52 protein-coding genes (1 of these 52 running past the window's edge) are annotated in these 57,391 nt (G+C 61.2%); 24 read left to right on the top strand and 28 right to left on the bottom strand.

What is annotated here, in order from left to right; translation table 11 throughout:
- The 9 genes from AB1462_RS16745 to gbcA all read right to left on the bottom strand — a co-directional run.
- Nucleotides 1-1,336 carry the 5' portion of a GspE/PulE family protein gene (locus tag AB1462_RS16745; protein ID WP_090401737.1) on the bottom strand. Its footprint begins 302 nt before the window's first position, so the window shows 1,336 of its 1,638 coding nt (coding positions 1-1,336); its start codon is at nt 1,334-1,336; the stop codon falls past the left edge of the window.
- 4 nt (nt 1,337-1,340) lie between these two features.
- Nucleotides 1,341-2,525, bottom strand: coding sequence for a type II secretion system F family protein (locus AB1462_RS16740; protein ID WP_367247380.1), 1,185 nt, complete (start codon nt 2,523-2,525; stop codon nt 1,341-1,343).
- The gene (locus tag AB1462_RS16735; protein ID WP_090401739.1) at nt 2,522-2,986 is read right to left on the bottom strand and encodes a transglycosylase SLT domain-containing protein; all 465 of its coding nucleotides are present in this window, start codon (nt 2,984-2,986) and stop codon (nt 2,522-2,524) included. Before AB1462_RS16735 ends, AB1462_RS16740 begins: the two co-directional genes overlap by 4 nt.
- A gap of 6 nt (nt 2,987-2,992) precedes the next feature.
- Nucleotides 2,993-3,424 (bottom strand): type II secretion system major pseudopilin GspG, encoded by a 432-nt coding sequence (gene gspG / locus AB1462_RS16730; protein ID WP_090401740.1) that lies wholly within the window; start codon nt 3,422-3,424, stop codon nt 2,993-2,995.
- A 209-nt stretch (nt 3,425-3,633) separates the two neighbouring features.
- The gene (locus AB1462_RS16725) at nt 3,634-5,133 is read right to left on the bottom strand and encodes a lytic polysaccharide monooxygenase (RefSeq protein ID WP_315335246.1); all 1,500 of its coding nucleotides are present in this window, start codon (nt 5,131-5,133) and stop codon (nt 3,634-3,636) included.
- 72 nt (nt 5,134-5,205) lie between these two features.
- Nucleotides 5,206-5,712 (bottom strand): type II secretion system protein, encoded by a 507-nt coding sequence (locus AB1462_RS16720; protein ID WP_186731534.1) that lies wholly within the window; start codon nt 5,710-5,712, stop codon nt 5,206-5,208.
- On the bottom strand, nt 5,699-6,079 hold the full coding sequence (locus tag AB1462_RS16715) for a type II secretion system protein (RefSeq protein ID WP_090401742.1): 381 nt from the start codon (nt 6,077-6,079) through the stop codon (nt 5,699-5,701). Before AB1462_RS16715 ends, AB1462_RS16720 begins: the two co-directional genes overlap by 14 nt.
- Nucleotides 6,054-6,548: a prepilin-type N-terminal cleavage/methylation domain-containing protein gene (locus AB1462_RS16710; RefSeq protein ID WP_090409862.1), complete on the bottom strand. Its 495-nt coding sequence runs from the start codon at nt 6,546-6,548 to the stop codon at nt 6,054-6,056. The genes AB1462_RS16715 and AB1462_RS16710 overlap by 26 nt, the downstream gene beginning before the upstream one ends.
- An 884-nt stretch (nt 6,549-7,432) precedes the next feature.
- Entirely contained in the window at nt 7,433-8,728 is a 1,296-nt protein-coding gene (gene gbcA, locus AB1462_RS16705; RefSeq protein WP_090401743.1) for a glycine-betaine demethylase subunit GbcA, read from the bottom strand.
- A 283-nt stretch (nt 8,729-9,011) separates the two neighbouring features.
- Between gbcA and gbcB the strand changes: the two genes are divergently transcribed.
- Nucleotides 9,012-10,112, top strand: a complete 1,101-nt coding sequence (gbcB, locus tag AB1462_RS16700; protein ID WP_090401745.1) for a glycine-betaine demethylase subunit GbcB — start codon at nt 9,012-9,014, stop codon at nt 10,110-10,112.
- Between the two features lie 86 nt (nt 10,113-10,198).
- Here gbcB and AB1462_RS16695 read toward each other — a convergent pair whose 3' ends face one another.
- Nucleotides 10,199-11,239, bottom strand: a complete 1,041-nt coding sequence (locus AB1462_RS16695) for a low specificity L-threonine aldolase (protein ID WP_167656264.1) — start codon at nt 11,237-11,239, stop codon at nt 10,199-10,201.
- A 90-nt stretch (nt 11,240-11,329) separates the two neighbouring features.
- Here AB1462_RS16695 and AB1462_RS16690 point away from each other — a divergent pair, with 90 nt between their 5' ends.
- From AB1462_RS16690 to fdhA, 8 genes are all read left to right on the top strand, one after another.
- A complete protein-coding gene (locus AB1462_RS16690; RefSeq protein ID WP_315335244.1) occupies nt 11,330-12,058 on the top strand; it encodes a TraX family protein in 729 nt (242 codons plus the stop codon).
- 153 nt (nt 12,059-12,211) lie between these two features.
- Nucleotides 12,212-13,465, top strand: a complete 1,254-nt coding sequence (glyA, locus tag AB1462_RS16685) for a serine hydroxymethyltransferase (RefSeq protein WP_090401748.1) — start codon at nt 12,212-12,214, stop codon at nt 13,463-13,465.
- Between the two features lie 22 nt (nt 13,466-13,487).
- Nucleotides 13,488-14,738 carry a sarcosine oxidase subunit beta gene (locus tag AB1462_RS16680; RefSeq protein WP_010207084.1) on the top strand — a complete coding sequence of 417 codons (1,251 nt, stop codon included), beginning with the start codon at nt 13,488-13,490 and terminating at the stop codon, nt 14,736-14,738.
- A gap of 15 nt (nt 14,739-14,753) precedes the next feature.
- Nucleotides 14,754-15,056, top strand: a complete 303-nt coding sequence (locus AB1462_RS16675) for a sarcosine oxidase subunit delta (protein ID WP_090401749.1) — start codon at nt 14,754-14,756, stop codon at nt 15,054-15,056.
- Nucleotides 15,053-18,070 (top strand): sarcosine oxidase subunit alpha, encoded by a 3,018-nt coding sequence (locus AB1462_RS16670; RefSeq protein ID WP_259193951.1) that lies wholly within the window; start codon nt 15,053-15,055, stop codon nt 18,068-18,070. The genes AB1462_RS16675 and AB1462_RS16670 overlap by 4 nt, the downstream gene beginning before the upstream one ends.
- Before the next feature lie 129 nt (nt 18,071-18,199).
- The gene (locus AB1462_RS16665; protein ID WP_090401751.1) at nt 18,200-18,832 is read left to right on the top strand and encodes a sarcosine oxidase subunit gamma; all 633 of its coding nucleotides are present in this window, start codon (nt 18,200-18,202) and stop codon (nt 18,830-18,832) included.
- 168 nt (nt 18,833-19,000) lie between these two features.
- Nucleotides 19,001-19,858 (top strand): formyltetrahydrofolate deformylase, encoded by an 858-nt coding sequence (gene purU, locus AB1462_RS16660; protein ID WP_032883972.1) that lies wholly within the window; start codon nt 19,001-19,003, stop codon nt 19,856-19,858.
- 121 nt (nt 19,859-19,979) lie between these two features.
- Nucleotides 19,980-21,179, top strand: coding sequence for a formaldehyde dehydrogenase, glutathione-independent (gene fdhA, locus AB1462_RS16655; protein WP_090401752.1), 1,200 nt, complete (start codon nt 19,980-19,982; stop codon nt 21,177-21,179).
- A 404-nt stretch (nt 21,180-21,583) separates the two neighbouring features.
- Here the strand turns inward: fdhA and AB1462_RS16650 are convergent, their stop codons facing one another.
- The 3 genes from AB1462_RS16650 to AB1462_RS16640 form a co-directional block, all read right to left on the bottom strand.
- Nucleotides 21,584-22,558, bottom strand: a complete 975-nt coding sequence (locus AB1462_RS16650) for a hypothetical protein (RefSeq protein ID WP_090401754.1) — start codon at nt 22,556-22,558, stop codon at nt 21,584-21,586.
- Nucleotides 22,559-22,676: 118 nt separating this feature from the next.
- Nucleotides 22,677-22,937 (bottom strand): hypothetical protein, encoded by a 261-nt coding sequence (locus AB1462_RS16645; RefSeq protein WP_259193953.1) that lies wholly within the window; start codon nt 22,935-22,937, stop codon nt 22,677-22,679.
- A 404-nt stretch (nt 22,938-23,341) separates the two neighbouring features.
- The gene (locus AB1462_RS16640) at nt 23,342-23,800 is read right to left on the bottom strand and encodes an anti-sigma factor (protein ID WP_259193954.1); all 459 of its coding nucleotides are present in this window, start codon (nt 23,798-23,800) and stop codon (nt 23,342-23,344) included.
- Between the two features lie 137 nt (nt 23,801-23,937).
- Here AB1462_RS16640 and AB1462_RS16635 point away from each other — a divergent pair, with 137 nt between their 5' ends.
- Nucleotides 23,938-24,510, top strand: coding sequence for a DUF2780 domain-containing protein (locus AB1462_RS16635; RefSeq protein ID WP_090401757.1), 573 nt, complete (start codon nt 23,938-23,940; stop codon nt 24,508-24,510).
- Here the strand turns inward: AB1462_RS16635 and AB1462_RS16630 are convergent.
- The gene (locus tag AB1462_RS16630; RefSeq protein ID WP_090401758.1) at nt 24,507-25,394 is read right to left on the bottom strand and encodes an acyltransferase; all 888 of its coding nucleotides are present in this window, start codon (nt 25,392-25,394) and stop codon (nt 24,507-24,509) included. The genes AB1462_RS16635 and AB1462_RS16630 overlap by 4 nt on opposite strands.
- 172 nt (nt 25,395-25,566) lie before the next feature.
- On the opposite strand from AB1462_RS16630, the gene AB1462_RS16625 reads away from it, so the two are divergent.
- Genes AB1462_RS16625 through creD form a run of 4 tightly spaced genes read left to right on the top strand, consistent with a single transcriptional unit; the run spans nt 25,567 to nt 29,609 of the window.
- Nucleotides 25,567-26,067 carry an ATP-dependent zinc protease gene (locus AB1462_RS16625; RefSeq protein WP_090401759.1) on the top strand — a complete coding sequence of 167 codons (501 nt, stop codon included), beginning with the start codon at nt 25,567-25,569 and terminating at the stop codon, nt 26,065-26,067.
- A gap of 9 nt (nt 26,068-26,076) precedes the next feature.
- A complete protein-coding gene (gene creB, locus AB1462_RS16620) occupies nt 26,077-26,745 on the top strand; it encodes a two-component system response regulator CreB (RefSeq protein ID WP_090401760.1) in 669 nt (222 codons plus the stop codon).
- On the top strand, nt 26,745-28,184 hold the full coding sequence (gene creC, locus AB1462_RS16615) for a two-component system sensor histidine kinase CreC (protein WP_259193957.1): 1,440 nt from the start codon (nt 26,745-26,747) through the stop codon (nt 28,182-28,184). The genes creB and creC overlap by 1 nt, the downstream gene beginning before the upstream one ends.
- A 51-nt stretch (nt 28,185-28,235) precedes the next feature.
- Nucleotides 28,236-29,609 (top strand): cell envelope integrity protein CreD, encoded by a 1,374-nt coding sequence (gene creD / locus AB1462_RS16610; protein WP_315335242.1) that lies wholly within the window; start codon nt 28,236-28,238, stop codon nt 29,607-29,609.
- 186 nt (nt 29,610-29,795) lie between these two features.
- Here the strand turns inward: creD and AB1462_RS16605 are convergent, their stop codons facing one another.
- From AB1462_RS16605 to AB1462_RS16570, 8 genes are all read right to left on the bottom strand, one after another.
- The gene (locus AB1462_RS16605; RefSeq protein ID WP_090401763.1) at nt 29,796-30,425 is read right to left on the bottom strand and encodes a glutathione S-transferase; all 630 of its coding nucleotides are present in this window, start codon (nt 30,423-30,425) and stop codon (nt 29,796-29,798) included.
- Between the two features lie 174 nt (nt 30,426-30,599).
- Complete coding sequence (locus tag AB1462_RS16600; protein ID WP_259193959.1) at nt 30,600-30,782, bottom strand: DUF4175 domain-containing protein; 183 nt, start codon at nt 30,780-30,782, stop codon at nt 30,600-30,602.
- Complete coding sequence (locus AB1462_RS16595) at nt 30,779-31,882, bottom strand: PepSY-associated TM helix domain-containing protein (RefSeq protein WP_367247375.1); 1,104 nt, start codon at nt 31,880-31,882, stop codon at nt 30,779-30,781. Before AB1462_RS16595 ends, AB1462_RS16600 begins: the two co-directional genes overlap by 4 nt.
- 150 nt (nt 31,883-32,032) lie before the next feature.
- Nucleotides 32,033-34,465: a TonB-dependent siderophore receptor gene (locus tag AB1462_RS16590; RefSeq protein WP_367247374.1), complete on the bottom strand. Its 2,433-nt coding sequence runs from the start codon at nt 34,463-34,465 to the stop codon at nt 32,033-32,035.
- A gap of 218 nt (nt 34,466-34,683) precedes the next feature.
- Nucleotides 34,684-35,652, bottom strand: coding sequence for a FecR domain-containing protein (locus AB1462_RS16585; protein ID WP_090401767.1), 969 nt, complete (start codon nt 35,650-35,652; stop codon nt 34,684-34,686).
- A complete protein-coding gene (locus AB1462_RS16580; protein WP_259193962.1) occupies nt 35,649-36,167 on the bottom strand; it encodes an RNA polymerase sigma factor in 519 nt (172 codons plus the stop codon). The genes AB1462_RS16585 and AB1462_RS16580 overlap by 4 nt, the downstream gene beginning before the upstream one ends.
- Before the next feature lie 100 nt (nt 36,168-36,267).
- The gene (locus tag AB1462_RS16575; RefSeq protein ID WP_090401768.1) at nt 36,268-36,975 is read right to left on the bottom strand and encodes a PolC-type DNA polymerase III; all 708 of its coding nucleotides are present in this window, start codon (nt 36,973-36,975) and stop codon (nt 36,268-36,270) included.
- Nucleotides 36,972-38,894 (bottom strand): putative nucleotidyltransferase substrate binding domain-containing protein, encoded by a 1,923-nt coding sequence (locus tag AB1462_RS16570; protein WP_186731539.1) that lies wholly within the window; start codon nt 38,892-38,894, stop codon nt 36,972-36,974. Before AB1462_RS16570 ends, AB1462_RS16575 begins: the two co-directional genes overlap by 4 nt.
- 247 nt (nt 38,895-39,141) lie before the next feature.
- On the opposite strand from AB1462_RS16570, the gene AB1462_RS16565 reads away from it, so the two are divergent.
- Complete coding sequence (locus AB1462_RS16565; protein WP_090401770.1) at nt 39,142-39,588, top strand: response regulator; 447 nt, start codon at nt 39,142-39,144, stop codon at nt 39,586-39,588.
- Nucleotides 39,589-39,762: 174 nt separating this feature from the next.
- Here the strand turns inward: AB1462_RS16565 and AB1462_RS16560 are convergent, their stop codons facing one another.
- Complete coding sequence (locus tag AB1462_RS16560; protein WP_090401771.1) at nt 39,763-41,940, bottom strand: malate synthase G; 2,178 nt, start codon at nt 41,938-41,940, stop codon at nt 39,763-39,765.
- A 266-nt stretch (nt 41,941-42,206) separates the two neighbouring features.
- On the opposite strand from AB1462_RS16560, the gene AB1462_RS16555 reads away from it, so the two are divergent.
- A complete protein-coding gene (locus AB1462_RS16555) occupies nt 42,207-42,719 on the top strand; it encodes an ACT domain-containing protein (protein WP_090401772.1) in 513 nt (170 codons plus the stop codon).
- A gap of 219 nt (nt 42,720-42,938) precedes the next feature.
- Here AB1462_RS16555 and rarD read toward each other — a convergent pair whose 3' ends face one another.
- The 5 genes from rarD to AB1462_RS16530 form a co-directional block, all read right to left on the bottom strand.
- Entirely contained in the window at nt 42,939-43,823 is an 885-nt protein-coding gene (gene rarD, locus AB1462_RS16550) for an EamA family transporter RarD (RefSeq protein ID WP_090401773.1), read from the bottom strand.
- A gap of 193 nt (nt 43,824-44,016) precedes the next feature.
- The gene (locus AB1462_RS16545; protein WP_090401774.1) at nt 44,017-44,991 is read right to left on the bottom strand and encodes a serine/threonine protein kinase; all 975 of its coding nucleotides are present in this window, start codon (nt 44,989-44,991) and stop codon (nt 44,017-44,019) included.
- Between the two features lie 179 nt (nt 44,992-45,170).
- The gene (locus tag AB1462_RS16540) at nt 45,171-47,069 is read right to left on the bottom strand and encodes a PhoX family phosphatase (RefSeq protein WP_090401775.1); all 1,899 of its coding nucleotides are present in this window, start codon (nt 47,067-47,069) and stop codon (nt 45,171-45,173) included.
- 79 nt (nt 47,070-47,148) lie between these two features.
- A complete protein-coding gene (locus AB1462_RS16535; RefSeq protein ID WP_367247372.1) occupies nt 47,149-47,913 on the bottom strand; it encodes a TOBE domain-containing protein in 765 nt (254 codons plus the stop codon).
- 52 nt (nt 47,914-47,965) lie between these two features.
- On the bottom strand, nt 47,966-48,703 hold the full coding sequence (locus AB1462_RS16530) for a ComF family protein (RefSeq protein ID WP_259193964.1): 738 nt from the start codon (nt 48,701-48,703) through the stop codon (nt 47,966-47,968).
- A 92-nt stretch (nt 48,704-48,795) separates the two neighbouring features.
- Between AB1462_RS16530 and bioB the strand changes: the two genes are divergently transcribed.
- The 8 genes from bioB (at nt 48,796) to AB1462_RS16490 (ending at nt 57,317) form a co-directional block, all read left to right on the top strand.
- The gene (gene bioB, locus AB1462_RS16525) at nt 48,796-49,851 is read left to right on the top strand and encodes a biotin synthase BioB (RefSeq protein WP_090401778.1); all 1,056 of its coding nucleotides are present in this window, start codon (nt 48,796-48,798) and stop codon (nt 49,849-49,851) included.
- A 140-nt stretch (nt 49,852-49,991) separates the two neighbouring features.
- Complete coding sequence (gene bioF, locus AB1462_RS16520; protein ID WP_090401779.1) at nt 49,992-51,173, top strand: 8-amino-7-oxononanoate synthase; 1,182 nt, start codon at nt 49,992-49,994, stop codon at nt 51,171-51,173.
- Nucleotides 51,166-51,897: an alpha/beta fold hydrolase gene (locus AB1462_RS16515; RefSeq protein WP_259193965.1), complete on the top strand. Its 732-nt coding sequence runs from the start codon at nt 51,166-51,168 to the stop codon at nt 51,895-51,897. Before bioF ends, AB1462_RS16515 begins: the two co-directional genes overlap by 8 nt.
- On the top strand, nt 51,890-52,702 hold the full coding sequence (bioC, locus tag AB1462_RS16510; protein ID WP_367247370.1) for a malonyl-ACP O-methyltransferase BioC: 813 nt from the start codon (nt 51,890-51,892) through the stop codon (nt 52,700-52,702). Before AB1462_RS16515 ends, bioC begins: the two co-directional genes overlap by 8 nt.
- Nucleotides 52,699-53,379: a dethiobiotin synthase gene (bioD, locus tag AB1462_RS16505; RefSeq protein ID WP_259193966.1), complete on the top strand. Its 681-nt coding sequence runs from the start codon at nt 52,699-52,701 to the stop codon at nt 53,377-53,379. The genes bioC and bioD overlap by 4 nt, the downstream gene beginning before the upstream one ends.
- 106 nt (nt 53,380-53,485) lie before the next feature.
- Nucleotides 53,486-53,767: a pyrroloquinoline quinone biosynthesis protein PqqE gene (locus AB1462_RS16500; protein WP_065938217.1), complete on the top strand. Its 282-nt coding sequence runs from the start codon at nt 53,486-53,488 to the stop codon at nt 53,765-53,767.
- Nucleotides 53,768-54,018: 251 nt separating this feature from the next.
- Nucleotides 54,019-55,824 (top strand): phenylacyl-CoA dehydrogenase, encoded by a 1,806-nt coding sequence (locus AB1462_RS16495; protein ID WP_259193968.1) that lies wholly within the window; start codon nt 54,019-54,021, stop codon nt 55,822-55,824.
- 203 nt (nt 55,825-56,027) lie between these two features.
- Complete coding sequence (locus tag AB1462_RS16490) at nt 56,028-57,317, top strand: diguanylate cyclase (protein ID WP_259193969.1); 1,290 nt, start codon at nt 56,028-56,030, stop codon at nt 57,315-57,317.
- The last annotated feature ends 74 nt before the right edge of the window (nt 57,318-57,391 follow it).

Below are 57,391 nucleotides of genomic sequence, written 5' to 3'. Positions count from 1 at the left end.
CGGGCTCGGCATCTACCCCGCAGTCCGGGCAGATGCGCCGCACCAGGCGCTGGGCGACGACGCCGTTAAGGGCTTCGACAAAGCTGGCCGGGTCAACGTCCATATAGGTAAAGCGCTCGAGCACACTGAACGCGCTGTTGGCGTGCACCGACGACAGCACCAGGTGCCCGGTCAACGCGGCTTGCACCGCAATGCCGGCCGTTTCACCGTCGCGGATTTCCCCCACCAGGATGGTGTCCGGGTCGTGGCGCAGGATTGAGCGCAGGCCACGGGCGAAGGTCAGGCCCTTCTTGTCGTTCACCGGGATTTGCAGGACCCCGGGCAGTTCGTATTCCACCGGGTCTTCGATGGTGATGATTTTTTTCTCGCCGGTATTGGTCTCCGACAGGGCGGCATACAGCGTGGTGGATTTGCCGCTGCCGGTGGGGCCGGTCACCAGCAACATGCCATAGGGTTCGCTGGCCAACACACGGATGCGCGCGATGGTATCGGCGTTCAAACCCAGGGTTTCCAGGCTCAGGGATTCGCCGCGCTGGGATTTGTCGAGAATCCGCAGCACCGCGTCTTCACCGTGGATGCTGGGCATGATCGACACACGAAAGTCCACCTCGCGAGCCTGGATTTTCATCTTGAAACGCCCGTCCTGGGGGACCCGTCGCTCGCCGATGTCCAACTCCGACAACACCTTGATCCGCGACAGCGCCTGCTCGGCCATGTCCATCCCGCTGGCCTGGCCCATCTGCTGCAACACGCCGTCGATGCGGTACTTGATCACCAGGCCCTGGGGCGTGGTTTCCACATGGACATCGCTGGCGCGGCTTTGCAGGGCATCGAACAGCATGGAGTTGACCAGGCGCACCACCGGGTTGTCGTCGCGGGCGATGCTGCTCAGGGAAATTTCCTGGGCGACCTGGCCGACGCGGGCATTTTCGTCGTCCTCGCCGAAAGGTTGCATCACCCGTTGGCTGGCTTCGGCCAGGGTCAACTGGGCCTTGACCGCGCCGGGCAGGCTCATGGCCAGGGGCAGTTGGCGCAAGGTCTTGGAGGACTGCAGCCAGTGCCGGCTGGCCAAGGTGAAAGGGTCTCCCAGTACCAGGCACGGCTGGCCGTGGTTATCCACAGGCAGCACGTTATGGATCAGCGCCTGGGGCAGTGGCAGCAGATCGAAACGCCAGTCTTCACCGAGGTTTTCCGGGGCGATGGCGAGCAGGCCCAAGGGCTGGGCGATCGTGGGTAATTGGTCGGGCGCCTTGTCCAGCACCTCCAACAGGTAGTTGGACAAGCTCATGCCCCGTTGTGCCGCAAGCGCTTGCCATTGCCGTGTCTGTTCGCTCATCGCGCTACCCCTGGATGGAACCTGCCAGTTCGAAAATCGGCATGTACAGCATGAATACGATCAAGCCGATCAGCCCGCCTACCACCAGCATCAACAGCGGCTCGAAGACCTTGCTGAACAGTTCGATGGCGCGCTCCAGCGCTTCATCGTGAAACTGCGCGATGCGCTCGCACATGGCCGCTAACTCACCGCTTTGCTCGCCCACACGCAGCAGGCGTTCGGCGACAGCGGTGGTCAATTGATGGCGGGCGAGGGCGGTGGACAGTGGCTGACCGGCCTGGATATCGGTTATGGCTCGGCGCAGATCGTTTTGGCGCTCCACGGGCAGCAACGCACCGGACAGCTGCACCGCGGTCACCACCGGCATGCCGCCCATCAACAACATGCCGGCCGTGCGGTAAAAGCGCGCGAGGATAAACAGCGTGCGCTGGGCGCCCAGGCTGGGGATCTTCCAGAACAGATGGGCGATGCGGCGCTTGAAAGCGGCGCTGCGCAACAACAGCACCAGTACGGCAATCGCCAGCACCAGGCCGATCAGCAACTCCATGCCACGCGCGTCCACCAGCGCGCCCCACCACACCATGAAGCGTGCGGTGGCCGGCAGGTCGGTGACTGCGTCGAACACCGAGGCGAAGCGCGGAATCACGAAAAACAGCAGGAACAGCAGGATCAACGCGCCAACGCTGAGCACCACCAAGGGGTACATCAGGGCGCCGCTGACGCGCTTTTTCACGGTTTCCAGATGCGTTTCAAAATGATGATAACGGCGCAGGGCCACGGCCAATTGGCCGCTGTGTTCCGAGGACGCCACGGTGGCAATCAACAGTGAAGGAAAGGTCTGCGGCTTGAGCTGCATCGCCTTGGACAGTGAATGGCCTTCGTACATAGACGCGAGCAGATCGCTCATGACCTGGCGGTTGATACCTGCGGGAGCCTTGTCGCGCAGGGTTTCCACCGCTTCCACCAGCACCAGGCCGGCGTCGAGCAGCACCACCAGTTCCTGGATGAACAGGCCCAGTGCGAACGTGCTGCGGCGACGGGGCAGTGTGAGTGGGCGGCGGGCTTTCAGCGAGATGACCTGGGCGCCGTCGGCCTGCAGTTGCTGGCGCGCCTGGGCGACGTCGAGGGCTCGCAGGCGCAGGGTCTGTAAATGGCCGTCGCGGATGATGCGGGCGTCGATGTCGATCATGGTGTTTGCCTGGCCAGTTGCTGGCGCTGCTGCAACAACGCACCGTAGTAACGCCACACTGCCAGGGCGTAGCGTGAGCGCCGTGTTTCCCGGTCTGGCTTGGCCCCGGCGTTATAAGCGCCCACGGCCTGCCAGCCATAACCCTGTTCGCGGATAAAGCCGGCGAGAATCCACGCACCCACCATGACGCTGGTGCAGGGCTGGGTGATCAAGTGCTGTTCGGTGATGCCGAACCGGGCCAGTGCGGGCAAGTGGCGGCTGTTGATTTGCATCAGGCCGATGTCCTGGCTGCCATCGCTGTTGAGGTTACGGGCGCGGGGGTCGAGGCCGGATTCGACCTTGGCAATGGCATACAGCAACAGCGGGTCGACATGATAGCGACTGGCTGCCAACTGCCAGCAGTCGGCCTGGGCGATGCCCGTGAAGAACAGCAAGGCGAGGGCCATCCGCAGCGGCTGCATGGTCGGTCACAGCCCGTACACGATGTCGGCGTAGGTATTCTCTCCGCCGGCCTTGCCATCGCGGCCCAGGGAGATGATTTCTGCGTCGTTGGGCGGTGTGCCGGGGTTCTTGAAAAGGTAAGGGTTGCCCCAAGGGTCTGGTGGTAATGACTTGAGGTACGGCCCCTGCCAATTGCCGGCATTGGCGGGACGTGTCGTGAGTGCATTCAGGCCGAGTGTTTCGTCGGGGTAGTTGCCGCTGTCCAGGCGGTACTGGTTCAGGGCATCGGCCAGGGATTTCATTTGGCCCTGGGCGGTTTGCACCTTGGCCAGCTCCAGGCGATCGAACATCTTCGGGCCGACATAGCCGGCGAGCAGGGCAATGATCAGCAGGACGACCAGCAGCTCCAGCAGCGTGAAGCCACGGTATGGGGCGTGGGTAAATGAATGTGCGCGCATGGAGATACCCTGTTGGGAGTGCCAAGGTACGGCGGTTGTGTATAACTCTCCCGGCCCGTTGTTAAGCGGGCACCGCCGGTAGGACTGCGTTAGAACCTTTTCAATTCAAGTACATCTTCAACTGTAGCGTTGCTCGATATAAGGCGCCGTGAGGCGCCCTATAACGTTTGGCTCTTGGGGTTATCGAGTTCGTGCATATGCCCTAGGGCTCATTGCACCTCTTCCCAGGCCTGGTCCCACGCGGTGCCGGTCCCCGGTGCATAGGCCCATGCCGCGCCGGCGCACCAGGCGGTGAACGGATGCGGTTTGCAGCGGTAGTTCTTGCCGCGGTTGCTCACGGTGTCCCCGGCTTTATACGGCGTGCCCTCCTTGTAGGCCGGATACTCTTCACCGCCGCTGTCCGGCACCACCGTGAAGTCAAACTCCGCTTGGTCGGTTTTGCCATTTTGCTGGTCGCGAACATTCAAGCGTGCCTTCAAGGGTGTGGGCTGAGTGACCTTGTAGGCTCGGCCGCTGGCGGTATTACCGTTTTGTGGGCCCTCAAGTCCGGGGATACTCCATTGAAAGAGCAGGTGTCCATTGGCTCCAGTTGATCGCGCGCCACTGAATGTAAAGGCTTGCCCCGAGTTCAAGGAGGTAGGGCCGGTGATACGGGCAACCGGTGGCGCGGGGTTCACCGGGGTTTCGCCGCCGGCGATGATCGCCATGGCTTTGGAGTAACCATTGACCGATACGAATACCGAATTGGCTTGGGGGTCCGTTGTATTGAACACAATGTTGTTGCCGTCTTTCTCCCCGATTTTGGCGATGCCAGGAGGGATCTGATCCGCCAGTTGCTTGCCCCAGATGTTTGGGGCCAGGTTGTTCGCGGTGATCGGCAGGGTGATGTCCACCACTTCCTTGGCCGCCGGTGAGTTATCGAGGATGCGGAAGTGGACCGAGTCACCCGCTTTGAGGGTGTCCATGATCGAGTCGATGAATTGGCCAAGATTGACCCACTGCTCCGGAATCCCGGCACCGATGAGGTTGATGTCGCTGCAGTTATAGAACCCTTCACCCGCTGGATCGATACGCTGCCACTGCACGAACAGCGTGGCTTTGCCCGTTTGCGTCGAAGGAATCGGCACTGGGAACTTGAAGTACCCGGAAGCGCCGGAAATGATGGGAGGATCGTTGCCCCAGTTGGTTTGTGCGACGCTGAACTGCTCGGAATGGATGAGTGTCAGGTCGTTCCAGGTCAACGGCGACTTGGTCGGGTCAAAACCCGGTTTTGTGAGAAAGACCTTCACAAAACTGGGAACGTGCGGGGCAGTCCCGATGATGCGCACGTCCATCATGCCGTTGGAGGGTGTTACGTCAGTACGGTGCCAGTCATCCGAGACAATGTTCAGGCCATCCTTCTTACTGTCGGCCGCCGAGCACAGTTGGCCGTCGGGCACTTCTCTTTTGACGATCTCCGGATCGTTGTAACCAGGTGCCTTGATCAAATGCGCGACTTCATTCCATTGCTGGCCTGGGTACTGTCCACTTTTTGCAGACAAGGCCGCGCAGCCGTTATCGCTGGGGCTCCCTGACCAGAAATCCGGGAGCGTCTTGCAATAGACCTGCCGTGCGATGGGCTTGTCCACTGCACCGTGGGCCATGACCAGCGTCGGTGCCAACAACACCGCCGCCAACAACCATTTCGTTAAACGCTGTAAGTTACTCATGCTTGATCCACCTTAATTCAGATAAACAAGTTCCGAACGGCTGGAACGATCAGTGTGTCGAGTGTGTGAGCGTCATCGGGTCAGTTGATCTCCCATGGGAGTGACGCGGGTTGCAGGGTTGTTCTGCCCAGGGCCAAACAGAAACACCCACCCTTGATAACTGCCTTGTCCTGTAAAGCTCTGATTGATGACTGAAAAGTTGCCTTGTTTGAATGGCGTGCCCTTGGCCGTGCTGAACACGCCCATGATGGTTTCGCCGGGCCCGGCTACCATGCCCCACTCGGCGCTGCCGGTCAGCGGGTCTGCATAGGCACGGCGCAGGTAGCGCTTGACGGTCGGTTGGCGACGGTCGAGCTCCAGGTCTGCGAGGGACTTGGGGTAGGTGTTGCCGGCGGCGTAGTACAAGCCGATTGCCCGGCGGATTTGATTGCCCCGCGCCAGCAGTTCCAACTCGCGTTCGCGCTGCAGCACGCTGGACCACAGGGTGCCGACTTCCATCAACATCACGGCCACCACGGCCACCGTCACCAACATGCCCATGAACACCGAACCCTGCTGGGGGCGTTTACCAGTCGGCATAGGCACTCCCGTTCGTATCGGTGCCGGAAGCGCCGCTGCGTACGTCGCCCAGGCCTTGTTCGTCGGAAGGTTGCAGTTGCCAGGTGTCGCGCTGGCCGGTCAGTGGGTCCACGGGGATTTCGCGCAGGTAGCGGCGGTCGACCAAGGCTTGCAGGGACTCGGGATTGGTGCCGTGGTCTTCGCGGTATTGGTCCAGGGCCTGGCGAATGGAGGACAGGTTATGGCGCAGCACGGTTTCCTGGGCCTTGGCGTGCTGGCGAAAGTATTGGGGGGTGACCAGCGTCATGAGCGTGGCAATGATGGCCATGACCACCAGCAACTCGATCAGGGTGAAACCCCGATTACCACTGGCTGTATAACGTTCCATTCAAACTCTCCCGGGTGCTTCGGGATGAAACGTCAAATACATCTTCTCCCTCTTGTGGATTATCCGCAGTGCTTTTGTAGCTGCGCAGCTGCCAGGTCTCTGCGGGCGCACGTTCAGGGCACTCGCACACGGGATCGCGGGGAATGCGGCGTAGGAAATAGAGTTTGTTGCCCTGAAGGTTGGTCTTGTCCGTCACCCCCTCGACCAATACATGCAGGGAGGGGGGATAACCGCTGTCAGTGATGCTCTTTTCAATGCGGCCATCGTCACTGGCGTCTTTGTAGGCATCGATCGCACGCCGGATTTCCCGCAACGAACGTTGCAGGTCCAGTTCTCGATCACGTTTACCCATCAATGCTGTCAGCGGATAAGCCACTGTCGCAAGCGTGGCCAGCAGGGCCAGCGTCAGTAGCAATTCAATCAGCGTAAAACCTTTGGCGCAGTGATGGCTGGGCTTGCCCTGCCATATCACCGTTCTACCTCCCGATCAGGCTGCCAAGGACTTCCGCGTTAACCCAGGCCATGGAATTGACTGCAAGGGTGAGTGTAGATGCAGAGTGTTTTTTGTACAGGCTGCGTGGTTACCCACAAACACTGTGAGCGCAGCTGTGGATAAGGTGTTCGTGGGTGTCCACAAGGCCCGTGAATCAACGCCTGCAAGTCGCTGTATGAAAATTGATCAAGCTAAGTCACGGTTTTTTGGTACTTTTTTATGTGGATAAGCTTGAAGCAACGGTTGGACTTGCCCCCAAAGTCTGTTGGCGCTTCTGTGGATAAGATGTTTGCTATCCGCTACAAGCCTTATAAATAAAGGCTTTCAATCGCTTGGTTGTTTATTGATCAAATTGCCCCTGAAACCGAATAATGCGGCTGAAACCCTCGGTTTATGAAGGTTTGGCACGGTTTTCCACAGCGTCGCAGAAGTTGCCCCCAAAGTCTGTTGGCGGTTCTGTGGATAAGGTGTTTGCGTACCGCTACAGGTCATGAATTACGTGGCCTGTAAGGTTTTGATCAATAAATGATCAATGCGTCGCGGGAACCGTCAACTTGAATAAGTCACGGATTTTCTTCAATTAATTTTGATTGGATAGCAGAGTTGCCCACAATTGCTGTGGGTGGCTTTGTGGATAAGTTGTTGGGTAAAGGCTGGAGGGCAGGCTGCGAGGGGTCTACAGCAGATTTGATTAAGTTTTGATCAGTAGAGAGGGTGGGAGTAGATACCGTGTTATCCAACACCGCGCAAATCCGTAGCAGCTGACGAGCCCCGGCGAGGCTGCGTCAGCGGTGAGTCAGGCAGGCCGCAAACGCAGTCTCGCCGGGGCTCGACAGCTGCTACGCAATAAGTGGCTTCAATTACTCGTGGGCGGCCACACCCTTGAGGTAAGGCGCCGGCGCTGCACCGAGGTTGTTCAACATGCGCTCGCTGTACCAGTCCACAAAGTTCACCACGCCGAACTCATAGGTCTTGGAGTACGGCCCTGGCTGGTAAGCGGTGGAGTTGATGCCGCGCTGGTTTTCTTCGGCCAGGCGACGGTCCTGGTCGTTGGTGGCGTCCCACACCTGGCGCATGCGCTCCACGTCGTAGTCCACGCCTTCCACGGCGTCCTTGTGCACCAGCCACTTGGTGGTGACCATGGTTTCCTGGGCGCTGATCGGCCACACCGTGAACACGATGATGTGGTCGCCCATGCAGTGGTTCCACGAGTGCGGCAGGTGCAGGATGCGCATCGAGCCCAGGTCCGGGTTCTTGATGCGGCCCATGAGTTTTTTGCAGCCCTGCTTGCCGTCCAGGGTCATCGACACGGTGCCCTTGAGCAGCGGCATGCGCACGATACGGTTACGCAGGCCGAAGCTGGCGTGGGCGTAAGGGATCTTCTCGGCGTCCCAGGCGGCAGCGGAAGCGGCCACGTGGTCCTTGAAGGCCTGGTCGGCGCGTGGGTCGGTGACGTCGTCCCACTCCAGCAGGGTTTTCAACAACTCGGGGTGCGATGCGTTGCAGTGGTAGCACTCGCGGTTGTTTTCCAGCACCAGTTTCCAGTTGGCTTTTTCCATCAAGGTGGTTTGCACCGCCACCTTGGTGTTCTCCATGTCGTACGGTTCCATGTAGTGGGTCAGCGTCGACAGGAAATCATCGATGGCCGGCGGGTTCTCGGCCAGGCTGATGAAGATGTAGCCGCCGGCGGTCTTCACGTTCACCGGTTTGAGGCCGTACTGCTTCATGTCGAAGTCGGCGCCCATCTCGGTGCCGGCAAACAGCAGGCGCCCGTCCAGCTCGTAGGTCCACTGGTGGTAGTGGCACACCAGTTTGGCGACCTTGCCCTTGTCGCTGGTGCACAGGCGCGAACCCCGGTGGCGACACACGTTATGGAACGCATGCACCACGCCTTCGGCGCCACGGATCACGATGATCGGGTTCTTGCCCACTTGCAGGGTCAGGTAGTTGCCCTTGGTGGGGATTTCGCAGGTCATGCCGGCGATCAACCACTCTTTCTGGAAGATCTCCTGCATGTCGATATCAAACAGCCGCTCGTCAGAGTAAAACGGCTGCGGCAGCGAAAAGGTGCGCTCGCGCTCTTGCAGCATTTGCGCGGTGGCCTTGCGTGCGGGTTCCAGCGGATCGCCCAAGCTTAAGGTTGCGGTGACGTCCATCGTGTGTGTCCTCATGGCCATTCTGTGTGGCCGGCGAATAGTGGCTACGGTTGTTGCAGTGCAAGGCGTAAAGAAAGCGTCGTTGTTGGGAGCGAGTGTGGGGCTGCTGATGCACGGAACCTTATCCATGAGCGACATGGCCCACTCTGTTCCCGACGCGCAACCCCCGTGGTATGGGGGCTGGTCGCGATAAGTATGTGAATGTCGCAGATAGGTAAATGGGCGGTTCTCGCGTTACGCAGAATCGCCACCATAAGGCCGACTATCGGCGGTGGAGAACAGCATGTCCAACAGCTTCCTGAATCCGGTAACCACCCAGACCTGGGCCAATGGTCGGCACATCGTCCGTTGCGTCAAAGTCATCCAGGAAACCTGGGACGTGCGCACCTTCTGCTTTATGGCCGACCAGCCGATCCTGTTCTTTTTCAAGCCGGGGCAGTTCGTCACCCTGGAGCTGGAAATCGACGGTCAGCCGATCATGCGCTCGTACACCATTTCCAGTTCGCCGTCGGTGCCCTACAGCTTCTCGGTGACCATTAAGCGCGTGCCGGGCGGCAAGGTGTCCAACTGGCTGCACGACACACTGCATGAAGGGCAGGAGTTGGCGGTGCACGGGCCGGTCGGGCTGTTCAACGCCATCGACTTCCCGAGCCCGAAAGTGTTGTACCTCAGCGGCGGCGTCGGTATTACGCCGGTGATGTCCATGGCCCGCTGGTTCTACGACACCAATGCCAACGTCGACATGACGTTTATCCACAGCGCCCGTTCGCCCAAAGACATCATCTACCACCGCGAGCTGGAGCATATGGCGTCGCGGATCGACAACTTCAGCCTGCACCTGATCTGCGAGAAGCACGGCCTGGGTGAGCCTTGGGCGGGTTATCGCGGCTACTTGAATCACAAGATGCTCGAACTGATGGTGCCCGACTTCCTTGAGCGTGAAGTGTTCTGCTGCGGCCCTACGCCGTATATGAATGCGGTGAAGCGCCTGCTGGAGGCGGCCGGTTTCGACATGGCGCGGTACCACGAGGAATCCTTCGGGGCCACGCCACCGGAAGCCCGCGCCGATGCGGTGGAGCAGGCCGAACAGGCCGCCGATGCACCGGAAATCGACCTGGCGGATTTGCATCAGGTGGAGTTCCTTGCCTCCGGCAAGAGCATTCGCGTCGCGCCGGGCGAGACCGTCCACGCGGCGGCGGCCAAGCTTGGGCTGATGATCCCGAAAGCCTGCGGCATGGGCATTTGCGGAACGTGCAAGGTGATGAAGCTGGGCGGGGAGGTGGAGATGGAGCACAACGGCGGGATCACCGAGGAAGACGAAGCCGAAGGCTATATCCTCTCGTGCTGCAGTGTGCCGAAGGGTGATGTGCGCATCGATTTCTGATTGCTCAAGCAGGCACAACACAATCCAAATGTGGGAGGGGGCTTGCCCCCTCCCACATTTGTTTTATGTACATCAGTGAGTCATTGTCAGGCACCCATGACTTCGCGGATATCTGCTGCCAATTCCCGCACGCGCTCTTCGTCGGTATCCCACGCGCACATGAACCGCGCGCCGCCTTTGCCGATGAAGGTGTAGAAGCGCCAGCCCTTGGCCGTCAGCGCGGCAATCGCCGGTTCCGACAGTTGCAGGAACACGCCGTTGGCTTGCACCGGGAACATCAGCTCCACTCCCGGAATGTCCGCCACCAGGCTGCTGAGCAATTGTGCGCAGTGGTTGGCGTGGCGCGCATGTTTGAGCCAGGCGTCGTTTTCCAGCAGGCCTACCCACGGGGCGGACAGGAAGCGCATCTTCGAGGCCAGTTGGCCGGCCTGTTTGCAGCGGTAGTCGAAGTCTTCGGCCAGCGCGCGGTTGAAGAACAGGATTGCTTCACCCACGGCCATGCCGTTCTTGGTGCCGCCAAAGCACAGTACGTCCACCCCGGCTTTCCAGGTCAGGTCCGCCGGTGAGCAGCCGAGGAATGCGCAGGCGTTGGAGAAGCGTGCGCCGTCCATGTGCAGGTTCAGGCCCAGTTCCTTGCAGGTGACGCTGATCGCCCGGATTTCTTCCGGGGTGTAGACGCTGCCGACTTCGGTGGCTTGAGTCAGGGTCACTACGCGGGGTTTGGGGTAATGAATGTCTTGGCGCTTGAGGGCGATCTCGCGGATCGATTCCGGGGTCAGCTTGCCGTTCTCGGTCCGGGCGGTGAGCAGCTTGGAGCCGTTGGAGAAAAACTCCGGCGCGCCGCATTCGTCGGTCTCGACGTGGGCGGTTTCCGAGCAAATCACGCTATGGTAGCTCTGGCACAAGGAGGACAGCGCCAGGGAGTTGGCGGCCGTACCGTTGAAGGCGAAGAACACTTCGCAGTCGGTTTCGAACAGGTTGCGGAAACCGTCGGCGGCGCGGTGGGTCCATTCATCATCACCGTAGGCGCGTTGATGACCCTGGTTGGCTTGTTCCATGGCGGCCCAGGCTTCCGGGCAAATGCCCGAATAGTTGTCACTGGCGAATTGTTGGCTCTTGTCGGTCATGGCCCATTCCTGTGGTCGATGTTGGTGCGCACTTTAACCAAGATTGTCGGGCGTGCGCACGCACTGTAAATGCAAAGTCACTGGGGAATTATGCACGGTTCTGAAACGATGGCTGTCGGACGCGTCCGTGATGGCGCTTTGGATTTGCTCAAGTGGCTGGCGCTGCTGAGCATGGTGCTCGACCACCTGCGCTATGTCGGTCTGAACCTCGATGGCCTGTATGTGCCGGGGCGCCTGGCGTTCCCGTGGTTTTGCCTGGCGATTGCGGCGAATCTGCACCGGGCCCGAAACCTACCGGTGAGCGGCCAGTGGCGTTACCTGGGCTGGCTGTTGCTGTTCAGTGTGATCAGCGAAGTGCCGTATCGGCTGTTTATCGAGGATGCCGATACGTTGAACGTGCTGCCCACCTTGGCGCTGGGTCTGCTGGTTGCCCGAGGTTGGCAGCAGAAGGCGTTTATTGATCGAGGATTGGCGTTGATCGCCGTCACGATAGCGGCTTTGTTTTCATCCCACTTAATGTTCGGTTTCTTTGGTGTATTGCTGCCATTGGCGATGCTGCTGGTGTTTCGTCGGCCTTGGTATTTCAGTGTGTTGCCGGGATTGGTCTGCGTGGCCGCCAATCAATGGCAAATCCTGCTCAATAGCGGCACGCCGGTGGCGCTGTTGGGGTTGGCGACCTGCCTGATTGCGCCATTGCTCGGTAGGGTCTTGTTGCGACATGCAAAAAGCGCTGGGCCACCAGCCATGCGCCGCTGGGCGTATGCCCTGTATCCCATGCACTTCCTCCTGCTGCTACTCCTGCGCCACATCATCGCCTAACCCCTCCCACATTTATTCGGTGTTGTTCCGGCAATGTCGTAAACGCACCTTTGCGTGGCGTCCGTAGGCATTTGACCTGCCTGCGCCGGCCCTACCATCGCATCAAAGGGCCCTGCACGGGCCTCAACAATACGAAAGGCTGGGAGAGACGCGATGTTCAGCAAACAAGACCAGATCCAGGGATATGACGACGCACTGCTGGCGGCCATGAATGCCGAGGAGCAGCGTCAGGAAGATCATATCGAGCTGATCGCGTCGGAGAACTACACCAGCAAGCGCGTGATGGAAGCCCAGGGCAGCGGCCTCACCAATAAATACGCCGAAGGCTACCCGGGCAAGCGCTACTACGGTGGCTGCGAGCACGTGGACAAGGTCGAGGCCCTGGCCATCGAGCGCGCCAAGCAGCTGTTCGGCGCCGACTACGCCAACGTGCAACCGCACTCCGGTTCCTCCGCCAACAGCGCGGTGTACCTGGCACTGTTGAACGCCGGCGACACCATCCTCGGCATGAGCCTGGCCCACGGCGGTCACCTGACCCACGGCGCCAAAGTGTCGTCCTCGGGCAAGCTGTACAACGCGGTGCAATACGGCATCAACACCGACACCGGCCTGATCGACTATGACGAAGTCGAGCGTCTGGCCGTGGAGCACAAGCCGAAGATGGTCGTGGCCGGCTTCTCCGCGTACTCCAAGACCCTGGATTTCCCACGCTTTCGCGCGATCGCCGACAAGGTCGGTGCGCTGCTGTTTGTCGACATGGCCCACGTCGCCGGCCTGGTCGCCGCTGGCCTGTACCCGAACCCTCTGCCGTACGCCGACGTGGTCACCACCACTACCCATAAGACCCTGCGTGGTCCACGTGGCGGCTTGATCCTGGCCAAGGCCAACGAAGAGATTGAAAAGAAACTCAACGCAGCCGTATTCCCTGGCGCCCAGGGCGGCCCGCTGATGCATGTGATCGCTGGCAAGGCCGTGTGCTTCAAGGAAGCTCAGGAGCCAGGCTTCAAGGCCTACCAGCAACAAGTGATCGACAACGCCCAGGCCATGGCCAGCGTGTTTATCAAACGCGGCTACGATGTAGTGTCCGGCGGCACCGATAACCACCTGTTCCTGGTCAGCCTGATCCGTCAGGGCCTCACCGGCAAAGAAGCGGATGCCGCCCTCGGTCGCGCCCACATCACCGTCAACAAGAACGCCGTGCCGAATGACCCGCAGTCGCCGTTCGTGACCTCGGGCCTGCGTATCGGCACCCCGGCGGTGACCACGCGCGGTTTCAAAGTGCCGCAGTGCATCGAGCTGGCCGGTTGGATCTGCGACATCCTCGACAACCTCGGCGACGCCGATGTCGAGGCCAACGTGGCCAAGCACGTGTCTGCCCTGTGCGCTGATTTCCCGGTTTATCGCTGAGCGCGGTTTTGGAGTAATGACTATGCAACGCTACTCGGGCTTCGGCCTTTTCAAGCACTCACTCAGCCACCACGAAAACTGGCAGAAGATGTGGCGCACGCCGACCCCCAAGAAGGTCTACGACGTGGTCATCGTCGGCGGCGGCGGGCATGGTCTGGCAACCGCCTATTACCTGGCCAAGGAGCACGGCATCACCAACGTGGCCGTGGTCGAGAAAGGCTGGCTGGGCGGCGGTAACACCGCGCGCAACACCACCATCGTGCGCTCCAACTACCTCTGGGACGAGTCGGCGCACCTGTACGAGCACGCGATGAAACTGTGGGAAGGCCTGTCCCAGGACCTCAACTACAACGTGATGTTCTCCCAGCGTGGCGTCTACAACCTGTGCCACACCCTGCAAGACATTCGTGACTCCGAGCGTCGCGTCAGCGCCAACCGCCTCAACGGCGTGGACGGCGAGTTGCTGAATGCCAAGCAAGTGGCCGACGAGATTCCGTACCTGGATTGCTCGAAAAACACCCGCTACCCGGTCCTCGGCGCCACCGTGCAACGGCGCGGCGGCGTGGCCCGTCACGATGCCGTAGCCTGGGGCTTTGCCCGTGCCGCCGACGCACTCGGCGTGGACTTGATCCAGCAGACCGAAGTGATTGGTTTCCGCAAGGAAAACGGCGTGTGCATCGGTGTGGAAACCAACAAGGGCTTTATCGGCGCCAAGCGCGTCGGTGTGGTGACGGCGGGTAACTCCGGTCACATGGCTTCGCTCGCCGGTTTCCGCCTGCCGATCGAATCCCACCCGCTGCAAGCGTTGGTGTCGGAGCCGATCAAGCCGATTATCGACAGCGTGATCATGTCTAACGCCGTGCACGGCTACATCAGCCAGTCCGACAAGGGCGACCTGGTGATCGGCGCCGGTATCGACGGCTACAACGGCTATGGCCAGCGCGGCTCGTACCCGGTGATCGAACACACCATCCAGGCCATCGTCGAGATGTTCCCGGTGCTGTCGCGGGTGCGCATGAACCGTCAGTGGGGCGGCATCGTCGACACCACGCCGGACGCCTGCCCGATCATCTCCAAGACCCCGGTGCCGAACATGTTCTTCAACTGCGGTTGGGGTACCGGTGGCTTCAAGGCCACGCCGGGCTCAGGCAACGTGTTTGCTGCCAGCCTGGCCAAGGGTGAAATGCACCCGTTGGCGGCACCTTTCTCCATCGACCGTTTCCACAACGGTGCGTTGATCGACGAACACGGCGCTGCGGCCGTCGCCCACTAACAGGAGAAATTCCCTATGTTGCATATCTTCTGTCCTCACTGTGGCGAACTGCGCTCCGAAGAGGAATTCCACGCGTCCGGCCAAGCGCACATCCCGCGCCCGCTGGACCCGAATGCCTGCACCGACGAGCAGTGGGGCGACTACATGTTCTTCCGCGACAACCCGCGCGGCCTGCACCACGAATTGTGGATTCACGCCGCCGGTTGCCGCCAGTATTTCAACGCCACGCGCGACACCGTGACCTACGAAATTCTTGAAACCTACAAGATTGGCACCAAGCCGCAATTCACCGCCAAGGCTTCTGGAGAGAAGGTATGAGCCAGATCAATCGCCTGTCCAACGGTGGCCGCATCGACCGTAACAAAGTCCTGACCTTCAGCTTCAACGGCCAGAGCTACAAAGGCTTCGAAGGCGACACCCTGGCCGCTGCATTGCTGGCCAACGGTGTCGACATCATCGGCCGCAGCTTCAAGTACTCGCGCCCACGCGGCATCTTTGCTGCCGGCGCCGAAGAGCCGAACGCGGTGCTGCAGATCGGCGCCACCGAAGCCACCCAGATTCCCAACGTGCGCGCCACTCAACAGGCGTTGTACCAAGGCTTGGTCGCCACCAGCACCAACGGCTGGCCGAGCGTCAACAACGACATGATGGGCATTCTCGGCAAGGTCGGCGGCAAGCTGATGCCGCCGGGTTTCTACTACAAAACCTTCATGTACCCGCAATCGTTCTGGATGACCTACGAGAAGTACATCCGCAAGGCCGCAGGCCTGGGTCGCTCGCCGACCGAGAACGACCCGGACACCTACGACAACTTCAACCGTCACTGCGACGTGTTGGTAGTGGGCGCAGGCCCTGCCGGCCTCGCTGCCGCACTGGCCGCAGCACGCAGCGGTGCGCGCGTGATCATCGCCGATGAACAGGAAGAGTTTGGCGGCTCCTTGCTCGACTCCCGTGAAAGCCTCGACGGCAAGCCGGCTACTGAATGGGTCGCCAGCGTCATCGCCGAACTCAAAGCGCTGCCGGACGTGGTGCTGCTGCCCCGCGCCACCGTCAACGGCTACCACGACCATAACTTCCTGACCATTCACGAGCGCCTCACCGATCACCTGGGTGACCGTGCGCCGATTGGCGTGGTGCGCCAGCGTATCCACCGCGTGCGTGCCCAGCGTGTGGTCCTGGCGACCGGTGCTTGCGAGCGTCCGCTGGTGTACGGCAACAACGACGTGCCGGGCAATATGCTCGCGGGTGCGGTGTCCACCTACGTGCGCCGCTACGGTGTGGCACCGGGCAAGAAACTGGTGCTGTCGACCAACAACGACCACGCCTACCGCGTGGCACTGGACTGGCTCGACGCCGGCCTGCAAGTCGTGGCGGTGGCCGATGTGCGCCACAACCCACGCGGTGCATTGGTTGAAGAAGCCCGCGCCAAAGGTATTCGTATCCTCACCGGCAGCGCGGTGATCGAGGCTCGTGGCACCAAGCGCGTGACCGCTGCGCGTATCGCCGCGATTGACGTCAAGGCGCATAAAGTCACCAGCCCTGGCGAGTGGCTGGACTGCGACCTGGTGGCCAGTTCCGGCGGCTACAGCCCGGTGGTCCACTTGGCCTCGCACCTGGGCGGCAAGCCGACCTGGCGCGAAGACATCCTCGGTTTTGTACCGGGCGAAGCACCGCAGAAACGTGTGTGCGTCGGCGGCATCAACGGTGTCTACGGCCTCGGCGATTCCCTGGCGGATGGTTTTGAAGGCGGCGTACGCGCGGCCAGCGAAGCCGGTTTTGCCCCGGTGGAAGGTACGCTGCCAAAAGCCTTGAGCCGTCTGGAAGAGCCGACCCTGGCGCTGTTCCAAGTGCCTCACGAGAAAGCTACCGCACGGGCGCCGAAGCAATTTGTCGACCTGCAAAACGACGTCACCGCCGCCGCCATCGAGCTCGCCACCCGCGAAGGTTTCGAGTCGGTTGAACACGTCAAACGCTACACCGCGCTGGGCTTCGGCACCGACCAGGGCAAGCTCGGTAACGTCAACGGCCTGGCAATTGCCGCGCGCTCGCTGAACGTGACCATCCCGCAGATGGGCACCACCATGTTCCGTCCCAACTACACGCCGGTGACCTTCGGCGCGGTAGCGGGCCGGCACTGTGGGCACATCTTCGAGCCGGTGCGCTACACCGCGCTGCAAGCCTGGCACGTTAAAAACGGTGCCGAGTTTGAAGACGTCGGCCAGTGGAAACGTCCGTGGTACTTCCCGCGCAACGGTGAAGACCTGCACGCTGCGGTGAAACGCGAATGCCTGGCCGTGCGCGACAGCGTCGGCCTGCTGGATGCGTCCACCCTCGGCAAGATCGACATCCAGGGCCCGGATGCGCGTGAGTTCCTCAACCGCATCTACACCAACGCCTGGACCAAGCTCGACGTGGGCAAGGCGCGCTACGGCCTGATGTGCAAGGAAGACGGCATGGTCTTCGACGACGGCGTCACCGCCTGTCTCGCCGACAACCACTTCCTGATGACCACCACCACCGGCGGCGCCGCGCGCGTGCTGCAGTGGCTGGAAATCTATCAACAGACCGAATGGCCGGACCTCAAGGTGTACTTCACCTCGGTCACCGATCATTGGGCGACCATGACCCTGTCCGGCCCCAACAGCCGCAAGCTGCTGGCCGAAGTCACCGACATCGACCTGGACAAGGACGGCTTCCCGTTCATGACCTGGAAAGAAGGCCTGGTGGGCGGCGTACCGGCGCGGGTGTTCCGTATCTCGTTTACCGGTGAGCTGTCGTACGAAGTCAACGTGCAGGCCGACTACGCCATGGGCGTGCTCGAACAGATCGTCGCGGCTGGCAAGAAGTACAACCTGACCCCGTACGGCACCGAGACCATGCACGTACTGCGGGCCGAGAAGGGCTTCATCATCGTCGGCCAGGACACCGACGGCTCGATGACCCCGGACGACCTGAACATGGGCTGGTGCGTAGGCCGCACCAAACCGTTCTCGTGGATCGGCTGGCGCGGCATGAACCGGGAAGACTGCGTGCGCGAAGAACGCAAGCAGCTGGTGGGCTTGAAGCCGATCGACCCGACCGTGTGGCTGCCGGAAGGCGCGCAACTGGTGTTCGATCCGAAGCAGACGATCCCGATGAAGATGGTCGGCCATGTCACCTCGAGCTACGCGCATAACTCGCTGGGCTATTCGTTTGCCATGGGCGTGGTCAAGGGCGGCTTGAAGCGCATCGGCGAACGGGTGTTCTCGCCCCAGGCCGATGGCAGCGTGATCGAAGCGGAGATTGTGTCTTCGGTGTTCTTTGATCCTAAGGGTGATCGGCAGAACATCTGATAGACCGCGGCGCGGCCATCGGGAGCAAGCCCCCTCCCACATTTTGATGTGTGAATACCTTCAAATGTGGGAGGGGGCTTGCTCCCGATGAGGCCAGAACAGTCACCACAGAATTCAAACAGGTGCTTTATGACAGCAGCCAATGTTTACCAACAACGCCCCACCACCGGCGCCAAGGCCGAGTCCTCGCTGCACCACGCCGACCTCGCCAGCCTGGTCGGCAAGGGCCGCAAGAACGCCGGTGTGACCGTGCGTGAAAAGAAACTCCTCGGCCACCTGACCCTTCGTGGCGATGGCCACGATGCAGCGTTTGCCGCTGGCGTCCACAAGGCGCTGGGCATCGAATTGCCCGGCGCCCTGCAGGTCATCGTCAAAGGCGAAACCAGCCTGCAATGGCTCGGCCCGGATGAGTGGTTGCTGATCGTGCCAAGCGGTGAGGAATTCGCCGCCGAACAAAACCTGCGCGCCGCGCTGGGGGACCTGCATATCCAGGTCGTCAACGTCAGCGGCGGCCAGCAGATCCTTGAGCTGAGCGGCCCGAATGTGCGCGACGTGCTGATGAAGTCCACCAGCTATGACGTGCACCCCAACAACTTCCCGGTGGGCAAGGCGGTGGGCACGGTGTTCGCTAAGTCGCAACTGGTGATCCGCCACACCGCTGAAGACACCTGGGAGCTGGTGATTCGTCGCAGCTTCTCGGATTACTGGTGGTTGTGGTTGCAGGACGCCTCGGCCGAATTTGGCCTGAGCGTTCAAGCCTGATCGAGTGGGCGCTTTTGTGGCGAGGGGGCTTGCCCCCCGTTGGAGCGCGCAGCGGTCCCAATAAGGTCAGCGCATTTTTTCTGCAATAACCGAGTGGCGGGTTTTGGAGCTGCTTCGCAGCTCAACGGGGGACAAGCCCCCTCGCCACAAGGGCCTGAGGATTCCAGTATGAGCCGCGCACCCGATACATGGATTTTGACCGCCGACTGCCCCAGCGTGCTCGGCACGGTGGACGCGGTTACCCGCTACCTGTTCGAACAGGGCTGCTACGTCACCGAGCACCACTCGTTCGATGACCGCCTCTCGGGCCGGTTTTTTATTCGCGTGGAATTCCGTCAGCCGGACGGCTTCGACGAGCAGGCTTTTCGCGATGGCCTGGCCACGCGCGGTGAAGCCTTTGGCATGATCTTCGAACTGACGGCGCCGAACTACCGGCCAAAAGTGGTGATCATGGTCTCCAAGGCCGATCACTGCCTCAACGACCTGCTGTACCGCCAGCGTATCGGTCAGCTGTCGATGGACGTGGTCGCAGTGGTGTCCAACCATCCCGATCTCAAACCTTTGGCCGACTGGCATCAAATTCCCTACTACCATTTCCCCCTCGACCCTAACGACAAACCGTCCCAGGAGCGTCAGGTGTGGCAAGTGATTGAAGAGACCGGCGCCGAACTGGTGATCCTTGCGCGCTACATGCAAGTGCTGTCGCCGGAGCTGTGTCGCAAGCTGGACGGCAAGGCCATCAATATCCACCACTCGTTGCTGCCGGGGTTCAAGGGCGCCAAGCCGTATCACCAGGCGTACAACAAGGGGGTGAAATTGGTCGGCGCCACGGCGCATTACATCAATAACGACCTGGACGAAGGCCCGATCATCGCCCAAGGTGTGGAGGTGGTGGATCACAGTCACTATCCCGAGGATTTGATTGCCAAGGGGCGGGACATCGAAGGGCTGACATTGGCTCGGGCGGTGGGGTATCACATCGAAAGACGTGTGTTCTTGAACGCTAACAGGACGGTCGTTCTTTAGTGGCAAGTTGCAAGCTTCAAGCCGCAAGAAAAAGCGGTACTGCACACTTCTTGCGGCTTGTAGCTTGCCGCTTGAAGCTCACTCCACTCTCTCAACAACGATAAATATAGAGGTGACTGACATGTCTGGTAATCGTGGTGTCGTGTATCTCGGCAACGGCAAGGTCGAAGTACAGAAAATCGACTATCCCAAAATGCAGGACCCCCGTGGCAGGAAGATTGAGCACGGCGTCATCCTGCGCGTGGTCTCCACCAACATCTGCGGCTCCGACCAACACATGGTGCGCGGCCGCACTACCGCCCAGACCGGCCTGGTGCTCGGTCACGAGATCACCGGTGAAGTGATCGAGAAGGGCAGCGACGTCGAAAACCTGAAGATCGGCGATCTGGTCTCGGTACCGTTCAACGTCGCCTGCGGCCGCTGCCGCTCCTGCAAGGAACAACACACCGGCGTGTGCCTCACCGTCAACCCGGCCCGTGCCGGCGGCGCCTACGGCTATGTCGACATGGGTGACTGGACCGGCGGCCAGGCCGAGTACGTGCTGGTGCCGTACGCCGACTTCAACCTGCTGAAACTGCCGGACCGTGACAAGGCCATGGAGAAAATCCGTGACCTGACCTGCCTCTCCGACATTCTCCCCACCGGCTACCACGGCGCCGTCACTGCCGGCGTTGGCCCTGGCAGCACCGTCTACATCGCCGGTGCCGGTCCTGTCGGCCTGGCGGCGGCTGCGTCTGCACGCCTGCTCGGCGCTGCGGTGGTGATCATCGGCGACGTCAACCCGATCCGTCTGGCTCACGCCAAGGCCCAAGGTTTCGAAATTGCCGACCTGTCCACCGACACCCCCCTGCACGAACAAATCGCCGCGTTGCTCGGCGAGCCCGAAGTGGACAGCGCCGTTGACTGCGTGGGCTTCGAAGCACGCGGCCACGGTCACGACGGCGTCAAGGCCGAAGCCCCGGCTACGGTGCTCAACTCACTGATGGGCGTGGTGCGTGTGGCGGGCAAGATCGGTATCCCCGGCCTGTACGTCACCGAAGATCCAGGTGCTGTGGATGCCGCCGCGAAAATGGGCAGCCTGAGCATTCGCTTCGGCCTGGGCTGGGCCAAGTCCCACAGCTTCCACACTGGGCAAACGCCAGTGATGAAGTACAACCGCCAACTGATGCAGGCGATCATGTGGGACCGTATCAACATTGCCGATATCGTCGGTGTGCAGGTGATCAGCCTGGACGATGCACCGCGTGGGTATGGCGAGTTCGATGCGGGCGTGCCGAAGAAGTTTGTGATTGATCCGCATAAGTTGTTCAGTGCGGCGTAGGTGATAGATAAGGGCGACTTAGAGTCGCCCTTGTTTTATAGAGATCAGGCTTTTATTAACAGCCAACTGATAAACATCGTCAGTGCTGATAGATGGGTAATGAGTGAGGGTATAACCATCCAGCATCTGAGGCGTCTTGGGATCTTTTCAACATCCTCCGTGAGTATCAGGTTTCTCCATTGAAATAATTTTGGCAGAAGAATAACCGTGGCCACGACATATAGGCGCACGTGTCTACCCTCAAAGGGCAAACGGCGCAGAGTATGTCGAGTCCCCACGATGTATGTGCTGGATTGCAGATAATGTTCTGCTGCATCGAGCTTATCGAACATGACATAAAAGTTGAGTGGGAGGCTGAGTAGCATGATGGCTCCTGACAACATACCGATAAATATCGGATCCATTTAGCCTCCCCAGGTTTTGTAGAGAAAGGTGCCAGCTTCTTTACCTACGTCGCTTGCGGCGGAGCCTAGGGCAAACCCTCCAGCAGCGCCTCCTACGATTGCGCAGGCCAGGGCTCCGGCGCCCGCTGTAGGTATGCCAAAAACAAGCATGCAGGCACCGATCCCGATAGCCGCGCCAATGTTTCCTCCTGCGTATGCACCGCCAACGGCAAACACCAATTTACCTCCTTCAACATACTTCGCTTGCGTACATTCTTGCTCACGCCCGGTGGAGCAAGCCTCCGCTATCTCCAGCGCAGTCGCTCCAATATCCAGAGCGATCCCGATATAGGTGCCTTTTTTCAACATCTCCGAGGCCCTGGCTACTCGCTTGACCGTCTCTTCATACCCCCGAATCTCCCCATGATGCCAATAGCTCTTACTGGAAATCCCCAGCATTTTTTTAATCGAGCCTTCGTTTTTCAAGCCCGTCCCCAACCGCGCCAACCCTGAAAGTTGACCATCCAGCTTCGCAAACAATGTCCTGCGCTTAGCCAGAAACTCATTCCTCGCACTTGCGGTACCAGTCCTCAGGTACTGCTTATGCAACTCATCGATTTCCTTGAGCGTCTCTTCAATCTGCGTCAGGTGCTTGCTCCAGGCACTGGTCACGCTGCCGATCCCTAGGGAGGCATGGGACATGATGGCCTGTAACTGATCGTAGTTTTTGATCAGGAATTGATCCGTGGCGGAATGTGTGAACAAAGCATGTTTGATGTTGGCGGCCGATTGCATCAAGCGAGCCTCTTCAGCGGTACAGGCAGCTGTTCGGCTGTCTCCGATAATGACTAACTGACCAGGCAGCACGACAGTGTTGCGAATGTGCTGGTTGAGGATGTCGAACTTGGTTTGGGTAGTTGGGTTGAGCGAAAGGCTCAGTTTGAGCAACGGATAAGGCTGCGGCCGTTCATTGATAAATGCATAGGCTCCCTGCATCGCTTACACCTCCAAGGCTGTGGCGCACGACTATAAGAAGGCGCTACAAGCGAGGTAAGACGCATGCAGGGGCGGTTTTAACGTTTCGGAAATGGACTACTTAAGTCCAGGCACGTGCCTACGATTGCAACCGGCGGCTAATCACATCCAGCAAATCACAGCCATCACGCAACGGAATGGCGCAGAGCAGGGCGAAGTCTTGAAGGACGATGTTGTCGGTGTCCAGGCCTTCGCGAAAAGCGAGGTTTTCCATGACTTGGGTGACGGCGCGGATGCGGTAGAGCGCAGCGTCGTGGAGCACGTCCAGCGGGACTTGGGTGTCGATGAGCAGGGAGGGGATGGTGCTGTCGTGGCCGGTGAGGGGCATGTATCGGTTCATGTTTTAGCCTTCATTTCAGAGAGTGTGGCTACCACTCACACGTCGCCAAACGAATGGGTGGCAGCTGTACGCAGGTTGGCGAACCGGTGAAATAAAGCAAAGCCGGCAGACCCGAAGGTCTCCCGCGCACAGCCGCCATAGAGCAGCTTTACGCGTACAAAAAAACCTGCAAAGGAGCAGGTGCTTTTTGCATGCATTATTTCAATCGGGTCGCCAAACCCGTGTCGCCATGTGGACGACCGCCGAACTATAAGCGCCATCCTCCGCCATGAGCAAGCCGTCCAGCCGATGAAGATCAAATGTGGGAGGGGGCTTGCTCCCGATGACGGTGGGTCAGTTACACATAGGCTGCCTGACACACTGCTATCGGGAGCAAGCCCCCTCCCACATGGGTTTTGACGCTGTCAGCGACTAGCCAGCGCGCCTTGATAGACCGTCGGCCCTGTCGGCTGCCGGGTCACCGAGCCGCCCTTGCTCTCCGAACTCACCATCAACTCCACCGGCTGGCTGATGCTCGCCTGCTGCCTTGGGCTCAAGCCAATGATGCCTTCGCCATCCTCCGGTATCAGTCCAAGTGACACGGGCTTGCCGCCTTCGGGAATCGCCCACAGTTCCAGGCTCTGGTCCGGGGCGGGGGCGGTGATGGCGATGGGTTGCACTTCCAGGTAATCCTTGTGCGCCATGATCTGCGCCGCCGGCTGTTGGGTGGTGGTGATCAGGGTGGCGGCGGACTTGACGTTGTCCTGGGTGTAAAACGCGCCGCCGAGGCCGGCGACAATGGCTATGCAGGCGCCGATAAACAGGCGTGGACGGCTCCAGAAGGGTGGCGTTGGGTCAATCACGGGTGGGCGGGTCGCGCTCATGGAATTGTTCCTGACAAGTTTTGGAGTCATTTCATTGACTCTGAGCCTGCCATTGGGTTCCTGGGACGCCCTGGAACAATGTGCCGGATGCCCAGTCAAACGCCTGCGTTCACCCCCTACACCCAGAGGTTGTTTCAATGAAGATTTCACGCGGTTTCGCCCTTTCCTGCCTGATGAGCCTGGTCGCCACCCCGGTGTTTGCCGCAGGGTTCAGCCTTGGCGACGCGGCCAATGCCATCTCCGGCATGCAAGGGGGCAACAACAAGGCCGCAGCCGCAGCGCCGTCGTCCGAGACGGCTGGCCTGCTCAGCGCCCTGACCTCGCAACTGAACATCACCCCCGAACAAGCCGTAGGCGGTACGGGCGCCATGCTGGGCCTGGCCAAGAACAAATTGAGCGGCAACGACTATTCGCAACTGGGTAACAGCGTGCCGGGCCTCGACCAACTGTCGGGCAACAATGCATTGGGCAGCCTCGGGGCCTTGAGCGGGATGCTCGGCCAGACCGGCGGTAGCAAGACCAGCGGCCTGGACGGCTTGCTGGGCAACGTGAAGACCACCAACGACCTCAACACCGCGTTCAGCGCATTGGGGATGGACAGTGGGATGGTCGGCCAGTTTGCCCCGGTGATCCTGCAATACCTGGGCGGGCAGGGCGCCAATAGCTCGCTGCTGGGTAAACTGGCCCAGGCCTGGGGCACCGGTAGCTAAATACGCCCCGCACGCAGTTGTTCGATGCGTGCGTCCTTCTGCGTCCAGAGCTGGTTGACCCAGTTCTGGACGGTCTGGCGAAACGCCGGATCATTCTCGTAATCTCCCTGCCACAACGCCGGGTCCAGCTCACGGGTCTGGATGTCGATGATCACCTTGGGCACCGCGCCGCTGATCAAGTCCCAGAACCCCGGAATCTTTTGCTGCGGATACACCACGGTCACGTCGAGCACGGCGTCCAGCTGTTCCCCCATCGCCGCCAGTACAAACGCCACACCGCCCGCCTTGGGCTTGAGCAAACGAGTGAACGGCGAATCCTGCTGCTTGCGCTTGGCCTCGCTGAACCGCGTGCCTTCCAGGTAATTGACCACCGTCACCGGCTGGCGCTTGAACAGTTCGCAGGCCTCTTTGGTGATCTTCAAGTCCTGCCCCGCCAGCTCCGGGTGCCTGGCCAGGAACGCCTTGGTGTAGCGCTTCATGAACGGGTAATCCAATGCCCACCAGGCCAGGCCCAGGAAGGGCACCCAGATCAGTTCTTTTTTCAGGAAGAATTTGAAGAACGGTGTACGGCGGTTGAGGGCCTGGATCAGCGCCGGGATGTCCACCCACGATTGGTGGTTGCTGATCACCAGGTAGCTGGTGTCGCCGCGCAGCTCATCGCCGCCGCGAATGTCCCACTGGGTGGGGATGCACAAGGAGAAAATAAGCTTGTCGATCTCGGCCCAGGTCTCGGCGATCCACATCACCGCCCATGAGGCATAGTCCCGATAGCGACCAGGCGCCACCAGTTTGAGCAGGGCAAACACCAGCAGCGGTCCGATCAGGACCAGGGTGTTGAGCAACAGCAGCAGTGAGACAAAACAGCCGGTGAGCAGGCGGCGCATAAGTAACTCTTGGAATCTTGTGGGCGCGCCATCATAAGCAAGCTGAGTCTAGAGGCCAAATCGCAAATGGCCGTACGAATGTTTCACAATGTGGCGGTTATGGTGGGGTGACTAACTAAGTGCTGTCTTTGCGGTCTAGAATCCGCCTACTTCTTTCCGAGGAACTCACTTCGTGAAACTGCTTCTTGCCTCCCTTGCCCTGGTTGCCCTGCCCGTCATGGCCGCCGAACCGACCCTTTACGGTCGCTACGAATACATCCAGTTGCCGGAGATCGGCGAAACCTTCAAGGCCAAGATGGACACCGGCGCGCTCACGGCCTCGCTGTCGGCCCGTGATATCGAGACCTTTACGCGTGATGGTGAGGACTGGGTGCGCTTCCGCCTCGGCGGTAAGGGCGCTTCCAACAAAGTCTACGAACACGAGGTGTCGCGCATCAGCAAGATCAAGAGCCGCGCCGACGAAGACGACGAAAAAGACGAAGCCTCTGTGACCAAGCGCCCGGTGATCGACCTGGAAATGTGCCTGGGCAACGTCAAGCGTACCGTCGAGGTCAACCTCACTGACCGCAGCAGCTTCAATTACCCGTTGCTGATCGGCGCCAAGGCCTTGCGTGAATTTGGCGCAGCAGTAAACCCGGCCCGTCGTTACACTGCCGACAAACCGGACTGCTGATTTGAACCCATGCCCCACATCCTGATTGTCGAAGACGAAGCGGCGATAGCCGACACGCTGATATTCGCCCTGCAAGGCGAGGGCTTTACCACCACCTGGCTGAGCCTCGGCCAGGAGGCGTTGGCCCATCAGCGCCAAACCCCCGCCGACCTGATCATCCTCGACATCGGCCTGCCGGACATCAGCGGTTTTGAAACCTGCAAGCAATTGCGCCGTTTCAGTGAAGTGCCGGTGATGTTCCTCAGTGCGCGGGATGGCGAGATCGACCGCGTAGTGGGGCTGGAGATCGGCGCCGACGATTACGTGGTCAAGCCGTTCAGCCCACGGGAAGTGGCGGCACGGGTGCGGGCGATCCTCAAGCGCGTCGGCCCCGGTGTGGCGCCGGCGCTGTTCCAGGTTGATCTGGAACGCATGCAAATCAGCTATCGCGGCCAACCCCTGAGCCTGACCCGGCATGAATTCCGCCTGCTGCAAAGCCTGCTGGAGCAACCCGAGCGAGTGTTCAGCCGCGAGCAGTTGCTGGACGCGTTAGGCGTGGCGGCCGACGCCGGTTACGAGCGCAATATCGACAGCCACATCAAGAGCCTGCGCAGCAAGCTACGCAGCGTGGCCGCCGATGCCGAGCCGATCCAGACCCATCGCGGCCTCGGCTACAGCTACAGCCCGAGCAACAGCTGATGCGCCTGGGACTGCGGATTTTCCTGGTGTATGCGCTGTTTATCGGCCTTACCGGTTATTTCGTGCTCAGCACGGTGATGAAGGAAATCCGCCCCGGCGTGCGCCAGTCCACCGAAGAAACCCTGGTGGACACCGCTAACCTGCTGGCCGAGATCCTGCGCGAAGACGTGAAGAACGGCACCCTCGGGCAGAGTCACTGGCCGGCGCTGCTCAAGGCCTACGGCAGCCGCCAGCCGGGCGCGACCATCTGGGGCCTGCCGAAAAACCAGGTCAACCACCGTATCTACGTCACTGACGCCAAAGGCACCGTGCTGCTCGACTCCACGGGCGAAGCCGTGGGCCAGGACTACTCCAAGTGGAACGACGTCTACCTGACCCTGCGCGGCGAGTACGGCGCGCGTTCCACTCGCAGTGCAGCGGATGATCCCACCTCATCGGTGATGCACGTCGGCGCACCGATCCGCGATAACGGGCAGATCATCGGCGTGGTCACCGTGGCTAAACCGAACAGCTCGCTGCAGCCGTATGTCGACCGCACTGAACGCCGCCTGCTGTGGTACGGCGCGGGCCTGGTCATCCTCGGCCTGTTGCTTGGCGCGTTGTTGTCGTGGTGGCTGAGCGTTGCACTGCGTCGCCTGACCGCTTACGCCGAAGCCGTCAGTGAAGGCCGAAGGGCTGAGCTGCCGCATTATCGCGGCGGCGAGCTGAAGCAGTTATCCACCGCCGTCGAGCACATGCGCACGCAGTTGGAGGGCAAGGCTTACGTCGAACACTACGTACACACCCTGACCCATGAATTGAAAAGCCCGCTGGCGGCGATTCGCGGCGCGGCCGAGCTGTTGCAGGGCGATATGAGCCGCGAACAGCAGCAGCGTTTCGTCGGCAATATCGACAGTGAAAGCGCACGCCTGCAGCAGTTGATCGAACGCCTGCTGAATCTGGCGCAGGTAGAGCAGCGTCAGGGGTTGGAAGAGCAGGCGAGTATCCCGCTGGCGGCCTTGGTCGACGCTGTGCTCAACGCCCAATGTGCGCGAATCGAAGGCGCTGGGTTGCACGTCGAGCAGACGGTTGCCGCTGATGTGAAGGTGTTTGGCGAACCCTTCCTGCTGCGCCAGGCCCTGGGCAACGTGCTGGACAACGCGCTGGACTTCACACCGCCCGGTGGCGTGTTGAGATTCAGCGCACAGACGCTGCACAACGACGTGCAGGTGAGCCTGTTCAACCAGGCCGCGCCGATCCCCGACTACGCCCTGCCGCGCCTCAGTGAGCGCTTCTATTCCTTGCCGCGTCCCGGCAGCGGACGCAAAAGTACCGGCCTGGGCCTCAATTTTGTCGAGGAAGTCATGAAGCTGCACGGCGGCACCCTGCAGATCGGCAATGTGCCTGGCGGCGTGCACGTGGTGCTGCATCTCCACACAGTCTCCACATTGCCCACATAAATCCCCCACACAGGCTGCCCAGACTCTCCCCATCAAAACAGGGAGAGACCCATGAACCGCAGCCTGCTTTTCAAACTTGGCGCGATTGCGCTGCTGATCCTGCTGTTGCTGATTCCGTTGCTGATGATCAACGGCATCATCAGTGACCGCCAGCAACTGCGCGACGGCGTCCTGATGGACATCGCGCGCAGCTCCAGCTATGCCCAGCGCCTCACCGGCCCGGTGATGGTGGTGCCGTATCGCAAGACCGTGCGCGAGTGGAAGCTCAATGAAAAGCTCAACAAGCGCTACGAGGTCACCCGTGAAGAGCGGGGGCGTTTGTATTTCCTGCCGGACCGTTTTGAGCTCGATGGCAAGGTGCAGACCGAACTGCGCGCACGGGGGATTTACCAGGCTCGGCTGTTTCATGCCGACAACCGTATCAGTGGGCGTTTCGAGCTGCCTGCGCAGTTGGGCATCACCGAAGACTTTGCCGACTACCGCTTTGAGCCGGCGTTTCTGGCGGTGGGTATCAGTGATATTCGCGGCATCGAAAATGCGCTGAAGCTGGAGCTGGGCAGCCAGCGCCTGGAGTTCGAACCGGGCTCCCAAGTGGACTGGCTGGGGGAGGGCGTGCATGTGGCATTGCCGGAGCAGGACAGCAAAAAACCGGCGGTAGTGGACTTCGCCTTCGACCTGCGCCTGCAAGGCACCGAGCAACTGCAAGTGGTGCCGGTGGGCAAGACCAGTCAGGTGACCCTGGCCTCCAACTGGCCGCACCCCAGCTTTATCGGCAACTTCCTGCCGGCCCGGCGCGAAGTGACTGACAACGGTTTCACGGCCAACTGGCAGACCTCATTCTTTTCCACCAACCTCGAACAAGCCCTGCAAACCTGCCTGGACGGCCAGGGCTGCAACGACTTCAACAACCGCAGCTTCGGCGTGAACTTCATCGACCCGGTGGACCAGTACCTCAAGAGCGACCGGGCGATCAAATACGCGCTGCTGTTCATTGCCCTGACCTTTGCCGGTTTCTTCCTTTTCGAAGTGCTCAAGAGCCTGGCGGTGCACCCGATTCAATACGCATTGGTGGGCGTTGCGTTGGCGTTTTTCTACCTGTTGCTGTTGTCGTTGTCCGAGCACGTGGGCTTTGCCTTGGCCTACCTGATTTCGGCGAGTGCCTGCGTGCTGTTGATCGGGTTCTACGTGTGCCACGTGCTGCGCAGCGTTACCCATGGCCTGGGGTTTTCGGCGGGGTTGGCGGCGCTGTATGGCTTGCTGTACGGGCTGTTGAGTGCCGAGGATTACGCACTGCTGATGGGCTCGCTGCTGCTGTTCGGGCTGCTGGGGACGGTGATGGTGCTGACGCGCAAACTGGATTGGTATGGCGTGGGCAAGCGCAAGGCAGCCGAGCCGCTGCAGTTCGACCTGGAGGCGGTGCAATGATCGGGTTGCGCGAGGATCAGCAAGTAGGGGCGCAGTTAGCCGCAAGGATCGCCACATTCCTCACTACCGCCACCGTCCAATGTGGGAGTGGGCTTGCCCGCGATAGCGGTGGTTCAGAAACAGATGTACTGAATGACGTACCGCAATCGCGGGCAAGCCCGCTCCCCCATTGGGTCGGTGTGAGTGTCAGGCGGGCGGCTGGGTCTCCAGCATCGAAGGCCGCTGGCTGACCTCGGCGTACCAGGCGGCAAGCTTGGGGTTATCCAGGCGCCATTGCATGTCCGGATGACGAAAGTCGAGGTAGCCGAGGGCGCAGGCCACGCTGATCGAAGCGATGTCGAAGTGGCTGGTCAGCTCGGCGATGGCGTCCTGCTCCAGCTCGGCGAGGGTGCGGCGGATCTTGTTGCGCTGCTCATCGAGCCACGGCGCCCAGTGTTTTTCCGCCGGACGCAGGGCGGTCTCGTAACGCACCAGCACGGCGGCATCCATGATGCCGTCGGCCATCGAAGCCAGGGTCAGGCGCCGCCAGCGGGCCGAGCCATCGCGAGGGATCAGCGGATTGCCGACGTGCTGGTGATCGAAGTAATCGAGGATCACCCGGCTGTCGTGCAGCACGGTACCGTCGGCCAGGCGCAGGGCCGGGATCTTGCCCACGGGATTGTCTTGCACCAACTGCACATCGGGGTTGACCGGTGTCGGCATGCAGCCGTGCAGGGCGACGCGATCCTGCTGGCCGGTCTCGGCCAGCAGCACGCGAACCTTACGAACGAACGGTGAAGCGGGGTTGTGGAACAAGGTCATGCTGGGAGTGGACATAGGCAAACCTCAAAATTGACTGTGGCTAGCCTAGAGGGTTGCGTGGTGGCTGGCGAGGGGGAGTGCGGGTGTTTTTGAGGGCCTCATCGGGGGCAAGCCCCCTCCCACATGTGTCCCGCGTTCGTCATAACCACGCGGTCAACTGTGGGAGGGGGCTTGCCCCCGATAGCGCCCTCAGCCACGTCGCTTGAACAACACCCAAATACCAATGGCAGCCGGTATGCCCAACCCCAGCCAACTCAACGAATCCCACAGCCCATCCCCCAGCAACGCCGCAAACAACCCGGCGGCGCTGAGCAGGCCAATCCCCAGCGGAATGCCAAATACCTTCCAGAAACTCGACTGCCTTGGCTTCATGCCTTGCCCGCCCTGCGCCGGACGATCCACAAGTAAATCCCGCTCACCAGCACGATGATGGTCAGCACATCCAGCGCCGCCCAGAGGATCTTCATCGGCATGCCGCCGTAGTCACCAAAGTGCAGCGGCTGTGACATGCCCATGGCGTCCATGTACCACGGCCGTTCGGCGATGGCGGTGACGGCCAGGGTGCTGGCGTCGATCAGGACCGGCGTGAGCAAGTGCGAGGTCAGGTGCGTGCTGCCCTTCATGAACACCGCGTAATGGTGCTCGCTGGAAAAGCGCGTGCCGGGGAAGGCGATGAAGTCCGGCTGCATGCCGGGTGCTGCCTTGGCGGCGATGTTCAGCAGCTCGCTGGCCGGTGCGCGTTGGGCCAGAGGCGGGGCGTTTTTGTAGGGTTCGATCATCGCGCTGAGGCTGTCGGTGCGCCAGGCGGCGATGATCAAATCGGCACAGGCGCTGATCACGCCGGTCACGCCCACCACCAGCGCCCACGTCAGGGTGATCACGCCGATCAGGTTATGCAGGTCGAGCCAGCGCAGGCGCCTGGACTTGTCCTGGCGCACGGTGGCGAACTTCAAGCGGCGCATGAACGGCAGGTACAGCACCGTGCCCGAGACAATCGCGAGCACAAACAGAATGCCCATGAATGCCAGCAGCAACTTGCCCGGCAGGCCGGCGAACATATCCACGTGCAGGCGCAGCAGGAACAGGGTAAACCCGCCATTCGCCGACGGCATCTCGACCGCATCACCGGTGCGTGCGTCGAGCATGAAAGTGTGGGATGAATTGGGCTCGGTGCCCGCTGTGGCGGCCATGATCGCGATCACGCCGTTCTTGTCGTCTTCATCCCACGCCAGGTATTGCATGGCCTCGCCTGGGCGATGGGCCTGGGCCTTGGTCACCAACTGCTCAAGGTTGAGCTGTGGCGTATCGGCGGGCATCCGCGCCAGTTCAGGCTCGTTGCCCAGCAGGTGGTCGATCTCATGGTGAAACACCAGCGGCAGGCCGGTGAGGGCGAGCAGCAGCAGGAACACCGTGCAGATCAGGCTGGTCCAGGTGTGGATGAAGGACCAGCGGCGGATGGTTTTGCTTTTCATTTTCTAGCCTTGTAGCAGCTGACGAGCGCAAGCGAGGCTGCGTTTGCGTTATGCCTGACACACCGCAAACGCAGCCTCGCCAAGGCTCGACAGCTGCTACGCATTAGCCTATTGAAGTTGTGTAGAGACGCATGCTTCAAAAGCGGTCGATTACCACTGGTAGGTGGCGCTGGCGACGACGCTGCGCTGGTCGCCGAAGTAGCAGTAGTTGCCATCACAAGTAGACAAGTAGTCCTTGTTGAACAGGTTGGTCGCATTCAACTTGACCGACGCGCCCTTGAGGCTGTTGTCCAGGCGGCCCAGGTCGTAGTGCACCGCACCGTCAAACACGGTGTAGGCATTGGCCTTGCCCAGCCAGGTGTTGGCTTGGTCGCCGTAGGTGTTGCCGGTGTAACGGGCGCCAAAGCCGATGCCGAAACCGTCAAGCACACCGGTGTGCCAGGTGTAGTCGGTCCATAGCGAGGCTTGCTGGTTGGGCATTAATGTCAGGCGGTTGCCTTTGTAGATGCCTTTCTGCACTTCGGATTTTGCCAAGGTGTAGGCGGCGATGACCTTGAGGTTCTCGGTCACGTCGGACACGGCTTCCAGCTCCAGGCCCTTGACCTTCACTTCGCCGGTCTGGCCGTTGATTTGCTGGCCCCCGGCGCCGAGGGTGGTCACCTGCACATTCTTCTGGGTCAGGTCGTAGACCGCTGCACTCAGCAACGTATTGGAGCCGGGCGGCTGATACTTGACCCCCATTTCCCACTGCTTGCCTTCGGTGGGTTTAAACGTCTTGAGCGCGTTTGTATCGGCGTTGCTCGCCGGTTGGAACGACTCGGCGTAGGACAAGTAGGGTACGAAGCCCGAGTCGAATACATAGCTCAGCGCCGCGTTGCCACTGAAGTGCTTGATGCGGTCAGTGTTGGTCGCATCGCTGTCGTTGAAGTAGGTGGTGCCCTGATGCACCCAATCTTCACGCCCGCCCAAGGTCAGGCGCCACTTGTCCAGGGCCATCTGGTCCTGCACGTAGAGACCGGTCTGCACGGTTTTCTGGTTGTAGTCGTAAAAAGGTCGGACATCGGTCGGGCGCAGGGTCGGCTGAGTGTTGATCGGGTTGAAAATATTGGTTCCCGACGCAAGCCCGAATATCGCTCGATAGGAGGTATCGGTGCGCTGGTGGTCCAGGCCGAGCAGCAGGGTGTGGACGACATCGCCAGTGGCAAAGTCAGCCTGGAAGTTGTTGTCCACCGCGAACTGACCGATGTCCTCGTCGACGTTGGTGGTCGAGCGGCTGATATTGCCTGCGGCATCCGCCGGAGAAAAAGCGTAGGAACCCACGGTCAGTTGCTGGAACGACAGATCCGACTTGGTATAGCGCAGGTTTTGCTTGAACTGCCAGGTGTCGTTGAAACGATGCTCGAAGGCATAGCCCAGCGCGTAGTAGGTGCGGTCGTAGAACTCGTAGTCCGGGTCGCCCAGGTTCTTGTGGTGGGAGACCTCGCCCAGCGGAGATTTGATCTTGGTGCCCTGGATCGGCATGAACTGGCTGGTGGTCCCGGTATCGTCACGGGTGAACTGCGAGAGCAGGGTCAGCTTGGTGTCGGTATCGATGTTCCAGGTCAGGCTCGGCGCAATGTTGTAGCGCTTGTTGTCGATGTGATCGACCTGGGTGCCGGCATCGCGTACCACGCCGCTGAGGCCATAGAGGAATTGGCCTTCATCATCGATTTTGCCGGTGCTTGCGAAGTTGATCTGGCGGTAGTTGTCACTGCCGTATTGCACCTGGATGGCGTTGCTCGATTCTGCACTGGGGCGTCGGCTGACCATGTCCAGCAGGCCGCCCGGTGGGGTCTGGCCGTACACCGACGAGGCCGGGCCACGCAGCAGGGCGAGACGGTCGAGGTTCCAGGTTTCGGCTTTGGGGTTGGCGTACACGCCGCGCGGCAGTGGCAGGCCGTCGAGGAACTGGGTGGGCTCGAAGCCGCGCACGCGCATCCAGTCGTAGCGGGTGTCGCTGCCATAGCTGGCGGAGACGATGCCGGGCATGTACTTCACCGCGTCATCCAGGTTCTGCACGTTGCGATCCTGCATTTGCTCGCGGGTGGCCACGGAGATCGAACGCGGGGCCTCGACCAGGGCGGTGTCGGTCTTGGTGCCGGCGGCGGTGCGTGTGGCCAGGTAGCCTTGTACCGGGCCCCAGGCACTTTCCTGGTTGCCATCCTGCCCCGTGATGTTGGTCACCGGCAGCGCCATCACACCCTCCGGAACCGCCACCAACGTGTACGTCCCCGCGCTGCTTTGCTCCAGTTGCAACCCGGTGCCCCGCAAGGCTTCACGCAGTGCGCCCGGTGCGTCGAACTGGCCCTGGACCGGGGCCGAGGTCTTGCCCGAGGCCAGTGCCGGGTTGAGGGTGAGCGCGAGGCCGGCCTGGCTGGCGATCTGGTTCAGGGTGCTCGCGAGGGGCGCGGCCGGCAGGTTGTAGGCGCGCACGCTGGAAGCTTGTTCGGCGGCAATCAGCGCTGTGCTGGCCAGTGGGGCGCTGAGGGCAATGGCCACGGCTAACAGGCTGGGGCGCAACAAGGTGTCTAGCGTGCGGGACATGGGGCGGCTCCTGAATGGAAGTAATTCGCAATTGCCTATGTGCCGAACGAGAATCGAAAAGTGATAGGGCAGGATCAAAATATTTTGCGGTGGGTTTGAGGGCCTCCTCGGGAGCAAGCCCCCTCCCACATTTGAAGGTATTCGCAAATCAACCTGTGGGAGGGGCGGTGCGACGATTCGACTTGCCCCTGATAGCGATCGCCCAGATGCCGCAGAACCTAAGGCTTACCCGTGACCGTCACCCACCACGGCGTGTGCTGTTCGATCTGCACCGGCAGGGTCGGCAGCAGCGCGTTGAGCGCCAGGGTGGTGTCGTGCAGCGGGAAGCTGCCGGTGATGCGCAGGTCGGCCACGTCTTTATCCACCCCGAGATGGCCTGTACGGTAGCGGCTGAGTTCCTGCACCACATCGCCCAGGCGGGCGTTGTCGACCACCAGCATGCCGCGCGTCCAGGCATCGGTGGCGGGCGTGACGGCCAGGGCAGGGCCGAGGCCGTCGCTGCGCATCAGCACTTGCTGGCCTTCCTTGAACACCTGTTCCTGCGCCAGCGCTTCGGGCTGGGCGCCCACCGCCGATTGCAGCACGCTCAGGCGCGTGGCGTCGTCTTCGCGCTTGACGATAAACCGCGTGCCCAGCGCGCGCAGGCTGCCGTCGCGGGTTTGCACATAAAACGGGCGCGCATCGTTGTGGCCGGTCTCGACGAGGATTTCGCCTTCCTGCAACACAATCAGCCGGCGCTTCTCATCGAAGCGCACGTCGATGGCACTGTGGGTGTTGAGGTTGATCAACGTGCCGTCCGCCAGTTTCAGCGTGCGCTGCTCGCCGGTGGCGGTGCGTTGGTCGGCCAGCCAATAGTGGATCGGCACGTAGCGTTCGCCGGCAAACAACGCCAGGCCGCACACCAGCGCAATACTCGCCAGGCCGCTGCCAAGCTTGCGCACACGCTGGCGAATGCCCTCGCGCGATTGCAACAACGCCGCTCGCGCCGGGCCCGAAGCCACGCTGAAACGCTGGTCGAGCATGCCCAGTTGGCGCCAGGCACGGGCGTGTTCTTCATCACTGGCCAGCCATTTGCTGAATTCTTCGTGCTCCACCGGGCTGCCGTCGCCCGAATCGAGGGACAACTGCCAGGCAATCGCCGCATCCAGCACGCGGGCCGACACCGGCTTGGCGCTGACAAAGGTCACAGTGGCTCGCCATACAGGGCGATGTAGCACTGGCGGATGCCCTGGGCCAGGTACTGGCGCACACGCGGCACCGACACGCCCAGGCGTTGGGCGATTTCGGCGTGGCCGAGGCCGTCGAGGCGGTTATACAGGAACGCGGCGCGGGCCTTGCTCGACAGCTTGCCGAGCAGGCGGTCGATGGCCTTGAGGTCTTCGAGGATCAGTTGCTGTTCTTCCGGCGAAGGGTGTTCGCTTTCCGGGATCAGCATCAATTCGGTGAGGTAGGCCTGTTCGAGGGCGGCACGGCGGAAGTAGTCGAACAGCAAGCCCTTGGCGATAGCCACCAGAAACGCCCGTGGCTCGCGGGGCTCGCGCAACTCTTCACGGCCCAGCAGGCGCATGAAGGTGTCCTGGCTCAGGTCTTCGGCACGGCTCGGGCAGGCCACATTGCGCCGCAGCCAGGCCAACAGCCAGCCACGATGGTCGCGATACAACGCACCAACAAGCTCACTGTGTGGGTTCTGGACCGACGACAAGGCATCACCGAATAAACAAAAGGTTTAAACTAACGAGAATTATTCGCGATTGTGTCAGAGGTGTGGGGCGGGCGCAATTAGCGTCTGTCGGGAGGTGACATTAAAACGATGGCGCGTGTTTACGCCGCTTCCATTGGCTCAAACGCTCTTGCAGCGCCTGAGGCGTGTCGATCTGCTGCTGGCGCGCGCGGCTGAACAGGATCAGCATCAGCTCCGCCGTGGCCAGGGCATCGGCGCTGGCGTGATGGCGTTCGCCCACGTGCAGGTTGAAGTGGTTGATCCAGTCGTCCAACCCGGCTTCGCGGATATGCGCCTCGGGGCAGAGCAGCGGGGCGATGTCGGCCACATCGAGGAACGTATGGGCCAGGCGGTAGCCCAGGCTGTCCTTGAGGGCGCGGCCGAGCATGTGTTGATCGAATGGCGCGTGGAAGGCAAGCAGCGGGCTGTCGCCGACAAACTCCATGAAGTCCAGCAACGCCTCCACCGGGTCGCTGCCCGCCGCGATGGCGCTGGGGCCGAGGCCGTGGATCAGCACGCTGGGGCTGAGTTTGGTTTCGGCGCGGTGCAGGGTGCGCTCGAACAGTTGGGAAAAATCCACCGCGCCGTCCTCGATCACGACCGCGCCGATGGACAGCACCTGGTCACGGTTGAGGTTCAGGCCGCTGGTTTCCAGGTCCAGCACCACCCAGCGCTGGCTGCGCAACGCGTTGTCGCCCAATACAAGAGGCTTGGGGAGTTGCTCCAGGCGCCGTTGTTGCGCTGTATCCAGCCTGGGTTTGGTCGCGCGTAGCCAGTCAAACAAGCTCACAGTTGATACCGTAAGGTCAGGCTGCTTTGCAGGCGCTGGGCCTGGCGCAGGGACTCACGCAGGATACGGCGGTCCAGGTGGTTGAGGCTGTCGGGGTCGACGCGGTTGGAGTAAGGCTGGTTCTCGCGGGTCTGCAACTGATGCTGCTGCATGCGGGTTTGCTGGATGAAGTGATAGGCCTCTTCATAGGCGGCGCCGTCCAGGGGCTCGATCACTTCCTTGACCACCAGTTGGCGCAGGCGCTCCAGGGTGTTATTGGCATGGATGCCGTTGGCCAGGGCCAACAGGCGTGCGCCGTCGACAAAGGGGGTAAGCCCCTGCACCTTGAGGTCGAGGGTGGCCTTTTCCCCGCCTTTACGCGTCAGCACAAAATCGCGAAAGCGTCCTACGGGCGGGCGCTGGCGCAAGGCGTTCTCGGCCAGCATGCGCTGGAACAGCCGGTTATCCCCCACCTGGTCGAGAATGCCCTGGCGCAGTTGCTCGCAGCCACGTTCATCGCCCCACACGACGCGCAGGTCAAAATAGATACTCGACCCCAGCAGGTTTTCCGGCGTCGCCTCGCGAATAAACGCCGCAAACCGCCGCGCCCATTCCGCCCGCGACAGGCATAGCTCGGGGTTGCCGGCCATGATGTTGCCCTTGCACAGGCTGAACCCGCACAGTGCCAGGCTCTGGTTGATCTGCTGCGCCACGGGCAGCAGCCGCCCGCGAATCTCGGCGGCCTCCACCGCGTCCTTGGCCTCGAACAGGATGCCGTTGTCCTGGTCGGTGTACAGCGTCTGCTCGCGCCGGCCTTCGCTGCCGAAACACAGCCAACTGAACGGCACGCCGGGGTCGCCTTTTTCGGCCAGGGTCAACTCGATCACCCGGCACACGGTGTGATCGTTGAGCAGGGTAATGATGTGGGTGATCTGGGTAGACGACGCGCCATGGGCGAGCATGCGCTCCACCAGTTGGCCGATCTCGCCGCGCATCGCCACCAGGTTCTCCACCCGTGGCGCATTGCGGATGGTGCGGGCCAGGTGCACCAGATCGACCCGTTGCAGGGAAAACAGATCGCGTTCGGACACCACGCCGCACAGGCGCTGGTCCTTGACCAGGCAGACGTGGGCGATATGCCGCTCGGTCATGGCGATGGCTGCGTCGAAGGCGCTGTGGTCCGGCGATAAAAAGAACGGCGCCTGGGTCATGTGGCCTTCGATGCCCTGGCTGAAGTCGCCGGTGCCGTCGGCCACCACCTGGCGCAGGTCGCGCAGGGTGAAAATGCCCAGGGGCGCCTTGTGTTCGTCGACGATCACAATGCTGCCCACCTGCTGCTCATGCATCAGCGTTACCGCTTCACGCAGCGGCGTCTGCGGGCTGCAGGTGACCGGATGGCGCATGGCCAATTCGCCCAGGCGGGTGTTCAGGGAATATTGGGTGCCGAGGGTTTCCACGGCTTTTTGCTGCACTTGCTGGTTGACCTGGTCGAGCAGGCTGCTGACGCCACGCAAGGCGAAGTCGCGGAACGGGCTGGACAGCGCGAACAGCTTGATAAAGGCCGGCTTGTTCAGTTGCAGGCAGAAGGTGTCTTCAGCGGCCTTGTGTTCGGTGCGGGTGGCCCGTTCACCTAATAGCGCTGCGAGGGGGAAGCACTCACCGGTGGTAATTTCGAAGGTGGCTTGCGTGGCGTCCGGCCGTTCACCCACGACGCGGCCCTGTTTGACGATGTAAAAGTGTTCCACCGGCCCGCCCGACGGCTTGAGGATGCTCTCGCCGGGGCCGAAGAAGCGCAGTTGACACTGTTCCACCAAAAACGCCAGGTGCGCGTTTTCCATCTGGTTGAACGGCGGAAAGCGTTGCAGGAACTGCAGGGTGCCGTGGATGTTCTGCATGACAGCAGTTTTTCCCGCCTGTGCGAAAGCATCAGCTTTACTCATAACCATGACCGCAATTTTTTTGTCGTTATCGTCCTGCATGGTCGACTCCTGAGCGGCGGGTGCCCATTGGACGTAAGTCTAGGTCGATGAAAACGCCGCAGAACTAAGGAAAAACCTTACACGACTATCGTCCAAACCCCGTAGAACACCCACTAGGCAAACTTTCCGACGAAGTGCACATTGATCGCCCTTCCGCAGATGTCTGACGAGTGTGACGGGGGGATTGATGAGAACTGCTGAGAAACGTATGTCCGACCACGATATTTTGAGTGATGCCGAGCGCGAGGCGCTGAGCGCCGTGATGCTGGAGCCTGATTTACCGCCACAACGCGTGTTGATTGTTGATGACGACAAGGACGCGCGTGAACTGCTGGCGGAGATCCTGGGCTTGGACGGTATTCGCTGCATGACTGCCGACAGTGGTGAGGCAGCGTGGGATTTATTGAAGTCCAGCAGCTCCATCGGTTTGCTGATCACCGACCTGCGCATGGCGCCGAGCAATGGCCTCGAGTTGATTCGCCAGGTGCGCGAATCCACTCGCGCGGCGTTGCCCATCATCATCATGTCGGGGGACGCGGAAGCGCCGGATGTGATCGATGCGATGCATTTGAGCGTGGTGGACTTTTTGCTCAAGCCGATCGATAGCGTGAAGTTGGCGAAGTTGGTGAAGCGGGAGTTGGGGATGGCTTCCTGATTTTGTGGTGTATGTACCGGCCTCATCGGGAGCAAGCCCCCTCCCACAGTTGACCGCATTACTACAGGATGTATCACGATCAACTGTGGGAGGGGGCTTGCCCCCGATGGCGCCTGTCCAGTCACCACAAGCCCCAAAGAAAAAGCCCTGATCTCACGATCAGGGCTTTTTCATTTACAGGCCGTTTTTAGCCTTGAACTCCCTCCGCCGACGGTGCAACACCGGCTCGGTATAGCCATTCGGCTGCTTAGTCCCTTCAATCACCAGTTCCACCGCTGCCTGGAACGCGATGTTGCTGTCGAAGTCCGGTGCCAGCGGACGGTACAGCGCATCCCCGGCATTCTGACGGTCCACCACTGGCGCCATGCGCTTGAGGCTTTCCATCACTTGGGCTTCGTTGACGATGCCGTGGCGTAGCCAGTTGGCGATGTGCTGGCTGGAGATGCGCAGGGTGGCGCGGTCTTCCATCAGGCCGACATCGTTGATGTCCGGCACTTTCGAGCAACCCACGCCTTGGTCGATCCAGCGCACGACATAGCCGAGGATGCCCTGGGCGTTGTTGTCCAGCTCGTTGCGGATTTCTTCGTCGGACCAATCGGTGTTGCTGGCCAGGGGAATGGTCAGGATGTCGTCCACCGATGCTCGCTCGCGCTTGGCCAGTTCGGCCTGGCGCGCGAACACGTCGACCTTGTGATAGTGCAGCGCGTGCAGTGCGGCCGCCGTCGGCGATGGCACCCAGGCGGTGTTGGCGCCGGCCAGGGGGTGGGCGATTTTCTGTTCAAGCATCGCCGCCATCAGGTCGGGCATCGCCCACATGCCTTTACCGATCTGTGCGCGGCCTTGCAGGCCGGTGCTCAAGCCGATATCGACGTTCCAGTTCTCGTAGGCGCCGATCCATTTTTCTGCCTTCATCGCTGCCTTGCGCACCATCGCGCCCGCTTCCATGGAGGTGTGGATCTCGTCGCCGGTGCGGTCGAGGAAGCCGGTGTTGATAAACACCACGCGCTCGCTGGCGGCCTTGATGCAGGCCTTGAGGTTGACCGTGGTGCGGCGCTCCTCGTCCATGATCCCGACCTTGAGGGTGTTGCGTGGCAGGTTCAGCACGTCTTCGATACGGCCAAACAGCTCGTTGGTGAACGCGGCTTCTTCGGGGCCGTGCATCTTCGGCTTCACGATGTAGACCGAACCGGTGCGGCTGTTCTTGCGCGTGTTGTTGCCGTTGAGGCTGTGGATCGCCGCCAGGCTGGTGAGCAGGCCGTCGAGGATGCCTTCCGGTACTTCGTTGCCGTCTTTGTCGAGGATCGCGTCGATGGTCATCAAGTGGCCAACGTTGCGCACGAACAACAGCGAACGGCCGTGCAGCGTCACGTCCTGGCCGTCGACGCCGGTGTAGACGCGGTCGGCGTTCATGGTGCGGGTGAAGGTCTTGCCACCCTTGGCCACTTCTTCAGCCAGGTCGCCCTTCATCAGGCCGAGCCAGTTGCGGTAGATCACCACCTTGTCATCGGCATCGACGGCGGCGACGGAGTCTTCGCAGTCCATGATGGTGGTGAGTGCGGCTTCCATCAGTACGTCTTTGACGCCGGCGGCATCGGTCTGGCCGACCGGGGTGCTGGCGTCGATCTGGATTTCGAAGTGCAGGCCGTTGTGTTTCAGCAGGATCGCGATCGGCTCGGCAGCAGGGCCCTGGAAACCAATCAACTGGGCGTCGTCACGCAGGCCGCTGTTGCTGCCACCCTTGAGGCTGACGATCAACATGCCGTCGACGATCTTGTAGCCGGTGGAATCGACGTGGCTGCCGGCGCTCAGCGGCGCGGCTTCGTCGAGGAAGGCACGGGCGAAGGCAATCACCTTGTCGCCACGCACTTTGTTGTAGCCCTTGCCCTTTTCGGCGCCGTCGGCTTCGCTGATGGCATCGGTGCCATACAGTGCGTCGTACAGCGAGCCCCAACGTGCATTGGAAGCGTTGAGGGCGAAGCGGGCGTTCATCACCGGCACCACCAGCTGTGGGCCGGCCATGCGCGCGATCTCGTCATCGACGTTTTGGGTCGAGGCCTGGAAGTCTGCGGCTTCTGGCAGCAGGTATCCGATGTCTTGCAGGAAGGCTTTGTAGGCCACCGGGTCGTGGGCCTGGCTGGCGTGGGTCTGGTGCCAGGTATCGATCCGCGCCTGGAAATCGTCGCGTTTGGCGAGTAGGGCTTTGTTCTTCGGTGCCAGGTCGTGGATGACCTTGTCGGCGCCGGCCCAGAACTGGTCGGCAGTAATGCCGGTACCGGGAATGGCTTCGTTGTTCACGAAGTCGAACAGGACTTTGGCGACCTGCAGGCCACCGACTTGAACGTGTTCAGTCATTGCTTGCCTCACTCTGCGGAGCTTATGCGCTGATTCAGATTTTCATTATGTAGTGCACGGGATGGCATACTACATGATGACTTGCGGTTGTGAAAATTAGACTAAATACGTCGTTTAGCGACCCACTTTGGTCGTACGGTCACAGCGGAGAACCGGATGTTCTCAAAAAACTATTGGATTGTTCCAGATAAATATAAAAATGGTACACGATTTGTTTTCGAGGGCTTCCGAGTCCACCTTGTAGATTGAATTCAGAGGGCTTCGCCATGGACCATCTTGTACTCACTATTATCGCCGCCGACAAACCCGGCCTGGTAGAACGCATCGCGCAGAACATTGCGGCCCACGGCGGCAATTGGCTGGAAAGCCGAATGGCGCATATGGCCGGGCAATTTGCCGGGATCCTGCGGGTCAGCGTTCCAGCGGAAAACCGTCAGGCGTTGGTAGGGGCGCTGGAAGACTTATCCACCCACGGCATTCGCGTGCTGGTAGGCGAGGGCAGCACCGGGCAGGCATTCACTTCCAAACCGATTGTGATGACCTTGGTTGGCAATGACCGCTCGGGCATCGTACGTGAGATTACCGCGCTGTTGAGCAAGCAGGGCGTGAACCTGGAACGCCTGAGCACCGATGTACGGCCGGCCCCGATGAGCGGTGACCCGCTGTTCAGCGCGGAGGCGTTGTTGCAGGTGCCGTCGACGTTGTCTCTGGATAAGTTGCAGGCGTCGCTGGAAACCCTGGCCGATGACCTGATGGTGGAGTTGCGCAGCGAGGAATAACCCCCAAGGTTATGCATGGAAATCTTGCATGGGCCTGTGGATAACCTGTAGAGACCCGGCGCCAGGCCACGCCGGCCGGGCTTCTGTGCGGGCTGAGCAAAAAACGAGCAGTTTCAAGGGCTTGTGCACAAATGGCGGGGATCAGGTTGTGGATAACCTTGGGGTGGATCTCTGCAAGCCAGGCCGGCTGGGGCTTGCAGAGGTTTGTATGTTATTTGATCAGCGTTTGCGCACGGTCAACCACGCATCGACGCTGTAGACCACCAGCCCGGCCCAGATAAAGGCAAAGGCGAGCAGCGTGCTCGACGCCAGGTGCTCACCGAACAGCAGCACCGCTTCAAGCAGCACCAAGGTGGGCGCCACGTACTGCAAGAAGCCCAGCGCGGTGTAGGGCAAATGCCGTGCGGCGGCGTTGAAGCACACCAGCGGGATCAGCGTCACCGGGCCGGCGGCCACCAGCCACCAGGCTTCGGATGTGCTCCAGAACGCCAGTTGTGCACTGTGGGCCGACGGGTTGAACAGCAACCAGGCCACCGCAATCGGCACCAGCATCCAGGTTTCCACCACCAGCCCCGGCAGTGCCTTGACCGGCGCCTGCTTGCGGATCAGGCCGTAAAAACCGAAGGTCAGCGCCAGTACCAGCGATACCCACGGCAAGCTGCCCACCTGCCATACCTGTTGCGCCACACCCACCGCGGCCAACCCGACGGCCACCCATTGCAGGCGACGCAGGCGCTCGCCGAGGAGCAGCATGCCCAGCAGCACATTCACCAGCGGGTTGATGTAGTAACCCAGGCTCGCTTCGAGCATGCGCCCGCTGTTCACCGACCATACATAGGTCAGCCAGTTACCGGCGATCAACGAACCGCTGAGTGCCAGGATCGCCAGGCGCTTGGGGTTGTCGCGCAGTTCGCGAAACCAACCGGGGTGCTTCCACACCATCAACAGCAAACCACCGAACAACGCCGACCAGAGCACCCGGTGCACGATGATTTCGGCGGCGGGCACACTGGCGATGGCTTTGAAGTAGAGCGGGAACAGACCCCAGATGACATAGGCGCTAAGGCCCAGGATGTACCCCTTGCGGGGGTTGGCGGGTTGCATTGCAGAATCCTTGCTTAGGCAGCTAACAAAGCGCGATTGTAAGGATATTTGTCAACCAATGGGACTGGCTAGGTAATGAGGTCTGCTTTGTGTGGGAGGGGGCTTACCCCCGATGGCGGTGTATCAGCTAGCTTATCTGTAGCTGACACACTGCTATCGGGAGCAAGCCCCCTCCCACATAAAGCCAAAGCCGTCAGAAGAGTTTCAGCGGTTCTTCGTTGAGCGCTGAGAGTTGCTCACGCAGCGCCAGCACCTGGTCGCCCCAATACCGCTCGCTGCCGAACCACGGGAAGCTGTGGGGGAACGCCGGGTCATCCCAGCGCCGTGCCAGCCAGGCGCTGTAGTGCATCAGGCGCAACGCGCGCAGCGGTTCGATCAACGCCAGTTCGCGCGGGTCGAAGTCGTGGAATTCCTGGTAGCCGTCCATCAGTTCCGACAACTGCCCCAGGCATTCCTGGCGATCACCGGCGAGCATCATCCACAAGTCCTGCACCGCCGGGCCCATACGGCAGTCGTCGAGGTCGACGATGTGGAACATCTCATCGCGGCACATCATGTTGCCGGGGTGGCAATCGCCATGCATGCGGATGTTCTTGTGCGGCGTGGCCTTGTACACCTCCTCCACGCGCTTGAGAAGGTCGCGGGCCACGGACTCGTAGGCCGGCAGCAGGCTCTTGGGAATGAAGTTGCCTTCGAGCAGGGTGGTGAGGGAATCGTGGCCGAAGTTCTTCACACCCAAGGCTTCGCGGTGTTCGAACGGGCGGGTAGAACCCACAGCGTGCAAGCGGCCGAGTAGCTGGCCGAGACGATAGAGCTGGTCAAGGTTGCCCGGCTCCGGCGCACGGCCGCCACGGCGGGGGAACAGGGTGAAGCGGAAGCCCGCGTGTTCGAACAGGCTTTCGCCGTTATGAATCATCGGCGCGACCACCGGCACTTCGCAGTCGGCCAGCTCGAAGGTGAAACGGTGTTCTTCGAGGATCGCTTCGTTGGTCCAGCGCTGGGGGCGATAGAACTTGGCGATCAGCGGTTCGGAGTCTTCGATGCCCACCTGATACACGCGGTTTTCGTAGCTGTTGAGCGCCAGAACGCGAGCATCGCTGAGGAAACCGATGCTTTCGACAGCATCGAGTACCAGGTCGGGTGTGAGGGTTTCAAACGGATGGGCCATGCGAACTCCTGCGCGCAGCAGGGCGCCGCGTCCGGCCGGGTATGGTAACGCACAAGGCTGGAGATAGGGGGCGAGTTGAGTATCGCCATCGGGGGCAAGCCCCCTCCCACACTGGACCGCATTCCTACAGGATAAACGCGGTCACCTGTGGGAGGGGGCTTGCCCCCGATGGCGGCCTATCAGGCGCCGACAATCCCACCATCATCCCGCCGAATCGCCATCACCGACGAACGCGGCTTGCCATTCGGCAGGTGTTCCGGCCAGGTCGAACCACCGGTTTCGCCTGGGTGCTGAATCCCCACAAACAGGGTTTTCTGATCCGGCGAGAAGCTGATGCCCGTCACCTCACACGCCACCGGCCCGACCATGAAACGGCGGATTTCCCCGGTGCTCGGGTCGGCGCAGAGCATCTGGTTATTGCCCATGCCGGCAAAGTCGCCGGCGTTGCTGTAGTCGCCGTCGGTAAGGATCCACAGGCGCCCAGCCTTGTCGAACCCCAGGCCATCGGGGCTGTTGAACATGTTCTGTGGGTTGATGTTCGACGAGCCGCCTTTTGGCGTGCCGGCATGCACGCCAGGGTTGCCGGCCACCACAAACAGGTCCCAGCTGAAGTCCGCTGCGCCATGATCATCTGCATTGGCCTTCCAGCGCAGGATCTGGCCGTAGACGTTTTTCTCACGCGGATTGGGCCCGCCCACCGGTTGACCATCTTCGCCGCGCTTGGCGTTGTTGGTCAGGGTGCAGTAGACCTGGCCGTCGGTGGGGCTGACCACGATCCATTCCGGGCGGTCCATGCGTGTGGCTTTCACCACACTGGCGGCCAGGCGTGCGTGGATCAGCACTTCGGCCTGGCTGGCGAAGCCTGTGCTGGCGTCGATGCCGTTTTTGCCATGGGTCAGCTCTACCCATTGCCCTTTGCCCTTCGGATGATCGGCGTTGCCATCGCCCGCATCGAAGATGGCCACGTACAAGGTGCCGTGGTCGAGCAGGTCTTTGTTGGCCTTGGGGTTCTTGTGGTTGATCTTGTCGCGGCTGACGAACTTGTAGATGAACTCGCCGCGTTCATCGTCGCCCATGTACACCACGGCGCGGCCGTCGCGGGTTTGCGCCAATGCGGCGTTCTCGTGCTTGAAACGGCCCAGGGCGGTGCGTTTGGCTGGGGTGGATTGCGGGTCGAACGGGTCGATTTCCACTACCCAGCCGTGGCGGTTGAGTTCGTTGGGGTTCTTGGCCATGTCGAAACGCGGGTCGTGCAGGTGCCAGTTGATTTCTTTGCTGGCGGCCACTACGCCGTAGCGTTTCTGCCCGGCATCGAACGCTTGCTGGGGGTTGCTGCTGCCGAAACAGTCGGTGAAGTTCTCTTCGCAGGTCAGGTAAGTGCCCCATGGGGTCTTGCCGTTGGCGCAGTTCTGGAAGGTACCGAGTACTTTTTTGCCGGACTTGTCAGCGCTGGTTTTCAACCATTCGTGGCCGGCGGCGGGGCCGCTCAGGCGGATCGGTGAATTGCCGTGGATACGCCGGTTGTAGCGCGAGTCCTGGACGAACTGCCAGGTATCGCCCTTGCGCCGTACTTCGATCACCGACACGCCTTCGCTGGCCTGGGCCTTGCGCACGTCTTCGGCCGATTGCGGTGCGCCGCCGTGGGCGTAGAGGTAGCGGTAGTTGGTGTATTCGTTGTTGATCGCCATCAGCGCGCGGTTGTCGTCGCCGGGGAAGGCGAACAGGCTCATGCCGTCATTGTTGTCGCCGAACTGTTGCTCTTGGGCTTTGGCGGTGCCATTGCCGGACGGGTCGAAGGCCGGGGCGCTCTTGTGCAGCGGCTGTCCCCAGCTGATCAGCACTGAAGCGCTGTAGCCCGGCGGCAGGGTGATGGCGTCGCTGGTGGCTGCGGCGATGCTGGTAAAGCCCAGCAGCGGGCTGGCGGAGGCGACGTTGACGGCCAGGGCGCTGCGGCTCAGCAGGTTGCCGCCGAGGAACATCGCGGCACCGCACAGAGCGCCGGCACCGATGAAGCGGCGGCGGGTTAGGCCGACCATCTGTTCGAGGTCGGTGGCTTGGTTTTCTTCTAATAGGCTCATCTCAGGCTCCCTGCGGTTTTTGCAGACACCATAAGGAGCGGGCGTGACGAAATTGTTGCAGTTAGAAGATCCGCTCGGATTACACCGGCGTGCCGAGCAGTACATTGCTGGGGGCACATTGCACTTGGAGCATCCGGCCTGCGGCGGCGTCGAGGGCCTTGAGCACGGCGGGCTGCGCCAGGGCACATAAAACCTGGCCATTGGGCAGGGCGATGCGCACCTCGCTGGGGCCGTCCTCGGCGTCGAGAATCGCGTCGACGGTCCCGCTCATGCAATTGTGTCCAGGTGTTGCAGGTTTATTGAGCGCCAGCAATTCCAGCCAGCCGGCCTTGATCAACGCAACCACTTCCACGCCGATCTCCAGCTCCAGCCGTTGCGTACTGTCATGGGTGATTTGCGCCGCCAGGGTCAGCCCACCAGCGAGTCGCAAGTGAATCAGGTCGTTGCGGCCATGCTGTTCAATCGCAATGACCTGGCCATGCAACTGGTTACGGGCGCTGGTACGCAGCATCAAGCGGCCGAGCAGGTTGAAGTCGCTGGCGGCTTCGTCCGAGCCGAGCACTTCGGCCTGCAACACTTGCAGGCGTTGATAGAGGCGCAGCACCCGTTCGCCTTCGGCTGTGAGTCGGGCACCGCCGCCGCCCTTGCCGCCGACACTGCGCTCGACCAAGGGTTTTTGCGCCAGGTTGTTCAGCTCATCAATGGCGTCCCAGGCGGCCTTGTAGCTCAAGCCCGCACTTTTGGCGGCGCGGGTGATGGAGCCCTGCTCGGCGATATGCCCCAGCAGAGCAATCCGCTGGGGGCGGCGGACAATATGTTGGCTGAGCAAAGTCGGTAGAGACATGGGCATACGCTGTGTTGGGATGAGCGGACGTTGCGGCCGCGATGCATGAGAGTCAAGTGCCAGGCTTTGGCGTGCGGGCCAGGCAGTACACGTCCACCTGTTGCGCCCCGGCGTTGATCAATAACCGCGCCAGGCTGTGGGCGGTGGCGCCGGTGGTGAGCACGTCGTCCACCAGCGCAAGGTGGCGGCCTTGCACCTGGGCGTCAGGGGCCAGGGCGAAGGCGTTGAGCAGGTTGCGTTTGCGCGTCCTGGCGTCGAGGTCTTGTTGCGCGACGGTTTCATGAGGGCGTAGCAACAGGTGTTCATCGTAGGGAAGGTTCAGGTTGGCGCTGAGCCAGCGCGCCAGCATCAGCGCCTGGTTATAACCCCGTTCACGCAGGCGCCTGCGGGCCATGGGCACCGGCAGCAGAATGTCCGGGCGGGTGAGTTCGTTGTTGTCGAAGCGATGTTGCAAGTGCTGCCCCAGCAAGCGTCCCAGCATATGCCCGAGGGGCCAGCGTGCCTGGTGCTTGAAGCGACTGATCAGGGTGTCCACGGGAAAGCTGTAGGTCCAGGGGGCGATCACTTGTTTAAAGGCGGGTGGTTGTTTCAAGCATTGGCCGCAGACCAAACCGTCCATCGGCAAAGGCAAGGCGCAGACTTCGCAATGCTCCATCAGCCAGGGCAGCTCGGTTTCGCAGACGTTGCAGACGCAGTCGGCTGTTTCAGTCGTCTCGTCGCAGATTAAACACTTCTGTGCGTTTTTTAACCAGATGTAAACTTCGTGTTTGTATCTTGGTTGACAGTGCATGAATCTTCCTTAAATATGCCGAGCATCCGTGTCGCGCCTGTGGGTATTGCCCTTTCCGCAGCGCTTGGCAAAGCATAATCAAGGAATCGCCCATGAGCGCCAGCACCACCGCCACCTTGCGTCACGATTGGTCCCTAGCCGAAGTCAAAGCGCTGTTCGTGCAGCCGTTCAATGACCTGTTGTTCCAGGCGCAGACCGTGCACCGCGCGCACTTCGATGCCAACCGTGTACAGGTGTCGACCCTGCTGTCGATCAAGACCGGCGCCTGCCCGGAAGATTGCAAATATTGTCCGCAGTCGGGCCACTACAACACTGGCCTGGAAAAAGAAAAGCTGATGGAAGTGCAGAAGGTCCTCGAAGAGGCCGCCCGCGCCAAGGCCATCGGTTCGACCCGTTTCTGCATGGGCGCCGCCTGGAAACACCCGTCGGCCAAAGACATGCCCTACGTGCTGCAGATGGTCAAAGGCGTAAAGGCCATGGGCCTGGAAACCTGCATGACCCTCGGCCGTCTCGACCAGGACCAGACCGAAGCCCTGGCCCAGGCCGGCCTCGATTACTACAACCACAACCTCGATACATCGCCGGAGTTCTACGGTTCGATCATCACCACCCGCACCTACAGCGAGCGCCTGCAAACCCTGGCCTATGTGCGTGATTCGGGGATGAAGATCTGCTCCGGCGGCATCCTTGGCATGGGCGAGTCCCTCGATGACCGCGCCAACCTGCTGATCCAGTTGGCCAACCTGCCGGAGCATCCGGAGTCGGTGCCGATCAACATGCTGGTGAAAGTCGCCGGTACACCGCTGGAAAACGCCGAGGACATCGACCCGTTCGACTTCATCCGCATGCTGGCCGTGGCGCGCATTCTGATGCCGCAATCCCATGTGCGCCTGTCGGCGGGTCGCGAAGCGATGAACGAGCAGATGCAGGCCCTGGCGTTTTTTGCCGGTGCCAACTCGATCTTCTACGGTGACAAACTGCTGACCACCGCCAACCCGCAGGCCGACAAGGACATGCAACTGTTCTCGCGCCTGGGCATCCTGCCGGAAGCCCGTGAAGAGCACGCGGATGAAGTGCACCAGGCGGCGATCGAGCAGGCCTTGGTGGAGCAGAAGAGCAGCGAGCAGTTCTACAACGCTGCTGTTTGATTGAAATGAGTTCCGAATGTGGGAGGGGGCTTGCCTCCGATGAGGGCGGTCCAGTCAGTACATCTACCGACTGATCCACCGTAATCGGGGGCAGGCCCCTCCCACATTTGACTGAGTGAACCTATTAAACCGAGGCCTGCATGTCTTTTGATCTCTCCGCGCGCCTCGCTGCCCGCCGTGCCGAACACCTTTACCGTCAACGCCCGCTGCTCCAGAGCCCTCAAGGCCCGGAAGTGGTGGTCGACGGCCAACCGCTCCTGGCGTTCTGCAACAACGATTACCTGGGTCTGGCCAATCACCCGCAAGTGATCGAGGCCTGGCGCGCCGGGGCGGCCCGTTGGGGCGTGGGCGGTGGTGCTTCGCACTTGGTGGTCGGGCATGCCACGCCGCACCATGAGCTGGAAGAAGCGCTCGCCGACCTCACCGGCCGCCCGCGGGCATTGTTGTTTACTACCGGCTACATGGCCAACCTCGGTGCGGTCACGGCGTTGGTGGGGCAGGGCGATACGGTGCTGGAAGACCGTCTCAACCATGCCTCGCTGCTGGATGCCGGTTTGCTGTCCGGTGCGCGCTTCAATCGCTACCTGCACAACGACGCCACCAGCCTGGCCAAGCGCCTGGAGAAAGCCACTGGCAATACGCTGGTGGTCACCGATGGTGTGTTCAGCATGGACGGCGACCTGGCCGACCTGCCGGCGTTGGCCCGTGAAGCCAGGGCCAAAGGCGCCTGGTTGATGGTGGATGATGCCCATGGCTTTGGTCCGCTCGGTGCTAATGGCGGCGGGATCGTCGAGCATTTCGGCTTGAGCCAGGACGACGTGCCGGTCCTGGTCGGCACCCTGGGTAAGGCGTTCGGCACGGCTGGGGCATTTGTGGCAGGCAGTGAGGATTTGGTCGAAAGCCTGATCCAGTTCGCCCGGCCGTATATCTACACCACCAGCCAACCGCCGGCGCTGGCCTGCGCCACCCTGAAAAGCCTGGAGCTGCTACGCACCGAACATTGGCGGCGCGAGCACCTCAACCGTCTGATTCGTCAGTTTCGCCAGGGCGCCGAGCAGCTTGGCCTGGACTTGATGGACAGCTTTACACCGATCCAGCCGATCCTGATCGGTGACAGTGCCAAAGCCATGCGCCTGTCGCAGATGCTGCGTGAACGCGGCCTGATGGTCACGGCGATCCGCCCGCCCACCGTACCCGCCGGCAGCGCGCGTTTGCGCGTGACCTTGACCGCAGCCCACAGCGAGGCGCAGGTGCAGCTGTTGTTAAACGCATTGGAAGAGTGTTTCCGCTTGTCTGGTGCCACGGAGCCCGACCATGCGTGATCGACTGATCTTGCTGCCCGGCTGGGGCCTCGGCGTATCGCCGCTGGAGCCTTTGGCTGCCGCCTTGCGTGGCCTGGACGAACACCTGCAGGTGCAGATCGAGCCGTTGCCGGCGCTCGATTCCAGCGACCTTGATGAATGGCTCGATGAACTCGACGCCACCCTGCCTGACAACGCCTGGCTGGGCGGCTGGTCCCTCGGCGGCATGCTCGCCTCCGAACTGGCGGCGCGGCGCGGCGAGCGTTGCTGCGGCTTGCTGACCCTGGCGAGCAACCCGTGTTTCGTCGCCCACGACGGCTGGCCCCATGCGATGCCCGCCGAGACCTTCGATGCGTTCCTGGCCGGCTGTCACGCCGACTCCCAAGTCACCCTCAAGCGCTTCGGCTTGTTGTGCGCCAAAGGCGCCGAAGACCCGCGCGGGCTGTCGCGCCTGCTGGTCAGTGGCGCGCCGAATTCAGCGTCCAGCGTGTTGATGTCCGGTCTGGAATTGCTGGCCCAACTGGACACCCGCGACGCCTTGCTGGCCTATCGCGGCCCACAGTTGCACCTGTTCGCGGGCATGGATGGATTGGTGCCCGCCGAAGCCGCCAGCGACCTGCTGGTGTTGCTCCCCGATGTGGAAATCGGCCTGATTGAACAGGCTGGTCACGCTTTTCTTCTGGAAGATCCCCATGGCGTAGCGGGGGCCATCCAGGCTTTTTTGCATGAGTGCGTCGATGACTGATTTATCCCATCCCTCCCTGCCGGGCGCCTTGCCGGACAAGCGCCAGGTGGCGGCGTCGTTTTCCCGTGCGGCAGCCAGTTACGACAGCGTCGCCGAGTTGCAGCGAGCGGTGGGGCATGAGCTGCTGGCCCATCTGCCATCAGCGTGTACGCCGCGGCGTTGGCTGGATATGGGCTGCGGCACGGGTTATTTCAGCCGTGTGCTGGGTGAGTTGTTGCCCGCCAGCCAAGGTGTGGCGTTGGATATTGCCGAGGGCATGCTTAACCATGCGCAGCCTTTGGGTGGCGCGCATCATTTTGTCGCGGGTGATGCGGAACGCTTGCCGCTAAAAACTGAGAGCTTCGAGCTGCTCTTCTCCAGCCTCGCGGTACAGTGGTGTGCGAACTTCGATGCGGTGCTCAGCGAGGCCTATCGCGTGCTGCAACCGGGTGGCGTGCTGGCGTTCGCCAGTTTGTGCGTCGGCACGCTCGATGAGCTGCGCGAAAGCTGGCGGGCGGCGGATGGCTTGGTGCACGTCAATCGCTTCCGCACCTTTGAGGCGTACCAGCAGTTGTGCGCGGCCAGTGGTTTTCGCGTGGCCAGCCTGGAGCGGCGTCCCCATGTGCTGCATTACCCGGATGTGCGCAGCCTGACCCATGAACTCAAGGCGCTGGGGGCGCACAATCTCAATCCGGGCCGCCCGGGAGGGTTGACGGGCCGTGCGCGGATTGTTGCACTGGTAGACGCCTACGAGCAGTTCCGTCAGGCCGAGGGACTGCCGGCTACTTATCAAGTGGTGTACGCCGTCCTGGAGAAGCCCCTATGAGCGCCGCTTATTTCATCACCGGCACCGATACGGATGTCGGCAAGACCACCATCGCCGCAGGCCTGTTGCACGCCGCGCGCCAAGCCGGCAAAAGCACCGCGGCTGGAAAACCCGTGGCTTCCGGTTGCGCAGTTACGCCCAAGGGCTTGCGCAACGCCGATGCCCTGGCGTTGTTGGCCGAGTGTTCATTGCCGTTGAGTTATGCCGAGGTCAACCCGGTGGCGTTCGAACCCGCCATCGCCCCCCATCTGGCCGCGCGGGAGGCAGGCGTTGCGCTGACGGTGCAATCGTTGTTGAAACCCATGCAGCAGATCCTGGCGCGACAAGCGGATTTCACCCTCATCGAAGGCGCGGGCGGTTGGCGCGTGCCGCTGGCCGATCAGGACAACCTGTCGGACCTGGCCATGGCGCTGCAGTTGCCGGTGATCCTGGTGGTGGGCGTGCGCCTGGGTTGCATCAGCCATGCCTTGCTCACCGCCGAAGCCATCGCACGGGACGGTTTGTCCTTGGCCGGTTGGGTGGCGAATATCATCGACCCCAAGACCTCTCGTCTGGAAGAAAACCTCGCGACCCTGGCCGAACGCTTGCCCGCGCCGTGCCTGGGCCGAGTGCCCAAGCTCAAGCACGCCAGCGCCGAAGCAGTGGCTGAGCACCTGCAACTGGACCTGCTTGACTGATTCTGGCTATCGACAAGGCATTATGCCATTAGTGTTTTTGACGGGCTTTTTGCCAGGATGTCTGCTTCAATTCAACTTCACGATTCTCTAAAGGCAGGTTAAAGCCATGGAAATCTCTGGCAGCAGCGCGTTTTACTCGGGACTGAGCACTATTCAGGCCGGGCAGAGCCGTGTCGACCAGGCCGCCGGCAGAATTGCCAGCGCCGCGACCACCCAGCCGTCGGACGCACAGAGCGACCGGTTGCAAGCCAATGACCGCGCCCAGCCGACGAACTCGGCGAGCAATATGGTCGAAATGGCCCAAGGCAAGTTTCAAGTGGAGTTGGGCGCCAAAGTCGCCAAGGCTTCGGATGAAATGCTCGGTACCCTGATCGACACCTTCGCTTAATCCCTCTTTCGTATGACCGGCTTCTTCCTGAGGCTGGTCGCCCTGCGTAATCCTTCATTTTCTTCTGAACACCTTGTGGCGTGACGCCGCAGGCCTCCCTATGCCTGCCATTGACCCGCGTCATGACAAACGGTGTCTGGACGACGCTTGACATCCCTAGGTCGTAAACGTATGTTTCAAACACCTGTTTGACCGCCATAACAAATCCACGCGGTTGTTCATTCCAGATACATCAGCAGAGGTTTATCGCTATGCCTGACTACAAGGCCCCCTTGCGTGATATTCGCTTCGTTCGTGACGAACTGCTCGGCTATGAAGCGCACTATCAGAGCCTGCCGGCTTGCCAGGACGCTACCCCGGACATGGTTGACGCCATTCTCGAAGAAGGCGCCAAGTTTTGTGAGCAAGTGCTGGCACCGTTGAACCGCGTGGGTGACATCGAAGGGTGCACCTGGAGTGAGTCTGGCGTTAAAACCCCTGCTGGTTTCAAAGAAGCCTACAAACAATTCGTCGAAGGTGGCTGGCCAAGCCTGGCCCACGACGTGGAGCACGGTGGCCAAGGCCTGCCGGAATCCCTGGGCCTGGCCGTGAGCGAAATGGTCGGCGAAGCCAACTGGTCGTGGGGCATGTACCCTGGCCTGTCCCATGGTGCGATGAACACCATTTCCGAGCACGGTACCCCCGAGCAGCAAGAGGCTTACCTGACCAAGCTGGTATCGGGCGAATGGACCGGCACCATGTGTTTGACCGAGCCACACTGCGGTACCGACCTGGGCATGCTGCGCACCAAGGCCGAGCCTCAGGCTGACGGTTCCTACAAAGTTTCCGGCACCAAGATCTTCATCTCGGCCGGTGAACACGACATGGCCGACAACATCGTCCACATCGTGCTGGCCCGCCTGCCGGACGCGCCGGCCGGTACCAAAGGCATCTCGCTGTTCATCGTGCCGAAATTCCTGCCTGACGCCGATGGTTCGATCGGTGCGCGTAACGCAGTGAGCTGTGGTTCCCTGGAACACAAGATGGGTATCCACGGCAACGCCACGTGCGTGATGAACTTCGACGCGGCCACTGGTTTCCTGATCGGCCCGGCGAACAAAGGCCTGAACTGCATGTTCACCTTTATGAACACCGCTCGCCTGGGCACCGCGCTGCAAGGCTTGGCCCACGCCGAGATCGGCTTCCAGGGCGGCCTGAAATATGCCCGCGATCGCCTGCAGATGCGCTCCCTGACTGGCCCTAAAGCGCCGGAAAAGGCCGCTGACCCGATCATCGTGCACCCCGACGTGCGCCGCATGCTGCTGACCATGAAAGCCTTCGCCGAAGGTAACCGTGCGATGGTGTACTTCACCGCCAAGCAAGTGGACATCGTCAAGTACGGCACCGACGACGAGGCCAAGAAACAGGCCGACGGCCTGCTGGCATTCATGACCCCGATTGCCAAGGCGTTCATGACCGAAGTCGGTTTTGAATCCGCCAACCACGGCGTGCAGATCTATGGCGGCCACGGCTTCATCGCCGAGTGGGGCATGGAGCAGAACGTTCGCGACAGCCGTATCTCCATGCTGTACGAAGGCACCACCGGTATCCAGGCGCTGGACCTGCTCGGCCGTAAAGTGCTGATGACCCAGGGCGAAGCGCTCAAGGGCTTCACCAAGATCGTGCACAAGTTCTGCCAGGCCAACGAAGGCAACGAAGCGGTCAAAGAGTTCGTGACACCGCTGGCTGCGCTGAACAAGGAGTGGGGCGAGTTGACCATGAAGGTCGGCATGGCCGCGATGAAAGACCGTGAAGAAGTGGGCGCCGCCTCGGTGGATTACCTGATGTATTCCGGTTACGCGTGCCTGGCTTACTTCTGGGCCGACATGGCACGCCTGGCGGCCGAAAAACTGGCTGCCGGTACCAGCGAAGAAGCGTTCTATACCGCCAAGTTGCAAACCGCGCGGTTCTACTTCCAGCGCATCCTGCCGCGTACCCGCACTCACGTGGTGACTATGCTGTCGGGCGCCAACAACCTGATGGACATGAAAGAAGAAGACTTCGGCCTGGCTTACTAAGCCTTACCGGGTTCATCTGAAACCGTCGCTTCCCTTGGGAGCGGCGGTTTTTTATTGGGGGATAAAAAACACAGTACGGCGCTCAGGGATTGCCTCCGGCTGCCGTTACAGTGATGGCGATGTGATACACGATGGGCAGGTTGTGCTTAACTGTTCGCATCAAGGCACAGTGCCATTACTTTTTTGCGGGTCGGAGTTTACCCTTGTCACGCGTGTCTGCTTTACGTTTCAGTCACTTTCTCCCTTCGTTGCTGCTGTTACTGGCCGGGCTCTCGGCTGCGTACGTCAAGGACCTCAGCGTCTTCTTCACTTCACTGTTCAATGTATTGCCGACCCTGGTGTTGTTGCTGGGCGGTTCGTACTGCGCGGTGTATCGCCGTCAGCGTGAATTGTTCCTGATGATCACGGTGTACATCGCCTATTTCCTGCTCGATACCCAGACTGACTTCTACCGCGACAATGGCCGCGTGCGCGAAGACGCGGCCGTGGTGTTTCACCTGTGTTGCCTGTTATTGCCGCTGCTGTTCAGCATCTACGCGCTGTGGCAGGAGAAGACCCACCTGTTCCGCGACTTCGTCGCCCGTTGTGCGGTGCTGCTGGCAATCGGCAGCGTGGCGCTGGCCCTGGAGCAAAGTTATCCCCAGGCACTCCTGAACTGGCTGGCGGAGATCCGCTGGCCCGCCCTGCATGGGACCTGGATGAGCCTGATCCAGCTGTCGTACCCGATGTTCCTGGTCGGCTTCCTCGCTCTGGCGGCGCAATACTGGTACCAGCCGCGCCCGCTGCATGCCGCGCAACTGGTGGGCTTGCTGGGGTTGTTCTGGATGTTGCCGCAGACCTTCATCCTGCCGTTTACGCTGAATATCATGTGCAGCCAGGTCATGCTGATGATCGCCGCCGGCGTGGCTCACGAGGCCTATCAAATGGCGTTCCGCGACGAACTGACCGGCCTGCCGGGGCGCCGTGCCCTGAATGAACGCATGCAGCGGCTGGGGCGCAACTATGTGCTGGCGATGACCGACGTCGATCACTTCAAGCGCTTCAATGACACCCATGGTCACGATGTGGGCGACCAGGTGCTGCGCCTGGTGGCGAGCAAGCTGTCCAAGGTCAATGGTGGTGGGCGTGCCTATCGCTACGGCGGTGAAGAATTCGCCGTGGTGTTTGCCGGCAAGACCCTGGATGAGTGCATGCCGCACCTGGAGGAAATCCGCGAGATCGTCGCCAACTACGACATCAAGCTGCGCAACTCGGACCGGCCCCAGGATGATCAACAAGGCCGTCAACGCCGGGCGGGCAGCGGCGCGTCGAGTGTGTCGGTGACGGTCAGCATCGGCGTGGCCGAACGCCAGATCGACCAGCGCACGCCTGAAGAAGTGCTCAAGTCCGCCGACCAGGCGCTGTACGCCGCCAAGGGCGCGGGGCGTAACTGTGTGATCGCGTCCGGACAAACCCGCCGCGGCGCGGTGCGTATGCAGGGCGCTGCCGGTTGAGTGATGGCGGTGTATTCAGCGGTTCTACAATGATTGTCCGGGGCACTGGCCGGCAGTAGGTTAAAAGGATCTGC

Source organism: Pseudomonas sp. SB113, assembly GCF_040754745.1.
In the GTDB taxonomy this organism is placed as follows: domain Bacteria; phylum Pseudomonadota; class Gammaproteobacteria; order Pseudomonadales; family Pseudomonadaceae; genus Aquipseudomonas; species Aquipseudomonas grimontii.
Note: the sequence above shows the minus strand (reverse complement) of the source record. Positions and strands in the feature narration are given on the sequence as shown.

Bases quoted from the DNA above. Each gene is read 5' to 3' on its own strand.
- AB1462_RS16740 (WP_367247380.1), bottom strand. From the start codon at position 2,525: ATGATCGACATCGACGCCCGCATCATCCGCGACGGCCATTTACAGACC.
- AB1462_RS16735 (WP_090401739.1), bottom strand. From the start codon at position 2,986: ATGCAGCCGCTGCGGATGGCCCTCGCCTTGCTGTTCTTCACGGGCATC.
- gspG (WP_090401740.1), bottom strand. From the start codon at position 3,424: ATGCGCGCACATTCATTTACCCACGCCCCATACCGTGGCTTCACGCTG.
- AB1462_RS16725 (WP_315335246.1), bottom strand. From the start codon at position 5,133: ATGAGTAACTTACAGCGTTTAACGAAATGGTTGTTGGCGGCGGTGTTG.
- AB1462_RS16720 (WP_186731534.1), bottom strand. From the start codon at position 5,712: ATGCCGACTGGTAAACGCCCCCAGCAGGGTTCGGTGTTCATGGGCATG.
- AB1462_RS16715 (WP_090401742.1), bottom strand. From the start codon at position 6,079: ATGGAACGTTATACAGCCAGTGGTAATCGGGGTTTCACCCTGATCGAG.
- gbcA (WP_090401743.1), bottom strand. From the start codon at position 8,728: ATGGACGTCACCGCAACCTTAAGCTTGGGCGATCCGCTGGAACCCGCA.
- gbcB (WP_090401745.1), top strand. From the start codon at position 9,012: ATGTCCAACAGCTTCCTGAATCCGGTAACCACCCAGACCTGGGCCAAT.
- AB1462_RS16695 (WP_167656264.1), bottom strand. From the start codon at position 11,239: ATGACCGACAAGAGCCAACAATTCGCCAGTGACAACTATTCGGGCATT.
- AB1462_RS16690 (WP_315335244.1), top strand. From the start codon at position 11,330: ATGCACGGTTCTGAAACGATGGCTGTCGGACGCGTCCGTGATGGCGCT.
- glyA (WP_090401748.1), top strand. From the start codon at position 12,212: ATGTTCAGCAAACAAGACCAGATCCAGGGATATGACGACGCACTGCTG.
- AB1462_RS16680 (WP_010207084.1), top strand. From the start codon at position 13,488: ATGCAACGCTACTCGGGCTTCGGCCTTTTCAAGCACTCACTCAGCCAC.
- AB1462_RS16675 (WP_090401749.1), top strand. From the start codon at position 14,754: ATGTTGCATATCTTCTGTCCTCACTGTGGCGAACTGCGCTCCGAAGAG.
- AB1462_RS16670 (WP_259193951.1), top strand. From the start codon at position 15,053: ATGAGCCAGATCAATCGCCTGTCCAACGGTGGCCGCATCGACCGTAAC.
- AB1462_RS16665 (WP_090401751.1), top strand. From the start codon at position 18,200: ATGACAGCAGCCAATGTTTACCAACAACGCCCCACCACCGGCGCCAAG.
- purU (WP_032883972.1), top strand. From the start codon at position 19,001: ATGAGCCGCGCACCCGATACATGGATTTTGACCGCCGACTGCCCCAGC.
- fdhA (WP_090401752.1), top strand. From the start codon at position 19,980: ATGTCTGGTAATCGTGGTGTCGTGTATCTCGGCAACGGCAAGGTCGAA.
- AB1462_RS16650 (WP_090401754.1), bottom strand. From the start codon at position 22,558: ATGCAGGGAGCCTATGCATTTATCAATGAACGGCCGCAGCCTTATCCG.
- AB1462_RS16645 (WP_259193953.1), bottom strand. From the start codon at position 22,937: ATGAACCGATACATGCCCCTCACCGGCCACGACAGCACCATCCCCTCC.
- AB1462_RS16640 (WP_259193954.1), bottom strand. From the start codon at position 23,800: ATGAGCGCGACCCGCCCACCCGTGATTGACCCAACGCCACCCTTCTGG.
- AB1462_RS16635 (WP_090401757.1), top strand. From the start codon at position 23,938: ATGAAGATTTCACGCGGTTTCGCCCTTTCCTGCCTGATGAGCCTGGTC.
- AB1462_RS16630 (WP_090401758.1), bottom strand. From the start codon at position 25,394: ATGCGCCGCCTGCTCACCGGCTGTTTTGTCTCACTGCTGCTGTTGCTC.
- creB (WP_090401760.1), top strand. From the start codon at position 26,077: ATGCCCCACATCCTGATTGTCGAAGACGAAGCGGCGATAGCCGACACG.
- creC (WP_259193957.1), top strand. From the start codon at position 26,745: ATGCGCCTGGGACTGCGGATTTTCCTGGTGTATGCGCTGTTTATCGGC.
- creD (WP_315335242.1), top strand. From the start codon at position 28,236: ATGAACCGCAGCCTGCTTTTCAAACTTGGCGCGATTGCGCTGCTGATC.
- AB1462_RS16605 (WP_090401763.1), bottom strand. From the start codon at position 30,425: ATGTCCACTCCCAGCATGACCTTGTTCCACAACCCCGCTTCACCGTTC.
- AB1462_RS16600 (WP_259193959.1), bottom strand. From the start codon at position 30,782: ATGAAGCCAAGGCAGTCGAGTTTCTGGAAGGTATTTGGCATTCCGCTG.
- AB1462_RS16595 (WP_367247375.1), bottom strand. From the start codon at position 31,882: ATGAAAAGCAAAACCATCCGCCGCTGGTCCTTCATCCACACCTGGACC.
- AB1462_RS16590 (WP_367247374.1), bottom strand. From the start codon at position 34,465: ATGTCCCGCACGCTAGACACCTTGTTGCGCCCCAGCCTGTTAGCCGTG.
- AB1462_RS16570 (WP_186731539.1), bottom strand. From the start codon at position 38,894: ATGAGTAAAGCTGATGCTTTCGCACAGGCGGGAAAAACTGCTGTCATG.
- AB1462_RS16565 (WP_090401770.1), top strand. From the start codon at position 39,142: ATGTCCGACCACGATATTTTGAGTGATGCCGAGCGCGAGGCGCTGAGC.
- AB1462_RS16560 (WP_090401771.1), bottom strand. From the start codon at position 41,940: ATGACTGAACACGTTCAAGTCGGTGGCCTGCAGGTCGCCAAAGTCCTG.
- AB1462_RS16555 (WP_090401772.1), top strand. From the start codon at position 42,207: ATGGACCATCTTGTACTCACTATTATCGCCGCCGACAAACCCGGCCTG.
- rarD (WP_090401773.1), bottom strand. From the start codon at position 43,823: ATGCAACCCGCCAACCCCCGCAAGGGGTACATCCTGGGCCTTAGCGCC.
- AB1462_RS16545 (WP_090401774.1), bottom strand. From the start codon at position 44,991: ATGGCCCATCCGTTTGAAACCCTCACACCCGACCTGGTACTCGATGCT.
- AB1462_RS16540 (WP_090401775.1), bottom strand. From the start codon at position 47,069: ATGAGCCTATTAGAAGAAAACCAAGCCACCGACCTCGAACAGATGGTC.
- AB1462_RS16535 (WP_367247372.1), bottom strand. From the start codon at position 47,913: ATGTCTCTACCGACTTTGCTCAGCCAACATATTGTCCGCCGCCCCCAG.
- AB1462_RS16530 (WP_259193964.1), bottom strand. From the start codon at position 48,703: ATGCACTGTCAACCAAGATACAAACACGAAGTTTACATCTGGTTAAAA.
- bioB (WP_090401778.1), top strand. From the start codon at position 48,796: ATGAGCGCCAGCACCACCGCCACCTTGCGTCACGATTGGTCCCTAGCC.
- bioF (WP_090401779.1), top strand. From the start codon at position 49,992: ATGTCTTTTGATCTCTCCGCGCGCCTCGCTGCCCGCCGTGCCGAACAC.
- AB1462_RS16515 (WP_259193965.1), top strand. From the start codon at position 51,166: ATGCGTGATCGACTGATCTTGCTGCCCGGCTGGGGCCTCGGCGTATCG.
- bioC (WP_367247370.1), top strand. From the start codon at position 51,890: ATGACTGATTTATCCCATCCCTCCCTGCCGGGCGCCTTGCCGGACAAG.
- bioD (WP_259193966.1), top strand. From the start codon at position 52,699: ATGAGCGCCGCTTATTTCATCACCGGCACCGATACGGATGTCGGCAAG.
- AB1462_RS16500 (WP_065938217.1), top strand. From the start codon at position 53,486: ATGGAAATCTCTGGCAGCAGCGCGTTTTACTCGGGACTGAGCACTATT.
- AB1462_RS16495 (WP_259193968.1), top strand. From the start codon at position 54,019: ATGCCTGACTACAAGGCCCCCTTGCGTGATATTCGCTTCGTTCGTGAC.